Genomic DNA, 57671 nt, shown 5'->3' with positions numbered 1-57671 from the left:
CGCCGTCACGATCGCAGCGGTCGATCTCGTGCCCGGCGACATCCTGCTCGTCTCCGAGGGGGATCGTGTGTCGGCGGATGCCCGCCTGATCAGCGGCACCATCGAGGTGGACATGTCCGCGCTCACCGGAGAATCCGCGCCCGTCACGCGGTCGGCGACGGGCGATGACACGGCCGAGAGGCTCGTGGATGCTGGGGACGCAGTGTTCTCGGGCGCGGAGTGCACGGCCGGTGATTGCCGAGCCCTGGTCTTCGCGACCGGTGCGCATACGGAACTCGGGCGGATCGCGACGCTCTCCCGCCGGGGCGCGCCGGCGCCGAGCCCGCTCGAGCGGCAAGTGCGGCGGTCCACGTGGCTCATCGCCGCGGTCGCCGTCGGGGTCGGAATTCTCTTCCTGCCGCTCGGCATGCTCGCAGGCCTCAGCCTTCCGGAGGCCGCCGTCTTCGCTATCGGACTGCTCGTAGCCAACGTGCCGGAGGGCCTCCTCCCCACGATCACCCTCGCTCTGGCCGTCGGCGTGCGGATTCTCGCAAGGAAGGGTGCCCTCGTCAAACAGCTTTCGGCGGTGGAGACGCTGGGCTCGACCACCGTCATCTGCACCGACAAGACGGGGACGCTGACGCAGAACGCGATGCGGGTCAACCGCCTGTGGACCCTGGACGGCGACCACGACGTCTCGGAGCGAAGTGGGCTGCTCACCGCTCTTGTGGAAGTCATGGCCGACTGCATCGAACTGGAACGTACGGCCGACCCGATGGAGACGGCTTTGAGAGATGCCGCCGCCGAGTACGGCATCGTCACAGCGCCTCGGGTCGCCACTTTCCCCTTCGATCCGGAACGCAAGAGGATGAGTGTCGTCAGCCGCCGGCGGGATGAGCTGATCGTCTCGGTCAAGGGTGCTCCGGAGGGCCTCGTGCCACTGTGCGATTCCGTACTCGGCGAACGGGGGACTGCGCCGATGTCCGCGGCGGAGCGTCAAACGGTCACGGACGCCGCTGACGGGTACGCGAGACGAGGACTGCGGGTGCTCGCGCTCGCCGCGCGGCACATCGGGAACGTGCCCTCCGATGCCCAAGCAGCCGAGTCGGAACTGTGTCTGCTCGGCCTGGTCGCACTCCTCGACCCGCCGCGGCCCGAGGTCGCCGACGCTGTGGCGGCGTGTCACAACGCCGGCATCACGATCCACGTCGTCACCGGCGACAACGGAAACACGGCCGCCGAGATCGCACGACAGGTCGGGATCAGCGCCGAGCGGGTCGTGGCCGGGCCGGATGCGGATCGCATGTCGGAGCCGGAGCTGGACGCCCTCCTCGCGCTCCCGGGTGAGATCGTGTTCTCGCGCAGCACCCCGGAGGGCAAGCTGCGGATCGCCGAAGCGCTGCAGGACACGCGACACGTCGTCGCGATGACCGGCGACGGAGTCAACGACGCCCCCGCGCTGCACCGCGCGGACATCGGCGTGGCGATGGGGCGATCCGGGACGGATGTCGCGCGCGAGGCGGCCACCATGATCCTCACCGACGACAACTTCGCCACGATCGTGACCGCGGTTCGGGAGGGCCGTCGCGCCTACGACAATCTGCGGAAGTTCGTTCTCTAAATCTTCGTGCACGCCGTGCCCGAGGTCGTTCCGTTCGTCGTCTTCGCGCTCTCCGGTGGACTCGTTCCCCTTCCGCTCACCGTTCTCCAGATCCTCGCCATCGATCTCGGAACCGAGATCCTCCCGGCTCTCGCGCTCGCACGTGAGAAGGGCGAGCCTGACCTCATGAGCCGCCGACCCCGCCCGCGAAGCGAGCAGCTGATCACTCGCCGATTGCTGTTCCGTGCGTGGGTTCTGATGGGCAGCATCTCGGCTGTCCTGGCTCTGGCGGTGTACTTCGCGGTGCTGTTCGCTGGTGGCTGGTTCCCTGGCGCTCCCGTCGGGCAGGGCGACGCGCTACACGGCACCTACCTGCAAGCGACCACCGCCACCTTCGCGACCATCGTCGCCTGCCAGGTCGGCACGGCCTTCGCCGCTCGGACGGAGCGCGCGTCGCTGCGCACGCTCGGATTGTTCACCAACCGGCCGCTCCTGGGCGCGATCGGAGTCGAGCTGATCTTCGTCGCGGCGCTCTGTTATCTCCCGTTCCTCCAGATCGTCTTCGGGACCGCTCCGCTGCCCGCCTGGGTCATCGCGCTCCTGATCCCCTGCCCGGTGATCGTCTGGGGAGCCGACGAAGTGTGGCGGTGGATCGCCCGTCGGCGCGAGGCGCGGCGCTCTGTCGAAACCGCGATCACCGAGACGACGTCATAGGGCCCGACGGAGAGCAGCCGGTCAGGCCGAACGGCGCACCGAAGACTGCGCCTGTTCCTGCGCGCCGCCGGCGGCTCGGTAGTAGTCGCGCCAGACGACCCGGTGCAGCGGGATCCATCGCGGAATGGTCCGCAGCCCGGGGATGAACGGCAGGATCGCGAGCAGGACGGTGAGCACTCCCATGATGAGGACGATCACCAGGTCGGCGTTGGCTGCCGATGAGAAGGGTGGCACCTGATAGAACAGCGAGAACAGCCAGAGCCAGGATTGCCCGGGCGTATTGCCGGTCTCGTTCATCATGCCCCACTGGTCTCCGGTCAGATGCGGGGCGGCCGCGAGGTTCTGGAAATACTGCCCGTCGCCCAGGAAGAGGATGGCCGGGGTGTAGTCCAGTCCGTAGAACCCGCTCTGCGCGGCAAGCGCACCGTCGAGTGCGCCGCTGCGTGCCATTTCGGTAATCGCGGTGATGAGGCCGGGAACCGGGCCGTAGTCGCCGGATGCTGAATCGGGGAGCCTCGACCCCTGGTCGGCGGTGAGCGCCTTCGCGTAGGCGTCGATCCAGGCCGTCCGCTGCGCATCGGTGGCGGCCGTCCATTGCGCGACCTCCGGGGCCGCACTGGCGAGCGTCGTGAGTGGGGCGATCACGAACGCGTCAGCGGTGTCGATGGGGATGCGGACCCCGGACAGGCTCTGCAGGTCGAGCGGGCCGAGGGTCTGAGTGGCGTCGGCCGTGCTGTCGTACGGCGGTCCGTATTGGGCGGTGTCGCTGGTGCCTGCGAGCTCTGCCGTCGCCGTCGTGGCGAAGTCCACAGGGTCGTGCGCAGACCAGGAGGCGAACGTCGCACTCGGCTCATCGGGGGAACCGAAGATTGCGGCGAGCACGAGTGTCAGAGCGCCGACGACCAGGAATCCGATCGTGACCTCCTTGATGAGGTCGTAGTCGCGGACGCGGCCTCGCCACGGCTCGCTGAACAGGTCGCCCCGTGCGCGCCAGGTCATGCTCGATATGCGGTTCATCGCGATTCCTGCGATTCATTCCGGGGATGCAGGAGCTGGTCGTCCGTCTCCTTCGCGTCGATGGGCGGCACGACGCCGTGCATGCGCACCAGCAGCACGTGCAGCACGACGATGGCGCCCACGCCGAGCGGGAGGAGGACGATGTGCCACGCGAACATCTGCCCCAGATCGGCCACGTTGAACCATGCCCCGATGCCGACCGCATTGAGCGCGTCCTTGGCCTCGAAGGCGATCCACTGCGAGTCGAAGTTCGTCTGGAGGAGATAGCCCGTGAACGCGGCGCCGATGGAGACGGCGAACGCGATCACACCGGTGATCCAGGTGAGGACGCGGCCGCCCCGCCATGCCGCCATCCAGTACTTGCCCCAGAGGTGCACCACCATCAGGAGGAAGAACAGTTCGACGCTCCACAGATGCACGCTGTTCGTGAATCTCCCGAGGCTGGACAGGTGATACCAGTTCGGTCCGTTCAGGGCGAGCACGAATCCGGACGCGATGACGACCGCCAGCGACGTGAGGGACAGCATCCCGAACACGTAGATCCAGGAGGCGACATAGCTCGGCTGCTCCTGCGGCAGCAGCCGGTCCGGAGGGAGGCGCTTGAGGAGCCAGCCACGAGCGCGTCCCGTCCAGGTGTAGATGTCATCGCCGTCCGGCTGACCCGGACGTTGCGCGGGTTGTTCGTGGTGCTGTGCCGACGGTGGGGCCGGCGGCTCCTTGATGCTCATCTGCGGCGCCTCGGTTTCGGGAACGGCAGCAGCAGCGCGAGGGCGAACAGCACGAGCATGGTCAGGATGACGATGAGATTGCCGAGCTGGATGGTGTAAGGACTCCAGCCGAGGTAGATCCCCGGCGCACTTGCGACGATGACCACGATGACCTCCTCTTTCGTCGTCACGGTAGGTCGCGCGATCTTGGACGTCCGGGACGAAGGTCCTGTCGACGGACACGGCGCTTTCGCGGTTGCTATGGAGTTTCTGAGAACGGGGAATTCTTGGCTCTGTCTGGGTGCCGGGTCCCGAGCATCGACGCATGACCTCCGTTGCCGGCCGACGAACCGCCCTGAACTCCGCCCCCGGCGGTCGGCAAACTCGCCGATCCCGTCGGGCGCTCTGGCATCTTGCAGCGACCGTCGTGATCTGGGGCACGAGCCTGTTCGTCGTCGCGCTGTGGGTCTCGGGTGCCGGCGTCCAGGCCCTCGTGGGGTTCGATGCCGAGATGCTCAACTCCCTCGGCCGCCTCACCGGGCTCGTCTCGGCGAACCTGCTGCTCTATCAGGTGCTGCTGATGGCCCGCGTGCCGCTGTTCGAGCGGGGATTCGGGCGGGATGACATCACGCGGATGCATCGGCTCGTGGGGTTCTGGTCCTTCTGGCTCCTCGTCGCCCACATCGTGCTCCTGGTGCTGGGGTATGCCGCGCAGGCCGCGATCAATCCGTTCGTGCAGCTCTGGCAGTTCGTGTGGGACTACCCGGGGATGCTCCTGGCGACGGCGGGCACGGGCCTGCTCGTGATGGTCGTCGTGACCTCGATCCGCCGAGCCCGTCGCCGGCTCCGCTATGAGTCCTGGCACCTGCTCCACCTGTACGGCTACCTCGGCGTCGGCCTGGCGATCCCGCACATGCTGTGGACGGGTGCGGACTTCGTGCAGAATCCCGCGGCCACCTTCTACTGGTGGACGCTGTGGGCGATCGTCGCGGCATCCGTTCTCGTATTCCGGGTCGGCCTGCCGCTGTGGCGGTCGCTGCGCCACGGCGTCAGGGTCGTCTCGGTCGTGCCCGACGGGCGCAACGGTGTGAGCGTGCGGATGCGGGGCCGCGGCCTCGAGAGGCTCGACGCGCGGGCCGGACAGTTCTTCGTGTGGCGCTTCCTCGACGGCCCAGGCTGGACCCGCGGACATCCCTACTCGCTCGCGTCGGCACCGATCGGTGATGAGTTCGTCATCTCGGCCAAGATCGTCGGCGACGGCACGAAGCACCTGACCCGGCTGCGCCCCGGCATCCGCGTCCTCTTCGAAGGCCCGTACGGCACGATGACCGGAGATGTCCGCAGCACGCGCAAGCTCCTCATGATCGGCGCGGGCGCCGGTGTCGCCCCTCTGACCGCGCTGCTCGCGTCGGAGGCATACGCCCCCGGAGACGCCGTGCTGATCACCCGCGATCATGACGACGCCGACGGCATGCGACTCGACGAGATCAGCCGGCTCATCACGACCAGGCGACTGCGGCACTACCTGCTCAACGGACCTCGCGACCGGACCCGCGCCACGTGGCTCCCGGCGTCCCACGCCGCCTGGGCAGGACCCGACCTCCTCCGGCGGCTCGCACCGGATCTCGAGGACTACGACGTGTTCCTGTGCGGACCGGCACCGTGGATGGATGCGGTGAAGGCGGATCTGATCGGCGCAGGCGTTCCGGATCGCCGCATCCACAGTGAGGCGTTCGCCGTCTGACCGGCGGGAGGAGCAAATCATGAGGAAGATCGTCTTCGGCATCCTGGCCACCATCGCCGGCCTGGTGGCACTGTTCAGCTACCGCACGTCACTGGATGCATCGCCCGCTACGATCCCCGCCACCGGGGGCCAGACCCCGGGGTCTTCGAGCGGATCCGGAACGCTGAAGGACGGCACCTTCGACGGCGGATCCGTGAACACGCGGTACGGGCCGGTGGACGTGAAGATCACCGTCTCGGGCGGCAAGATCACGGCCGTGGACGTGCCGGTGTACCCGGACGGCAACGGCACGGACCGGCGGATCAACTCGTTCGCGATCCCGCGGCTCGTCTCCGAGACCCTCTCTGCGCAGAGCTCGCATCTCGACATGGTGTCGGGCGCGACTTTCACGAGCAACGGCTACGTCCAGTCGCTGCAGTCCGCGCTCGACCGGGCGGGCCAGTGAGTCTCGAGCCGCGATTCGCCCCGTCAGCCGGGCGGCAGAACGAGAACGAATGTCGAGCCGACCGCTGACGTCGACTCGAGCCGCGCCGATCCGCCGTACCGCACGGCCGTCTCCCGCACGAGCGCGAGGCCGAGACCGAATCCGCGTCGGCGACCCGACTCACCGGCCCGGGCGAAGCGCTCGAAGATCCGATCCCGGTCGGCGGGATCGACCCCGCCGCCCGCATCCGTGACCCGGATCTCGACCATTCGGCCGGCACGCATCGCGACGACGGACACCGTCGATCCGGAGGGCGAATGCTGCACGGCGTTGTCGACGAGCGCGACGCACAGGCGTGACAAGGTGACGGGCGGGATCCGGGCGACCATGGGGGACTCGACGTCGCTGACGAGCGTGACACCCGCATCCCGGGCGAGCGGTTCGAGCGTCGCGAGCGCCGAGGTGAGGCATCCCTCAATGTCCGCGTGGGCGTCGCCGGAGTCCGCGCCCTCCGCGCCCAGGAGCATGTCGGTGAGCACCTCGTCGAGCACCCGCGCATCTGTGCGCAGCGCCTCGATCGTCGGGTCGAGCGGTCTGCCTGCGGCGTGCCGGCGCTGAAGGATCTGGATCCGGCTCGTGAGGGCCGTGAGCGGCGTGCGAAGCTCATGGCTCGCGTCGGCCACGAAGCTGCGCTGCAGCCGCAAAGCCTCGGCGAGCGGCAGCACGGCCCATCGTGCGGCGAGCCAGGCGATGAGCCCGAGCAGGACGACGCCGATCACCCCGAGCAGGAGTACGACGGGGAGCACCCGGTCGACATCTACGACGATGTGGTCGCCGACCGCCTCTCCCGGTTCGTTCTCGCGCCCGCCCTCTGGCCGGCCGGCGACGAGCAGGACCAGCACGAGCACTCCCACACCCGCTGCAATCACGACCGCCGACCCGGCGGCGACCAGAATGCCGACTCGCAGCGCGGATCGCTGCACGCGCACTCGGTCGGTGGAGGCGCTCATAGGGGCGACGCCGCACGGTAGCCGCGTCCGCGCACCGTCTCGATGATCTCGGGCGCCGACTTGCGGCGGATGTAATGCACGTAGGTGTCGACCGAGTTGAGCGAGTCGTCGGACGAGAAGGCCGTGCCGAGGAGCTCCTCGCGCGAGAACACATGGTCCGGGCTCTCCGAGAGCACCGACAAGAGCCTCACCTCTGTGGCCGTCAGCGCGACGCGGCCGCCGGCGGGCCCGTAGAGCGCCGCGGATGCCGGGACGAACACCCATTCCCCGATCTCGCGGCGTTCCCCCGCGATGCGGTAGCCGCGGACGAGCGATCTCAGCCGTGCGACCAGCTCGTCGTAGTCGAACGGCTTCACGAGGTAGTCGTTGGCCCCGGCATCCAGTCCCTCCACACGATCAGCGACCGATCCGAGGGCCGTGAACAGAAGCACGGGCGTGGTGATGTGCGCCGTGCGGATCGCCCGGACGAGGTCCATCCCGTCGAGCCCCGGCAGCCGGCGGTCGATCACGATGACGTCGAACCTTTCGCTGAGGACGCGATCCTTCGCGAGGCGGCCGTCGGCGACGTGCTCGACGCGGTAGCTCTCGCTGAGGACGTCCACCGCCATCTCGGCGATCACCTCGTCGTCTTCGACGTACAGAAGTCGCGGAAGGGCGTCGCGTGGAGCGTCGTGCACAGACACCTCCCTCGACCGATCTCCGTACATCGGCATCGAAGCGAGTCAACCAGGAAAGCACTGAGGCAGGACCAAGAATCCGACCTCCGCGGCTCGAGGGGTCGGTGGGATGCCGGCATCCGGGCACTCAGGCGATCGCGACCTCGTCCGGCCGACGGCGTCGGGGCTGCGCTTTGAGGAGACGCAGCCAAGTGAGTCCCGTCGCCGTCGCCATCGCGACAGCCATGAGTGCTCCGGCGAGGACGCCGACGAGCAGGGCGATCGGCATCGGCTGGCCTTCCTGCCAGAGGGGAGGCGCCACCGCGAAGAAGGCGGCCAGCCCCGCGATCCATCCGAGCGAAGTGCCGACGATCCACCACCACGCATGGGCCACGACGCGGCGGAGCACGAGCCACTGAGCCACGCCGATGGAGAGCAGAAGAGTCGCGAAGAGCGCAATCGCGACCGTGATGCGCACCGCCGGTGGCCAGCCGGCCCACTCCGTCGCCGTTGTGGAGGGTCGCATGAGCGGGCGGATCGTACTGTCCATCAGCGCACCATCACGAGTGAGCCACGGGCCCGGCCGGACCGGAGATCGTCGATCGCGGCATGCACGTCCTCGAAGGCGTATTCGCGAACCGTCGGCGCGAGCCTGAGCGTCTCGGCGAGACGAAGGAACGCTGCACCGTCGGCGCGCGTGTTGGCGGTGACCGTCCTCAGGTCGCGCTCGTAGAAGAGGTCTGCCGAGTAGTCGAGCGTGGGCACGTCCGTCATATGGATTCCGGCGAGGACGACAGTGCCGCCGCGGGTCGTCGCTCGAAGTGCGAGCGGCACGAGCTCGCCCGCCGGCGCGAAGACGATCGCCGAGTCGAGCGGCTCCGGCGGTTCGGCCCGTTCATCGCCGACGAACTGCGCACCGAGCTCACGCGCGAGTCTGCGGTTCTCCTCGCCGCGCGTCAGGACGAAGACGCGCGCGCCGGCCGCCGCGGCGACCTGCGCGGCCAGATGCGCGCTCGAACCGAAACCGTAGAGACCCAGGCTGCCGCCAGGAGGAAGCGCTGCGCGGCTCAGAGCGCGGTACCCGATGATTCCGGCGCACAGGAGCGGCGCGACCTGAGCGGGTGGGGCATCCGTGCGCAGCGCATACGCGAACGCCTCGTGCGCGACGGCGTACTCGGCGAAGCCCCCGTCCTCGTCCCACCCCGTGTAGGTCGACGACGGACACAGATTCTCACGCCCCTGCATGCACCACGCGCAGACTCCGCACGTCGATCGCAGCCAGGCGATGCCGACGCGATCCCCTCTGCGTGCTCGCCGGACGTCGGCGCCTGTATCGGCCACCGTGCCGACGATCTGATGGCCCGGGATCACAGACGGCCGGTGCTCGGGAAGTTCGCGATCGATCACGTGGAGGTCGGTGCGGCAGATCCCGCACGCCTCGACCTCGATCATCACCTCCCGATCGCCCGGCGAGGGATCGGGGCGCTCGGTCATGACGAGTTCACCGTGAGCCGGCGTCACCCAGGCCTTCATGAACGGCTCTCCGCTCGCCGGATCGTCAGGACACGGCAGCCGTAGCCGGTGCCCGCTCCGCCAGCTGGAGCCACGTCGCGATCACGGCATCCGGATTCAGCGACATCGAGCGGATGCCCCGTTCCATGAGCCACGCGGCGAAGTCCGGATGGTCGGAAGGCCCCTGCCCGCAGATGCCGACGTACTTGCCGCGCCTGTTGCAGGCGCCGATCGCGCGGTCGAGGAGATCGAGGACTGCGGGGTCGCGCTCGTCGAAGGCCGCCGCGACGAGCTCGGAGTCGCGATCCACGCCGAGCGTCAGCTGAGTGAGGTCGTTCGATCCGATGGAGAACCCGTCGAACAGGTCGAGGAACGCATCCGCGCGCAGGGCGTTCGAGGGGATCTCGCACATCATCATGACCTGCAGCCCGTTCTCACCGCGGCGAAGTCCGTTGCGCTCCATCGCGGCCAGTGCGTCCTCTGCCTCCTGCGGCGTCCGCACGAAGGGGATCATGACCTGCAGGTTGGTGAGCCCCATCGCGGCGCGTACGTGCGCCAGCGCTTCGCATTCCATCGCGAAGCAGGCCGCGAAGCCGGGACTGGCATAGCGCGAGGCGCCGCGCCACCCGAGCATCGGGTTCTCCTCGTGCGGCTCGAAGAGCTCTCCGCCGAGGAGGCCGGCGTATTCGTTGGTCTTGAAATCGCTCAGCCGCACGATGACGGGCTTCGGTGCGAAGGCGGCTGCGATGCTGGAGACCCCTTCGGCGACCCGTCGCACGAAGTAGTCGCGCGGCGACGCGTACGCCGCCGTCCGCGCCAGCACCTCCCGGCGCAGATCGTCGGAGAGCGCGTCGACTTCGGCGAGAGCGCGAGGGTGGATGCCGACCATCGTGCTGACGATGAACTCGAGTCGTGCGAGCCCGACCCCGTGGTTGGGCAGCTGTGCGAGCGAGAAGGCCTGATCGGGCACGGCGACATTGAGCATGACCTCGACCGGGAGCTCGGGAAGCGCGTCGACCACCGTCTCGTCGATGTGGAACCCCAGCGCTCCGCGATACACCAGACCTTCGTCGCCTTCCGCGCAGGAGACGGTGACGCTCTGGCCGTCGGGGAGGGTCGCGGTCCCGTCGAGGGTGCCGACGACGGCGGGGATGCCGAGCTCTCGGGCGACGATGGCGGCGTGGCAGGTCCGTCCGCCACGGTCAGTCACGATCGCGGCGGCCCGCCGCATGATCGGCTCCCAGTCGGGATCGGTGCGGTCGGCGACGAGCACGTCGCCCTCTTCGAAGAGGTGCATCTCGGTGAGGTCGTGCATGACCCGCGCGCGGCCCGCACCGATCTTCGCGCCCACCGCGCGGCCTCTGCCGAGCACTTCGCCGCGCTCGTGCAGCACGTATCTCTGGACGACGCGCCTGTCGTGACGCGCGACCGTCGTCTCGGGACGGGCCTGCACGATGTACAGCGAGCCGTCGACCCCGTCGCGGGCCCACTCGATGTCCATCGGCCTGCCGTAGTGCGCCTCGATGACGAGCGCCGCGCGTGCGAGCTCTTCGACGTCGGCGTCGGTGATGCTGAAGCGTGCGCGCTCGGCTCCGGGTACCTCCACCGTGACAGTGCTCGCACCTGCGCGGGTGCTCTCCCCGAACCGCATCGCGATCGCCTTCGATCCGACCTCGCGCTTGACGATGGCCGGCCGTCCCGCGCGGAGGGCCGGCTTGTAGACGCAGAACTCGTCGGGATTGACGGCGCCCTGCACGATGGTCTCGCCGAGACCGTAGGCGCTCGTGACGACCACCACGTCGTCGAAGCCGGACTCGGTGTCGACGGTGAACATCACGCCCGACGACCCGACATCCGATCGCACCATCCGCTGGATCCCCGCAGAGATGGCCACCGCCTCGCCGGCGAACCCGTGCTCGGCCCGGTAGACGATGGCCCGATCCGTATAGAGCGACGCGAAGACGTCGCGGACGGCATCCAGGACGTTCTCGATGCCCGCGATATGCAGATACGTCTCCTGCTGCCCCGCGAACGAGGCATCCGGGAGGTCCTCGGCCGTCGCCGACGACCTGACCGCCCACGTCACTTCGGAGGAGCCGTCCTCGGCGCCGCCGAGCGCGTCATACGCGGCACGGATGTCGCGCGCGAGGTTCTCGGGGAACGGTTGGGCGCGGACCCACTCGCGGATGGCTCCGGCCGTCTCAGCCAGGTCTGCGACGTCCTCGACGTCGAGGGAGGCGATCGCGGTCTGGATGCGCCGGTCGAGGTCCTCGTGTCGCAGGAACTCCCGGAAGGCATCGGCCGTGGTGGCGAAGCCCTCGGGCACGCGTACACCGGCGCGCGAGAGGGTGCCGATCATCTCGCCGAGCGAGGCGTTCTTACCCCCGACCTGGGGAAGATCCGCCATGGTGATCTCACGGAACGGCAGAGTCGAGCGTTGTGTCATGCGGCCAGACTCATGCCTTCCGAGCGATCGGAGCGGGCCGAAGGTCCCGTGATCCGTGCCCGTGATCGCCGAGGTCCGGTGTCGGCCCCCGCAACGCCCTGAGTGCGAACAGGATCGTCGTGAGGTCGACCACCTCCTGGATGAGCGCCCCCGCGATGGCGGGGATCAGACCAGTCGTCGCGACGAGCATCAGCCCGATGCTCGCGCCGATGCCGATCCAGATCGCCGTCAGCGCCACCTGCATGGTGCGCCGGCCGATCGAGACAGCCTCCGCGACCTTCGCGAGCGAGTCGACCAGTACGACGACGTCGGCCGCCTCGCCTGCCGCCGTCGCACCTTTCGCGCCCATCGCGACACCGACATCGGCGGCGGCCAGGACGGGCGCGTCGTTCACGCCGTCACCGACCATCATGACGGGGCGGGGCTGAAGCCCGCCGGCGAGATGGATCTTCTCGGTGGGCAGCAGATCGGCGTAGATCTCGTCGATCCCGACCTCGGCGCCGATCGAGTCGGCCGTCGACCCGCCGTCGCCGGTGAGCATCGCCACACGGGGGATGCCGTGCTCGCGGAGCCATCGCACGACGGCCGCGGCCTCCGGCCTCGGGCGATCCGAGAGCATGAGGGTCCCCGCGAAGTTTCCGTCGATCGCCACGTAGGCCGCAGCCTGACCCGACGTCGTTCGCGCGGTCGGGATATCGCCGACGAGCCGCGCGACGAAATCGTGCTTGCCGACCGTCACCGAGCGTCCGGAGATGTCTGCCGTCACGCCGTTCGTCGCGATCTCGCTCGCGTCGGTGGCGCCCACGAGCTGGAGTCCTCGCGCGTCGGCGGCCCGCCGCACTCCATCCGCGAGGGCATGTGTCGAGTACTGCTCGGCGGAGGCCGCGAGACGCAGGAGTTCGTCGGAGTCACCTCCCCGTGCGGGCCGCACCTCGACGAGTGCAGCTCGGCCGCGCGTCAGGGTTCCCGTCTTGTCGAAGGCCGCCGAGACGATGCGCGAAAGGTTCTCGATCGCGGAGCCGTCCTTCACCACGATTCCCGCACGTGCTGCTCGCGACATCCCGCTGACGAAGGCGACCGGGGCGGCGATCAGGAGGGGGCAGGGCGTTGCGAGCACGAGCACCTCAGCGAATCGGGTCGCGTCGCCCGACACCAGCCATGCCAGCCCCGCGATCGTCAGGGAGACGGCCGTGAACGGGATCGCGAACCTGTCGGCGAGACGGACGACCGGCGCCCTGGATGACTCGGCCTCACGGACGAGCGCCACGATCTGCTGATACTGGCTGTCGCGACTCCGGCGCGTCGCCCTCATGCGGACGACCTGCGTGCCGTTGACAGCGCCGGACATCAGCTCGTCGCCGGGAGACCGGGTCACGGGCATGCTCTCGCCCGTCAGGGAGGACTCGTCGAAGCTCGCCTCCGGACCCAGGAGGACACCATCCACCGGCACGATCTCGGCAGGTCGGACAAGCAGCACGTCGCCGATCTCGACCTCCTCCACTGGGATGTCCGCCAAGGCGTCCGGGCCATCGTCTGGCAGACGGTGGGCGACGCGCGGGGAGCGGTCGAGAAGCGCCGTCAGGTCGCGGCGCGCCCGCCGCGCGGCGAAGTCCTCGAGCGCCTCGCCGCCCGCCAGCATGAGAACGATGATGAGCGCGGCCACGTACTCGCCGACGGCAAGGGTGGCGACCATCGCCACGATCGCGAGCACGTCCAGCCCTACGTGCCCGCGCAGCACATCCCGGACCATGCGCGCGATCGTCCAGGCGACGAACAGCGTGACATAGCCGATCGCGAGACCGCGAGCTGTCGCGTCCGCCCCGGCAACAGACAGGGCGAGGACGCTCCCGAGGACGAGCAGTGTGGCGCAGATGATCCCGTAGCGGCGCATCCATGACCTCATCGCGAAGGCACCTCACTCAATCCATTGCCATGGCGATGAACGTGAAGATCGCGATGTCGCTCAGGACGTGGATGAGCCACGGCCAGAACAGGCCCCGGGTCTCGATCATCGCCTTTCCGAGGATCCATCCCATGAAGATCGCGGCGACGGCACCCATCATCCCGCCGGGAACGCCGAAGTAGTGCGCGACTCCGAAGAAGAACGCCGACTGCCACAGCGCCGAGCGGGCGTCCACGGCCGGACCGAGCGTGGCGATCATCGGCGCCCGATAAGTCATCTCCTCGCTGAACGCGTTGAGTGCGGCGAACAGGACGATCGCGGGGATCATCGGCAGCATGCCGACGAGCTGTGCGCCGGTGGGATGGAAGACCAGCCACTCGACGGCGAACAGCACTGCCGCGATGCCGACACCCCAGATCAGTCCGAACCGCGCCCACCGGTCGGCACGCGGGAAGCCGAGGAGCGGCACGGGGCGGATGCGCGCATCGAGGTCTCCCACACTCAGGTAGAACTGCCGCCGATGCAGCCCCAAGAGGAGGAGGAGGCAGATCATGAATGCCGCACCGATCAGCTTCGCTCCCTGCTCGACGATCATCCGCGAGACGAAGGCCGGCTGCCCCGCCGCCTGGGCGAACGGCTGCACGGCGGAGGCCAGCTGCGGCATCGTCTCGACCAGGACAGTCAGGATCGCCATCGAAAGCGCGAATCTCCAGAGCGGTCGGGCCGGCACCCACCAGATTGACGAGATCCCGATGAGGGCAGCGACAGCGACCTGAGCCCAGGGGAGCCACGCCGGAGACCGGCCCGTGAACTGCATCCACAGGATGACGGGGATCGTGCTCGTCGCCACTGTGACCGTCCAGGCGACCGCCTCGGTCGCGCGTCGGGAACGTCGCGGGGGCACGGACATCGCTTCGGTGGCGAAGCCGCCGCGCGGCGCCCACTGTCGGGAGAACGACTGCTCGGAGTCGGTCATGTGCAAGGTCTCCTTCAGCCTCCAGCACACTCCCGGCGCCGTTCATCACGGGGGACGAAAGTCCCCTTCACTCGGACGACGGCCGCTCCTTGCCAGTGGCGATGCAACGCGGCGGCGCCTAATCTGGCACTTGCCGGCGACTGCGGAAGGTGGACGCTGTGTCCGAGACCGATTCGCTCTCCTTCCCGGACGGGCCGCGGGCAGATCTCGAAGACGCGATCACGAACCTGCTGACCCAGGGGGAACGCGTCATGCGCACACAGGGGCGACTGCGCGCACTGCTCCGGGCCAGTCAGACGGTCGCCGAGCAGATCGATCTTCGCGAGGTGCTCCGCCGGACGGTCGAGGCGGCGACCGAGCTGGTCGAGGCGGACTACGGCGCGATGGGCGTCCTCACACCGGAGAAGGATGCGCTGGAGGAGTTCATCTACGTCGGTCTCACGGCCGACCAGGCGCGCGCGATCGGCGACCTTCCCAGCAGACACGGCCTTCTCGGCGCTCTGATCGACGATCCCCGCCCCATCCGGACGGCACACATCGCCCTCGACGATCGCGCGGCCGGGTTCCCGCCCCACCATCCGGCGATGCACAGCTTCCTCGGCGTTCCCGTCAGGGTCCGCGGCGAGGTCTTCGGCAACCTCTATCTGTCGAACCGCCGCAACGGCGAGTTCACGGAAGAAGACGAGCAGCTCCTGAGCGCCCTCGCCGCGACAGCGGGATTCGCCATCGACAACGCGCGCCTGTTCGCGGACGCCGAAGTGCGCGAGAAGTGGGCGAAGGCTGCCGCCGAGCTGGCCTCCGGCATCGTGTCGACCCCGAGTGACACGGTCCTCGACCTCCTCGCGGGGCGGCTGCATGAGGTCGCGGCGGCGGAGCGTGTGGTCGTCCTCACGGCGACGCGAGAGGATCTGCTGCGGATCGCGGCATCCCGAGGCGACGACGACATACTCATCGCGGGTTCCGTCCTCGACCCGGTTCCCAGGCTCGTCGCCGCCGTTCTCGACGACGCCCTCCCGCACGCGCAGGGACGGGCGGACTCGTCCGATGAACCGCTCCTCTCGAGGCCGGACGCGGCATGCGGCCCCGCGCTCGCCGTGCCGCTGAAGGCGCGGGCGGGAACGTGGGGTGTCGTTCTTCTGATCAGGCCACCGGAAGCAAGCCGGTTCTCTCCGGCCGAGGTTGCGAGCGCGAACGACCTCGCATCTCGGGCGAGCATCGCGCTGGAGCTGGCTCGTGCGCGCGAAGACGCTCAGCGGGCGCTCATCGCGGACGACCGTCGTCGTATCGCGCGGGATCTCCATGATCACGTCATCCAGCAGCTCTTCGGGACGGGACTCGCGCTTCAGGGCGTTGCCGCGCGTGTGGGTCCGGGCGCGGACAGCGACGAGATCGGCGAGGCGATCGAGCATCTCGATGACGCCATCCATCAGATCAGGACGGTGGTCTTCGCGCTCTCGCACCGCGACGAGGCATCTGTCCGCCATCGGCTGCTCGATGTCGTCGGCGAGCTCTCCTCGCACGGGCACCGCCCGCCGGCGATCCGATTCAGCGGTCCCGTGGATCACCTGGTGCGTGACGGCCTGGCCACCGACGTGGTCGCCGTGGGGCGCGAGCTGCTGAGCAACGCGCTCCGTCATGCGAAGGGGGACCGCGTCTCGATCGACGTTTCGGCATCCGACGACGGTGTGACAGTCACCGTCGCTGACGACGGCCAGGGGATCCCCCTCGACGCCGAGCTGCGGGGCCTGGCGAATCTGGACGAGAGGGCGCGAGCACGCCAAGGGCGGTTCTGGGTCGACTCCGGACCCTCCGGAACCACGGCGACGTGGAGTGCGCCGCTGGAGATGCCGTCCTCCGTCATTCAGCCGGAGGAGGCGGGATGATCCGTGTCTTCCTCGTCGACGACCACGAGATCGTCCGGCGCGGCCTCGCGAACCTGGTCGACGGTCAGACCGACATGGAGGTCATCGGCGAGGCCGGGACGGCGCGTCAGGCACTGGGGCGGATCCAGGCCACCGTTCCCGATGTCGCCGTGCTGGACGTGCGCCTGCCCGACGGGAGCGGCATCGACGTCTGCCGAGACATCCGCTCGCGGCTGCCTGCTGTCGCGTGCCTCATCCTGACCGCCTACGACGACGACACAGCGGTCTCCGCGGCCGTGCTCGCGGGTGCCGCCGGCTACGTCCTGAAGGACATCGGCGCATCACGGCTGATCGACTCGATCAGAGCGGTCGCGGCGGGTCGCTCGCTCCTCGACCCTGGAGCGCTGCGTTCTGCGAAGACACGGATGCGGGATGCCGCGGCCGACGATCCGCGACTCGGCTCGCTCGGCCTCCGCGAACGCCAGATCCTTCGGCTGATCGCCGACGGCATGACGAACCGTCAGATCGGCGATCGCCTCGGCATCGCCGAGAAGACGGTGAAGAACTATGTCTCGTCCCTGCTGAACAAGCTCGGTCTGGAGCGTCGCACTCAGGCAGCCGTCTTCGAGCTGGGGCACAGGGACGAAGACCCGCGCGACGACAGGACCTAAGGCCCGGCATCCCACCCGTGAGCGACCTACCGTGACCTCATCGCATCGGGAGGTGCCGTCATGGAACGCATCGTCATCGGCTTCGACGGGAGTCCGGGAGCGGAATCGGCCCTCGACTGGGTCACCGACCGCGCGCACCGCCATCCCGTGCTGATCGACCTGGTCGGCGTCGCGAACATGTTCGCCTCGGATCGGACCGGCGCGCTCGAACGTCTGGAGGATGCCGAGGCCCGCATGCGCTCGAGGCTGCCCGGAACCGCCGTCGAGTCGCACCTCGTCGACGGCACGATGCCGGGGACCCTCGTGCACGCCGCCCGGAGTGCGGATCTGCTCGTCATCGGCATCGATCGCGAGCACCTCGTACGCACGGCAGTGAAGGGATGGATGCCGCTTCGGGTGGCCGTGCGCTCCCATCTGCCCACGTGCCTCGTCCCCGGGGGCTGGAGCGCAGCCGACGGTCCCGTGTTCGTGGGGGTCGATGAAGACTCCTCGGACGCAGCGCTTCTGTTCGCTGCAGCGGAAGCCGCCGAGGCGACCTCGACGCTTCGGATCGTCCACGCGTGGAGCGAGGAGCACCCGGTCCGGTCGGGATCGCTGGTCGTGATGACGGCCCCCCGGACGCGCGCCGACCATGAACGCCTGATGCGACGAGCCACGGAGAAGGCTCGAGAGACACACCAGGGCCTGACGGTCGAGAGCGATCTCATCCACGAGGACGATGCCGCGAACCTGCTCCGCTCCCTGACGACCGGGGGATCGCTGGTCGTGCTCGGCACGCACGGACGCGGGCTGCTCTCCGGAGCGATGGCCGGATCGGTGGCGCAGAAGGTTCTCTGGGACCTCAGGGCACCCGTGTGCGTCGTTCCCGATGAGAACCGGTCTTCGGCGGCGTGAGAGGTCGCAGGACACCCAGCCCGAGCATCACGAGCCCGAGTTCCAGCATCCCGATCACGAAGTACACCGCCTGCAGCGGGCTGAAAGGGATGAAGATCATCTGGACGAAGATCCAGATCGCGCAGGAGAACCCCGCGGCCGCGCACGCGACCATCGCGAACCGCCAGCGCACTCCGGTCAAGATGCCGGCCAAAGCCTGGGGTGCTCCGACGAAGAGGATCAGAGTGAGGCCCGGAACCGCGTAGCTGTCGAAGGGGGAGCCGCGGAGATAGTCGGCGGGCGGCACCAGCACCGAGCTCAACGCCGGAACCGTGCTGCCGAGAATCAACGCGATCCCACCCGCGAGCGCCGTGACGGCAACGAAGGCCGTCACCGTGACGAGCGTCAGCCGGAGACCGCGGGTCATTGCAGCACCGCCCGGCGACTGTCGCTCGGCACGACGCACACCGGGCAGTCCGCGCGCCAGAGCACCTCCTGCGCGACCGACCCCAACAATGCCCCCGTGAGAGGGCCGTGATGGTGCGTGCCGATCACGAGCATCGACGACGTCTTCGCGAACTTCAGCAGTGCGGCCGCGCGGCTGTCCCGGACGAGCTCCCCGTCGACCGCGAGTGACGGGTGCCCTTCGATGAGGTTCTCCATCGCATCGTCCAAGACGACGCGATGGCGTTCCAGCTCATGATCCGGTGCAAGTGCCAGGGCTGTCGAACCGTAATGAGCGGGGGTGGGCATCAACCATGCGTGCGCGAGGCGAACGCTCGTCGACATCAGGCGTGCCTGCCGTGCCGCGAACGCGACGGCCGAATCCGACGACGCGTCGTTCGCGACGCCGACCGTCACCGGACCCCCGGTCTCCACCCAGCCGGCCGGCACCATGCAGACCGGCACGGTCGATTCCATCGCGAGTTCGAGCGGGACCAGCCCCGCGAACGCCGCCCGGATCAGGTGTCCGGGATCGATGCCGACGACGATCAGGTCGACCCCGCGGGCGAAACCGCCGAGCGTGTCGGGCATCGCGCCTTCCAGACGGTGCAGTTCCACAGGCATCCCCGGCGCTCTCTCGCGCAGATAGGTCTCCGCATCCGCAAGCTGCTCGATGCCGAGCGACCGATCGCGTGTCATCGGCGAGATCACGTTGACCACATCGACCTTCGCGCGCGAACGGCCCCGTCGCTCCGCTGTCCATTTGAGTGCAGCAACCGCCGCGGCGCTCCCGTCGTACCCGAGGACGATGCGCTCCATGACGACCTCCGACCGAGCGCTCCCCGGCGCCCTCACCGAGGACGCTAGGCGGCACGCGTCAGTATGGGGCGGGTCGAAGGTCCCGCCGCCTCCGTCGCGGGACCTTCGACCCGACTCCGCCGCGCGATCGGGTGCGCGCTGAAGAGGAGAGAGAGGACCGCCCCATGTTGCGGACTCGAACTCGATAAGTGTGCCGACGGCACCGACCGCGGCTCTGGCGCCGAAGAACAGACGCGCTGTCGTGACCGGCCGACGAGGATCCTCACGGCTTCCATACGCGGAACGGCGCGTTCCCTACGCAACCGAAACACGGGCGTCAGGGCCGCCGGATTAGCATGCGACCGTGAGCGACAGTGCCCCGATCAGCGACCTTGCCCCCGACACGGCGGACGCCGGCAGCTCGAGTGCCGTCATCGAGGTGTCACCGCCGCAGCCGTCGCGCACCCGGTTCGGCCGGTGGCTGATGACGGGTCTGATCGACGACCACGCCCAGCACCAGGGGCCCATGGCGCGGCGGGCGGAGCAGACCCATTCCTGGTGGCGGGTCATGTGCCTGACCGGTCTCGACTACTTCTCGACCCTCGGTTACCAGCCGGGCATCGCCGCGCTCGCGGCCGGGCTGATCTCGCCGTTCGCGACCATCGTCCTCGTCGCGCTCACCCTGCTGGGCGCGCTGCCTGTGTACCGGCGAGTGGCGAAGGAGAGCTTCCGGGGGTCAGGGTCGATCGCGATGCTCGAGCGGCTGCTCCCGTGGTGGGCGGGGAAGCTGTTCGTCCTGGTTCTGTTGGGCTTCGCGGCCACCGACTTCATGATCACCATCACCCTGTCTGCGGCGGATGCGTCGGCCCACGCGATCGCGAACCCCTTTGCTCCGGCCTGGCTCGGGGGAGGGCAGGTCTGGCTCACTCTCGCGCTGGTCACCCTGCTCGGTCTCGTGTTCCTGAAGGGCTTCCGTGAGGCGATCCGTGTCGCGGTGCTCCTCGTCGCGGTGTACCTGCTGCTGAATGTGGTGGTGGCCGTCGTGTCGATCGGACACATCTTCACAAACCCGATCGTCGTCGAGGACTGGTGGTCGGCACTGTTCGAATCGCACGGCAATCCGCTGCTCATCGCCGGTGTCGCCCTGATCGTCTTCCCGAAACTCGCCCTGGGCCTCTCGGGTTTCGAGACCGGCGTCGCGGTCATGCCGCAGATCACCGGTTCCGACGCGGATGCCCCGGACAATCCGAAGACCCGCATCCGTGGCACCAAGCGCCTGCTGACCACGGCGGCCGTGATCATGAGCGTGTTCCTGATCACCTCGAGCTTCACCACGACGCTGCTGATCCCGCAGGCCGACTTCCAGCCCGGCGGGCCGGCGAACGGGCGGGCGCTGGCGTATCTCGCACACGAGTACCTCGGCGAGGCGTTCGGCACCGTCTACGACATCAGCACGATCCTCATCCTCTGGTTCGCAGGCGCCTCGGCCATGGCCGGCCTCCTGAATCTGGTGCCCCGCTACCTGCCCCGCTACGGCATGGCTCCGCAGTGGGCGCGTGCGGTGCGTCCGCTCGTGATCGTCTTCTCGCTCATCGCGTTCCTGATCACGATCGTCTTCAGGGCGGATGTCGACGCGCAGGGCGGCGCGTACGCGACGGGCGTCCTGGTCCTCATCACCTCGGCATCGGTCGCGGTGATGATCTCGGCGTGGCAGCGCCGGCAGCGTCCGCAGACGATCGCGTTCGGTGCGATCACGGTGGTGTTCATCTACACCACCGTGGTGAACGTGCTCGAGCGCCCCGACGGCATCCGCATCGCGGGCCTGTTCATCCTCGGCATCGTCACCGTTTCGGTCATCTCGCGCATCGGACGCTCGTTCGAGCTGCGAGCACCGACCGTGACTTTCGATGTGGATGCCGCGTCCTTCCTCCGCGGTGACGCGAAGTCGGGGGAGCTGCTCATCATCGCCCACGAACCGCATGAGGGCACCGACAGCGAGTACGTGAAGAAGGACCGTGACGAGCGACGGTTCAGCAAGATCCCGCTGAAGGCGCGGACGATCTTCCTCGAGGTGCATCCCTCAGACTCGTCGGACTTCGAAGAGGAGCTGGAAGTGACGGGGTCGATCCGCGCGGGTTATCGGGTGATGCAGGTGCGCAGCGGCAACGTCCCGAACACCATCGCCGCTGTTCTCTTGGCTGCGCGCGACCTCACCGGCGTCGTGCCCACCGTGTACTGCGAGTGGACAGAGGGCAATCCGATCGGGAACATGTTCCGCTACCTCATCACCGGCGTCGGAGAAGTGGCACCCGTCACCCGGGAGGTCCTTCGCGAGGCGGAGAAGGACATCAAACGGCGACCCGCCGTGCACGTCGTGTAGCGGCGATGGCGGCCGCCGCCACGGAAGGCATGCCGATGATGCCCTCAGATCCGCTCGAGCGCCGAGCGCCCCAGCTGCGTCAAGGTCAACACGTCGAGGGTCTCGAATCGCGCCCACCCTTCCCGCACCAGCGCGTTGACGAGGTCATACATCTTCGCCTGCACCGTCGATATCGCGCTGGTGTAATCCGGATCGCTCACGTCGACACTGCCTGACCTCAACAGTCCCAGGAAGGTGGAGGTGAACATGTCCGGGTTGGCCAGAAGAGCTTTCAGGCTCGGGTTGAGGTACTCGTCGTAGGCCGCCGCGTCGGGGTAGCCGAGCAGTGCCGCGGCCGCATCAGCCTCTCCGTCGCTGCGGTCTTCGGCCGGCGAACTCATCCCGGTTTCTCGCAGCTGCTGGCGTATCTGGTATGCGGCGTAATACGTCGTCTTGGCCAGGTCTCGGTCTTCATCGGCTGCCTGATATGCCGGATCAGCCAGCTTGCGTCGGCTCTGAGCGCGTTCGACAGCCAGGCATCTCGACACGAATCCCAACCCCGTGATCACCTCGCCTGCGACTTCGGATGGCCCGAGCAGCCGCGCCGCAGCGCCGAGGCGGTCGAGCGCGGTCTCGCAGGCGTCCGCGGCACGCAGCCTCGTCGTGGGGCTTACGGCCCAGCGCGCGGACTCGAGGGCGTTCATGACCGTCTCGTAGCCGAATGCCACCGATGATTCGCTGGGCGGTCCGATCTGGACTTCCTGCCGAACGGACGCAGCCCGATCGCCATCCGCGATGAGCGTCGTGAGACGGTCGCGCGCAAGGGTGAACCTCTCCTGGCTGAGCGCAGCCAGCGCGAACTCCTTCAGCCTGCCGATGCTGGCCACTGCTCTCAGAACGCGCAGCCTGACGTCCGCGGCGGGACCGTCCCAGTCGATGCTGTCGACGGGAATCCCCAGGATCTCGATGAAGTCCCGCATGTCCTTCTTCTCGGGAAGCCCGATCCGGGCGATCGCGAGCAGCTCCGTCGCGCGGGGATCGCTGAGGGTGAACGGCTCATTCCAGAAGGACATCGCTCACGGTTCTCCCGTCCCCGCATCAGGCGCAGTGTCCGCTGTGACCATCCGGACCATGACGCACCACGGTGAGGATCCCCCAAGAATGGCGGGCGCTGCGCGGCGCGTCAACGCTTGCCATCGCAGCCGGGCTCGCCCTGGACATCCGTCACCCCTTGGCGGGATGATGTGTCCCATCCTGCTCGGGACTCGAGGTGTGGGCCACGCTCGCCTCGCCTCGGCATACGTCGCAGACCTGGGGGCCTTGATGACGAGCTTCTTGGATCGGCTGCCGCCGTACGATTTCGCCGATCCCGCGGCGCGCGAGCTCTGGGGTCTGCTGGCCACCAACTATCAGAGCAAGCAGGTCGTCCGCGACCTCCTGACAAGGGACGACGTCGACACGTCCGAGATCGACTGGGACCAGCCCATGCGGTGGGTGTGGCACGACATCCTCGACCTCACGTTTCGACGCGACCGGCTCGTGCCTCTCCTCGTCCTGATCAAGGAGGGAGGGGATGCCTCCATCTCGACCCGGATCGAGGAACTCGTCGCCGCGGCGCCCGTCACCGCCCCGCCGGACCCGCGGGGTGCGGAGCCTGTCTGGCGTGGCTTCGGGGATCCGGGGATGGAGAAGGTCCTCGCGGCCGAATCCACGTTCCTCGACATCGCGTTCCTTCGGCGGGGGCTCGAGCTGGGAGGAGCCGTCTGCCGCCTCCTGGTGACGCTGTCCGGCACGGACTACTACGGGACGGCGTTCCGCATCGGTGCCGATCGCGTTCTGACGAACCATCACGTGCTGTTCGACCACGACCACGGCAACGCCCGGGCGACCAAGGTCGTGGCGTGGTTCGGCTACGAGCGGTCGTTCGAGGGTCTCACCGCCGCGCCGATCGCGCTGATGGGCGATCCCGCGTCGATCATCGGGGACGTAACCCACGACTGGGCGGTCATCACGCTCAAGGGCAAGATGCCGAAGACGGCAGTGACCATTCCGCTGGCGAGCGCCGCGCCTGTGGGCGTCGATGACCGGGTGTACATCATCCAGCATCCGAACGGGGCGCCCAAGAAGATCGGGATGATCCACAACGTCGTCCGCTTCGTCGACGACGACGTCGTGCAGTACCTGACCGACACGGATGGCGGATCCTCGGGCGCGCCCGTCTTCAACGAGAAGTGGGAGCTCGTCGCGCTCCATCACCGATGGGTCGAGGCGAAGTCGAACGGTGTCGCCGAGATCCGCAATCAGGGAAGACGAATCGCACGAGTGGTCGAGGGCCTCACTGCCGCGAAGGTGATCTAGGCGATGTCCTTCTACGACGAACCCTTCACCCTCGACAACGAGCGCGCGAAGACCGTCCTCAAGATCGCCCTGAAGGGATTCGCCGAGAAGAAGCCGATGCGGACGTTCCTCGCCACCATCGGCATCGACCCGATCGACATCGAATGGGAAGGCACGATCCGAGTGATCTGGCCATCCGCTCTCGAGGTTGTCGCGAAGTCGGGGAAGCTCCGGCAGTTCCTGATCGCGGTACGAGACGCCCCCGATTACACGCTGTATCGAGCGGACGTGGAGCGGATCATCGCGGACTGCGACGCAGAAGCAGAATCGGAGACGAAGGACGGCTTGCTCCCCGCTGCTCCCGTCGACCACACGACCGCGACGATCATCGGGCGCCGCCCGTTCGTGGACCGGGTGAATCTGCGAGAGAATCTGAAGTCGCTGTTCAACGCGGACGGCGACAAGGTGCTGATCGTCAACGGCCCTCCGTCATCGGGGCGCAGTTATACCTGGGTGCTGATCTCCTACGTCGCGAAGAAGACGAGCGGGTTCGACACCAGGCTGATCGATCTGTCCATGTTCAGCGATACGCAGGCGACGCCGGTGGATGTGGCTCGGATGATCGCGGCGACCTTCGGATGGCCGCCCCCGGAGGTCGATGAGACCGCGATGGATGCCACGAATGCGCGTGTGCTGAGGCCGTGGATCGCCCAGCATCTGAGCGAGATCGGGAAGGTCTGCCTCGTCTTCGACGGACTCGACGGCGCCAATGTCGCAGAGACGACGCTCGAGTTCATCGGGAGCATCGCCTCCGCGGCGGGCAACGACGAGCTGGGAGAGTGCCGCATCGTGCTGCTCGCGTTCGACAGGGCGTTGAGCAATCCCAACGTGGATCCGTTCGTCCGGCGCGAGCCGACCCTCGCGAGCATCCCGCTGAAGGAGATCGTCGCGTACTTCCGGACCGTCGCCGCAGAGCGAGGGGACGAATTGTCTCTCAAGCAGGCCAAAGCCCTGACCGTCACTCTCTTCGGCAAGCCCCCGCCCGATCCGCTGCCCATGTCCACGCTGCACGCGCGTGCGGCCGAATTCAGCACAGCGGCGTGCGCGCTGCGGGGGTACTGACGTGCCCGAGCTCGCCCCGATCTCCGACCACGTTTTCGCCGAGCTGCTCGGCTCCCTCGCGCCGACAGGCCACGACGAACCCCCGCGTCACGAGTCCCTGCGCGAGTTCGTCGTACTCGTCGCCGCATTCGACGCCGACTCGCTCAAGGCCGTCGGGGCGACCGACGATGACCTCGACGACTTCCTGGTCGAGGACTGCGAACAGGTGTTCACGAGGGCGGGCAGGCAGTGGGGGCTTCGGCTGGGCGTCCGTCAATCGACCCTTGCCGCGCTCGAAGCCGCCGGTCGGCTGGAGGGCCTTCATGGCGCGGTCGATCCCAAGGACGTCGCCTCGACGATGGCCCTCCGGTACATCGCAGGCACCGCACCCTCCCTCGAGGACCAGACCGTCGAGGAGCTGCAGGGCACGGCGATCGCGTCGGACTGGCTCGCACGCACGAACGTGAAGCTGCCGCGGTCGGTCGAGGCGAAGGCGCAGCAGAGCATCGACGCGATGCTGAACCCCCTGCGCCTTCTCGTCGCCGACGGGGTGTTCGGTCGCGATCACGAACTGGCGGTGCTCGCCGATTACGCCGAGGTGCTCTCCCCGTCGAGCCGCGCGAAGGGCGCTGTCCGCCGGGTGAAGCGCATCTTGAATCTCACCGACAAGCCGCCTCTGGTGATCCACGGACTGGGAGGAGTCGGGAAGTCGACGCTCGTCGCGCGATTCGTGCTCGACCATGTGGATGCGGGGGCGAGCTACCGATTCCCCTTCGCCTACCTGTCGTTCGACAGACCCGAGCTTCAGCTCGAGCAGCCGCTGACGCTGCTGGCCGAGGCCGCAACGCAGCTCGCGGCGCTGTTCCCGGATGTGGCGAGTGACGCGGCGGCCGTCGCCGAGAGCACCCGCGGCGCCGTGGCGTCCGCGCTGCTGACGTCACTGTCGGACCGACGTGCATCGAAGGTCTCGTGGTCCACTGCCAGGGGATACACCGACCGCGATGTCGACGTGCTGCTGGATCGCTTCGCTCAGCTCGTCGCCGCGGCGACAGGTCGGCACCAGCTTCCGACGGTCTGGGTCCTCGACACTTTCGAGGTCGCACAGCGGCAATCGCCCGTCGCGGCGGACGAGCTGTGGGACTTCCTGGAACGCCTGCAGCGCGCCTGCCCGCGACTTCGCGTCGTGATCTGCGGGCGAACGCCCATCGAAGGGCGCCGCACGCGCAGCCTCGCGCTCGGCAACCTCACTCCGGCGGCGGCCCACGACCTGCTGCGCACGCAGCTCGCGCCGCTGGACCTTCCCGACTCGTTCATCGCGGGCGTCGCACAGGCCGTGCCTCCGCACCCTCTGAGCCTGCGGCTGGCGGTGCTGCTGATCCGTCGCGAGGCCGAACTCGGCCTGGCGACGGACGAACGCCGGCGAGACGTCCTCTTCCAGCTGGAGGGTGCGAACGTGCAGGGCGTGCTCTACCGAAGGGTGCTCGCCCACATCGAGGATCCCGATGTCCGCCGACTCGCGAACCCGGGTCTCGTCGTGCGGCGCATCACGCCCGACGTCATCCAGGACGTGCTGGCGAAGCCGTGCGGCCTCGGGGCGATCGATCGCGACGCGGCGACCGCGCTCTTCGACAAGCTTCAGCGCGAAGTCGCGGTCGTCATCCCGATCGAGGGCGGCACTCTGATCCAACGCCCGGAGCTGCGCAAGCTGATGCTGCCCCTCGTGACCCATGATGACCCCGAGCTCGTCGCGAAGCTCCGGCGCGCGGCTCTCGCGTTCTATCGCCGACGCGGATCGGTTGAAGACAAGGTCGAAGAGCTGTACTACCGCCTGGCACTCGGTCAGTCGACGGCCACGCTGGACAAGTCGTTCGACCCCGAGGCCGCCCGCGTCCTGATGGAGGCGGTCGACGAGTTCCCACCCTCCAGTCAGGTCTATCTCGCCAACCGGATCGGCGTGACCGTCGACCCTGCGATTCTGCACGAGGCGGATGATCTCTCGTGGGCGCGCCAGGCGGTGCTCAGCTCGCGCCGCCTGCTCGACTCCGGCCGAGCCGAGGCCGCCCTCGAGATCGTCACCGGGCGCCGCAACGACACGATCGTTCCCTTCACGGGGGCGATCGAGGTCGAAGCACTCGCAAGCCTCCACCGCACCGACGAGGCGCTCACCGCGGCGCGAGCCACGCTGAAATGGGCGACGGAGCATCACGACTCCGACACTTTCATCGACGTCGCACTGCTCGCCGCGCGGATCGCGGAGGATGCCGGGGACACGACAGCGGCGCTGAGCCTGTTGAGCCAGGCGGAGAGCGCGGCCGCCTCCGCCCAGGACATGATCGCCGGATGGGTCGCGCGAGTGGCGATCGTGCGGGTGCATCGCCGGTCAGGCTCGTCGGACAGCGACCAGGCCCTCAAGGCGCGCGCGAGGCTCGTCGACGAGATCGATCAGCTCACGCCGCGCGACCGATCGCGCAACCCTTCGCTCGTCCGCGATCTGGCCGCCGAGATCGGCGACGACGTCCCGTCGATCGCGCGCGATGCGCTGCGACTGTCGGGGCACACGGCGGGACCTGTGCCGACCACGCGGCGCCGGCGCAGGCATCCCGATCCGAACTCCCAGCTGACCAGTGCCGAAATCGGGCGGAGCCTCGCGGTCGACATGTCCGCCGACGAGAGCGGAAGCATCCGCGAGCACGTGTCGGAGCAGCTCCGGTTCGAGTCCGACGGGGCGGCCTTCTGAAAGGTGGCGCAGATGCGCGAGATCGATGTCGTACAACAAGACCTGAAGTCCATCTGGCGCCGGCTCGTTGCGCTCCTCGGCGAACGCGCGGCCCCCTTCGCGGCCGAGCTGCTGCTCCTCCTGCGCGACCTCGATTCCGACCCGGCTCGGGATGCCGCGGCCGAGGTCCGTGCGCTCGTCGCCTCGTATGCGAACGCCGACGAGACGATATCGCGACGGGTCGCGGCCCTTCTCGAACGCACACGCAGCCTCCGTGCCGAACGGGCGCCCGATGAGGGCGACCCCCGGGACATCGGAGGCGACGAAGGCGAGGCCGTGCCGGTCGAATCCCCGAGCCCGCGGCACGTGTCGGTGCCGGTCTGGTATGCGACCGACCGCAACCATCAGCCAGGGCAGCCCGCGTCGCGTCGTTACGGGATCGATCGCTCCGCACACGAGGCAGGCGAGTCTCCGCTCGCGTATGGACTGGCCGCCGTCAGCATCCCCGACGGCCATCGCAAGGGCCGCATGGAGAGTCCGAAGTGGTACAAGCTTCAGTTCCGCGAGAACCCCGATCTGCACATCATGGTGGAGTCGGTCGACGAGCTGGGCCACTCGAGCTGGCTCGAGTCTCTCCGCACCGCGGGGGGCGCCGGCGCGGCTCTCGACGCGACGGATACGAGCGATGACATCCTCGTGTTCGTCCACGGCTACCGCACCGGCTGGGCGGACGCGATCAAGCGTGCCGCACAGTTCTCCTACGATCTCGAATTCGACGGCCGGACAGTCGCCTACACCTGGCCGTCTCAGGGCAAGCTCCTGTCCTACACCGTCGACGAGAACAACGCTGCCTGGGCCGGACCGCACTTCAGCCAGCTGCTTCGAGACCTGCTCGAGAACAGTGGCGCTCGCCGGGTGCACCTCGTCGCGCACAGCATGGGGAATCGGATCATGTCCGCGGCCATCCACGATCTCGCAGACGCGCTCGCCGGATTCCCCACTCATCTGGGCAACGTCATCTTCGCCGCGCCCGATGTCGACGCCGACACCTTCCGCGAGCTCATCACGGCGTTCCAGGCCGTCGACGCCGTCGAGGAGCATCCCCGCCCGCGCCTCACCCTCTACTCGTGCGGCGCCGACGCGGCATTGGACCTCTCACGCCGCATCCACAAGCTCCGACGGGCGGGGGATGCTCGAGACGGGATCGTCGTCGTGCCCCCGATGGACACGATCGAGGTGACGCAGATCGTCCTCGACGACCCGACCGACGACCGCACCGGGCACGCCTACTTCTGCTCGAATCGGCACGTCATCGCCGACCTCAACAGCGTCGTGCTCCGCGGCGCGGCTCCGCCGCGCTTCGGGCTCGAGCCCGCCGACGGCGGTCGGTACTGGCGACTCTGACCGAGGTGTCGTCTTGTCACCGCACAGGGCGCGCGCACTACCCTGAAGGGTGACCACGTCCGATGCCCCGATCGAGGAAGCGGCTTCGCAGGAGCCCGCCACGATGACGTTCGCCGCCCTGGGATTGGGTGATTCGGTGCTCGCGGCGCTGCGCGACGTCGGGTACGAGACGCCGTCGGCGATCCAGGCCGCGACGATCCCGACCCTTCTGGGCGGTCGCGACGTCGTGGGTCTCGCGCAGACCGGCACGGGCAAGACCGCGGCGTTCGCACTGCCGATCCTCGACCGACTCGACGTGTCGCAGAAGACGCCGCAGGCGCTCGTGCTCGCCCCGACGCGGGAGCTCGCGCTGCAGGTGTGCGAGGCGTTCGAGAAATACGCGTCGCACCTGCGCGGCGTGCACGTGCTTCCCGTCTACGGCGGCCAGGGCTACGGCGTGCAGCTCTCGGCGCTCCGCCGCGGCGTGCACATCATCGTCGGCACGCCCGGACGCATCATGGACCACCTCGACAAGGGAACGCTCGACCTCACCGAGCTGAAGTATCTCGTGCTCGACGAGGCCGACGAGATGCTCAAGATGGGCTTCGCGGAGGACGTCGAGACGATCCTCGCCGACACTCCGGAAACGAAGCAGGTCGCGCTCTTCTCGGCGACGATGCCCGCGGCGATCCGGCGCATCTCGCAGCAGTACCTGCACGACCCCGAAGAGATCACTGTCAAGACCAAGACGACGACATCGTCGACGATCACGCAGCGGTACCTCATCGTGTCGTTCCAGCAGAAGATGGATGCTCTGACGCGCATCCTCGAGACCGAGAACTTCGACGGCATGATCATCTTCGGCCGCACGAAGATCGTCACGGAGGAGATCGCCGAGAAGCTGCGCGCGCGAGGATACTCGGCGGCCGCGATCAACGGCGACATCGCTCAGCCCGTACGCGAGAAGACCATCAACCAGCTCAAGTCGGGCAAGCTCGACATCCTCGTCGCGACCGACGTCGCCGCGCGCGGCCTCGATGTCGAGCGCATCTCGCACGTCGTGAACTTCGACATCCCGACCGACACCGAATCGTACGTGCACCGTATCGGCCGCACGGGTCGCGCCGGACGGTCGGGTGACGCCATCAGCTTCGTGACGCCGCGGGAGCGCGGGCTCGTGCGGGCGATCGAGCGCGCCACGCGTCAGGAGCTCACCGAGATCCCGCTGCCGAGCGTGGACGAGGTCAACGTCACGCGCCTCGCACGCTTCGACGACCGCATCACCGCGGCCCTCGGCGAGACGGAGCGCATCGACCGCTTCCGCGACATCATCGCCCACTACGTGCGGCACAACGACGTTCCCGAAGTGGATGTCGCGGCCGCCCTCGCCGTGGTCGCCCAGGGGGAGTCGCCGCTCCTTCTCGAGCCCGACCCGGAGCCCGCGCGGCGTGAGCGTGCCGACCGCGACCGCGGCGAACGGCCGGGGCGCTTCGACCGTGATCGCGACGGCGGCGAGCGGCGGCCTCGCACGCCCCGCGACGGGATGGCGACTTATCGGATCGCCGTCGGCAAACGCCATCGCGTCGAGCCCCGTCAGATCGTCGGGGCGCTCGCCAACGAGGGCGGCCTCAAGCGCGACGACTTCGGCGCGATCCAGATCCGACCGGACTTCTCCCTCGTCGAGCTCCCCGCCGATCTTTCGCGTGCGACACTCGAACGGCTCGAGGGCACGCGCATCTCGGGACGGCTCATCGAACTGCGGCTCGACACGGGTGGCCCCGGGCGTCGGGCGCGCCGCGACGACGACCGTCCCTACCGCAAACCGCGCCACTGACCACCGCTCCTGCGGGACTTCGCGCCGGCCGTGGGCGGCCACGGTACGCGATGCGAAGTCCGTCGCAGCCGATTTGCGCTGCGCTGTCGCGGCGTTGAGCTCGCGTTGGATAGGGTTGCCTCCAGCGGGCGTGGGGTGCCCGGTCTTGGGCGTCTGGAGCAATGTTCCAGCGCGGGCGCCCCACGCGTGCTATCCGGCTTCGACGCGGTCGCGTCGCTGCCGAGCGCGCCCTGCGTCTCCGGCGCGCTGCGCCCTCTGGTGCGCGCAAGCGCGGAACCACTATCGTGGGCACCGGTCGCGGCAGTGGCGCCGCAGAGGCGGGGGTCTCGATGGCTGAAGTTGTGGTCGTGGATTCGAAGGCGGCGGCCGGCGCTTTGATCGCCGACGAGATCGCGGAGCTGATCCGCCGTCAGCCCGACGTCGTGCTCGGACTCGCGACGGGTTCGACGCCCACCCCCGTCTACGAGGCGCTCCCCTCGCGCCTGCAAGGGGTGGATGTCTCCCGCGTGCGGGGATTCGCGCTGGACGAGTACGTCGGGCTTGATCCCCAGCATCCCGAGACCTACCGCAACGTGATCACCCGCGAGGTGGTCGAGCCGCTGGGACTCAACCCCGAGCTGATCCACACTCCCAACGGCGATCCCGCGAGCATCGAGCACGCCGGCGACGACTACGAAGCCGCGATCCTCGCCGCGGGCGGGGTGGAGCTGCAGATCCTCGGCATCGGCACCGGCGGGCACATCGGCTTCAACGAGCCGGGCTCGTCTTTCGCGTCGCAGACGCGGGTGAAGACGCTGACTGCCCAGACCCGCAGCGACAACGCGCGTTTCTTCGATTCGATCGACGACGTTCCGATGCATTGCGTCACGCAGGGGCTCGGCACGATCCTGCGTGCTCGCCACCTCGTGCTGCTCGCCTTCGGTGAGGGAAAGGCCGACGCGGTCGCGGGCGCCGTCGAGGGTCCCATCACGTCATCGCTGCCCGGCTCGGCGATCCAGCTGCATCCGCACGCGACAGTTGTCGTCGACGAGGCCGCGGCGTCGAAGCTGCAGCACCTGGATTACTACCGCTACGCGTACGACAACAAGCCTGATTGGCAGGGGCTGTAAGGCCCCATTCTCGATGAGGAGAAGAGCATGAAGTTCCTTCAACGACTCGGCAGGTCGATCATGCTTCCGGTGGCCGTGCTGCCGGTCGCGGCGATCCTGTCCGGCATCAGCTACTGGATCAGCGCCGGCGGCAAGAGTCCCAACATCTTCTCGGCGTTCCTCGGTGCGGCCGGTGGAGCGCTGCTCGACAACATGGCATTGCTGTTCGCCGTCGGCATCTCGATCGGCATGGCGCGCAAATCCGATGGCACGTCGGCCTTGGCGGGCCTGGTGTCCTGGCTCGTGGTGACGACGCTCCTCAAGCCCGAGACCGTCGCGCTCTACACCGGAGTCGCCGACGTCAACAAGGTCGACCCGGCCTTCCTCAAGGTGCAGAACGTCTTCGTCGGCATCATCTGCGGTCTGATCGGCGCCTACTGCTACAACCGGTTCAAGGACACGAAGCTCCCGGACGCGCTGTCGTTCTTCTCGGGCAAGCGCTCCGTCGCGATCGTCACGGCCGCCGTCTCGCTCGTCGTCGCGATCATCCTCTACTTCGTGTGGCCCTGGGTGTACGGCGGGCTGGTCGTCTTCGGTGAGTGGATCGTCACTCTCGGCCCCTTCGGCACCGGCATCTACGGCTTCCTCAACCGCCTGCTGATTCCCGTCGGTCTCCACCACGCGCTCAACTCGGTGTTCTGGTTCGACGTCGCGGGCATCAACGACCTCAACAACTTCCTGTCCGGGACAGGCACCTACGGCGTCACGGGCCAGTACATGACCGGGTTCTTCCCGATCATGATGTTCGGTCTCCCGGGCGCCGCGCTTGCGATGTATCTCACCGCCAAGACGACGCGCAAGAAGCTCGCTTACGGCGTGCTCTTCGCCGGCGCGGTGTCGTCGTTCTTCGTCGGCGTGACCGAGCCGCTCGAGTTCGCGTTCATGTTCTTGGCACCTGGACTGTACGTCGTCCATGCGCTGTTCACGGGCATCTCTATGGCGATCAGCCAGATCCTGCCGGTGCGCATGGGCTTCGGGTTCTCGGCCGGCTTCGTCGATCTCGTCCTCAACTGGATGAACCCGATGGCGCAGAACCCCTGGCTCATCCCCGTCATGGGCGTCTTCTGGTTCTTCATCTACTTCGGCGTGTTCTACTTCTTCATCAAGCGGTTCAACCTCAAGACGCCGGGGCGTGAGGACGACGACATCCTCGGCGAGGGCACGGAGTTCGACACCCACTCGAAGGACGATGCGTACAACATGACCGCCGTGCGGTTCATCGACGCGCTCGGCGGCAAGCAGAACATCACCGACCTCGACAACTGCGCGACACGCCTTCGCATGGAGATCGCGGACGTCTCGCAGGTCGACGAGACCGCCCTCAAGCGCGCGGGCGCGGCCGGCACGATGAAGACCGGCGGGCACTCCGTGCAGGTCGTCTACGGCACGAACGTGCAGTTCGTGAAGGATGCGATGGAGCGTGTGATGTCCGGCGAGGTCGTCCTCGACGTCGCGGAGCCGGAGCCGGCTCTCGCAGCTGGAGACGGCGAGACCGCGACGGGAACCAAGACCCGGACGACGATCACCCTCCGCCAGCCGGTCGAGGGGACGGTGGTGGATCTGACGACTGTTCCGGACCCGACGTTCGCGGAGGGGATCATGGGCCCGGGTGTCGCGATCGAGCCCTCGGGCACCACCGTCGTGGCGCCCGCCGACGGCACCGTCGGCGCCACTTTCGACACGAGCCATGCGGTCGCACTCGTCCTGCAGGACGGGACCGAGCTGCTCATCCACGTCGGCATCGACACGGTCCAGATGAAGGGCGACGGGTTCAAGACTCTCGTCGAGAAGGGGGCCAAGGTGACAGCGGGCACGCCGCTGCTGGAGTTCGATCTGAAGAAGATCGCGGCAGCCGGACATCCCGCGGTCACGCCGGTGATCGTGCTGAACAACGAGGACGCGCAGATCGAGTTCACGGAGTGATCGATGGGCGCACGCGCAGTCGAGATCGCGGTTCAGGATGCCGCCGGTGCGCGTGTCGCCCTCGACGCCGGCGCCGACCGGCTCGAGCTGTGCCAGGCGCTGGAGACGGGAGGACTCACTCCGTCGCTGGGAATCCTCGAGGCGGTCCTCGCCGCGGTCGACCCGCTCGTGGTGAACGTGCTCGTGCGTCCGCGCGGGGGCGGCTTCGTGTACTCCGCGGAGGAGGCCGCGGTCGTCGAGGCCGACATCCGGGCGTGCGTGGAGCGGGGAGCCGGGGGAGTCGTGGTCGGCGCCCTGACGGGAGACGGTCTGCTCGATCGTGACGCGATACGCCGCTGGAGGGATGCCGCGGGCGGCGCGACCCTCGTGTTCCATCGTGCGATCGACGCGAGCGCCGATCCTCGAGCCGTGTTCGATGCCCTGATCGAAGAGGGAGCGGACCGCGTCCTCACGTCGGGAGGCGCTGCGCGCAGCGTCGACGGCATCCCGCTCCTCTCGGAGTTCGCCGCGGCATCGGCCGGCCGGATCGAGGTGATGGCAGGCGGGGGTGTGACCGCGGGGGACATCCCGGCACTCCTCGCGGCGGGCGTCGATGCGGTGCACCTCTCCGCGCGGGAGCGCGCAGGCGCGGATGCCCCATCCGGACCGGGCGGCGGTGCGAGCGGGCATGACGTCACGAGCGCGGAGCTCGTGGCCGAGGCCGTGCGGGAGGCCCGGCGCTGACGCTGTCCATCGGTGGTGCCGAACCCGCCCGTCATCCCTGCGCCCTGGAGGCCGCGTGACCTACCCCGCCGTGTCACTCCCGGACCTCGCCGGTTCGCTCGCACTCGTGACGGGCGCCAGTGACGGCATAGGCCGTCAGATCGCTCTGGGCCTCGCGCACGCGGGCGCCGACCTCGTCCTTCCCGTGCGCGATCGCGCCAAAGGCGAGCGCGCGGCCGCCTACATCCGAGAATCCGTCCCGGGTGCGCGCATCGAGCTGCGCGCCCTCGACCTCAGCCGGCTCGAGTCGGTCCGCGAGCTGGCCCTGGACCTGAGCGGCAGCCCCCCGATCGACGTCCTCGTGGCGAACGCCGGCATCGTCTCGCTCGGCGACCCGATGCGGCACGTCAGTGAGGACGGATTCGAGCTGCACTTCCAGACGAATTTCCTCGGACATTTCGCTTTGACGCTCGCACTGCTCCCCGTGCTGGCGAACGCTCGAGTCGTCATGCAGTGCAGCTACGCCGCCGGGTTCGCCCGCATCGACTGGGACGACTTGCAGTCCGAGCGGCGATACTCACCGATGCGCGCATACGCCGTGTCGAAACTCGCACTCGGGCTCTTCGCATACGAGCTCTCGCGACGCAGCACGATGAACGGGTGGGGAGTGCGGGTCTCGGTGTGCCACCCCGGCGTCGCGCCCGACACCGGCATCAGCCCCCTCATCCGCGAGCGCGCCTCGGACGGCCGCCTCGCCGCGCTCGCGCGCCGTCTCGGCAACACCCCTGCCGAGGCCGCCCAGCCGGCCCTCCTGGCAGTGGCGACGGAGGCCGCGGACTGCGAGTTCTACGGTCCCGCCGGCCTCTTCGGGATCTCCGGTCCGGCGCGGAGACGGCGTCCGTACCGGCGCCTGACGGACCGGACAGCAGCGACGCGGATGTGGGAGCGCGCGGAGGAATTCGCCGTGACGACCCGCCGCTGATCGAGTCGGCCGGCCGGCCTCAGCTCACGGCGAAGGCGGCGGGCGGCGCCGCGGCAGCCTCGGCTTCGACAAGGCACGAGAAGCGATGCGTCCCCGAGCTCACCTCGAACGGCGCAGAACCATCGGGTAGGACGATCTCAGCCTCGGTGCCCGCGGGGACCCTGACATCGAGCGTGAACGCGCCGTCGTCGAGGGTCCAGGCGACCGACGCCTGCCCGTACGGGGTGTCGTGCGCGGCGCGGACCCACGTGAGCTGAGGCGTCGGAAGAGGTGCGATGCGCAGCCGGCGGTATCCCGGCGCGGCGGGGGCGATCCCTGCGACGCGGCGGTGCAGGAAGTCGGCCACGGCGCCGAAGGCGTAGTGGTTGAACGAGGTCATGCCGCCCGGGTTGATCGAGCCGTCGGGGAGCATGGAGTTCCACCGCTCCCAGATCGTCGTCGCGCCCATCGTCACGGCGTAGAGCCAGGATGGGCACTCGGTCTGCAGCAGCAGGCGCCACGCCGTCGCAGCCTGACCCGAAGACGCCAGCGCGTCGCACACGAACGGCGTGCCGAGGAATCCCGATCCGACTTTGTAGCCGTCGGCCGCCACCTGCGCGGCGAGCAGCTCTCCCGCGTGGGCTTTCTGGTCCTCGTCGAGGAGGTCGAAGACGATCGCGAGCGCATAGGCGGTCTGTGATGGGAACGCCGCGCGGCCAGACGGGGTCGTGTATTCGCGGCGATAGCGTGCGGCCGCCCGCTCGAACAGGCTGCGATACCGAGCCGTCGCCTCCTGGTCGCCGAGGATCCCGGCGGTGCGGCTCATGACGTCCGCCGTGCGCGCGAGGTAGGCCGTCGCGACGGCCTGCCACGGAAGGCGCGCCGCCCAGGGCTGGTCGTCGGGGGCGGCGGAGTCGAGCCAGTCGCCGAAGGAGATGCCGCCCTCGGGGAAGTCGATCGCCTCGCCGGCGCGGCGCGCGAACGCGTTCGTCCACGCGACCATCGACGGCCACTGACGACGGAGGATCCCCTCATCGCCGTAGCGCTCGTAGAGCGTCCAGGGCACGACGGTGGCGGCATCACCCCACCCCGCCTCGGCGCTCAGTGCGGGGAGGCCGTCGTCGACAGGCATCCAGGGCACCCACACCGGGACGTTCCCGTCGGGGAACTGGTCGGCGGCGAGGTCGGCGAGCCAGCCCGTCAGCATGCCGGACACGTCGTACAGGTACGCGGCCGATGGTGCGAAGACCTGCAGGTCGCCGGTCCAACCGAGTCGCTCGTCGCGCTGCGGACAGTCGGTCGGCACGTCGAGGAAGTTGCCGCGCATGCCCCAGACCACGTTCTCGTGCAGACGCGTGAGGAGGGGATCGGATGCCTCGAACCAGCCTGTGCGCCGCAGATCGGTGTGCGTGACGACGGCCTCGAGGTCGTCGGCGTCCAGGGTGCCGGGCCATCCGTCGATCTCGGCGTAGCGGAAGCCGTGGAAGGTGAATTCGGGCTCCCACACGAACTCCCCGCCGCTCAGCACGATCTCGTCCGTCGCGCGGGCTGCGCGCAGCGGCCTCGTCCCGAGCTCGCCGCCCTCGAGCACCTCGGCGTGCCGGATCGTCACGATCTGGCCGGGACGCCCGGCGGGAACGCGCACGCGGAGCCGGCCGACGAGGTTCTGGCCGAAGTCGACCAGGGTGCGGCCCGACGGCGACGTCGAGATCCCGATCGGCCTGAGCGTCTGGGACCGACGGACGGGCGGGCCGTCGGGCGCGATCAGCGTGAAGGCGTCGAAGGACAGCTCCTCGACGGCATCCCAGCCGGTGTCGTCGAAGCCGGGCTTCGACCAGCCGAGGTGCGCCCGCCGGGCATCGAAGGTCTCGCCCATGTAGAGGTCCGCGCGCGTCACGGGGCCCAGGGCCGAGCGCCATGACGCGTCGGAGCCGAAGACGGCGAGCGTGCCGTCGGCGTGCTCGACCTCCAGCTGCACGAGCGCCGCGGTGCGGTCGCCGTAGAGCTCACGGCGTCCGCCGAATCCCAGGTAGCCGCGGTACCAGCCGTCGGCGAGATGCACGCCGATCGCGTTGCGGCCCTCGCGGACGAGATCGGTGACGTCCCACGTGCGATAGCGCAAGCGCGAGTCGTAGCTGGTCCAGCCCGGGTGCAGGACGTCGTCGCCGACCGGCTCGCCGTTGACGGCGAGAGTCATGACTCCGTGCGCCGTCGCCCGTATGCGGGCGCGCACGACGTCACCGGCGACGGCGACCTCACCGCGCACGAGCGCGGCCGGCTCGCCGCCCTCACCTGGGACCGGGAGCACAGGGGCGACCATGCGCGCCGACCACAGCGAATGGTCGAGCAGCCCGGTCTCGAGCCGGGTGGGCTCGCTCCACGCCGACGCGGTGCCGTCCGCCCCCCACACCCGCACCCGCACCGAACGGCGCGCGCGGCTGCCGAGCGGCGCCGCCGGCCACGCGACCAGGACGCTGCCGGCGCTCTCGACGCGTCCCGTCGAGAAGGGTTCGTCGTCGGGAGCGGTGATCTCGAGTTCGTAGGCACCCTGCCGCCAGTCCGCGATCGCGGCATCCACGATCCAGGAGAGCCGCGGCGCGATCTCTCCGATGCCGAGCGGCTCTCGATGGTGTTCAACGGTGACAGGGCGAACGACGACGTCCACAGGTGCTCCTCGGCGGTCGGGAGAAGAGGGGGAATCAGGGGTCACAGCGGAGCGGCGAGGAACTGGTCGATGTGATGGCGGATGTCTTCGGCCATGTCGACGTCGAGGCCGTTGAGCCAGAGCATCTCGAGCCCCTCGACCATCGCCAGCGTGCTGAGCGCCGCGTGGTGGGGATCGACGCCGGGCTTGAGGTCTCCGGCATCCCGCGCCTCCGCGAAGGCCTGCGTCGTGCCCTCCAGGATCCGCCCGATGCGGGTGCGGAAGTACTCGTGGGCGGGATGGTCGGGCGCCGTCGCTTCGGTGGAGAGCACGTGGTACAGCTGCACGACGCCGCGCTGGGCTGCCTGCCGGCGAGAGATCTCGACGAGCTCCGCGATGAAGGCCCGACCGTGGTGGTCCGCGAGCGCACCGACGGCGAGCGCGTCGCGCTGCTCGAGCACGGCCATCAGCAGTGCGGTCTTGCCGCCCTCGAAGTGGTGGAGGACGGCCGTCTGGCTCACGCCGACCACGCGGGCGATCTCGCTGACCGAGCTGCCGGTGTAACCCGTGCGCGCGAAGACCTCGACGGCCGCGTCGAGGATCTGGGCACGCCTCGCCGCGCTCTTTCGGTATTCGCCCCTGGGTCCGGCCATGCGAGGGACCATACCAGAGAATTCCGCAAAATGTTTAAGGATCTACATTTTCAGATCGTTAGGCATCGGCTAATGCTCGTGCCCCGAATCCGAATGGTGAATCCGAGCACGGGCTCGCACTCTTGACAGAAGGTCGATTCGCCCGAACTCGATCTGGACACAGCAGTCAGACCTCACACCGATCACAGGAGATCAGGATGTCTCGCATATCAGCAACCGCGCGCGGCCTGGCCGCACTGGCGGCCGTCGCCGTTTCCGCCTTGGCGCTCACCGCCTGCACCGGATCGGGCGGCGGCGGCAGCGCCGGGTCGGCCGACACGAGCAAGCTCGTCATCGGCCTGGACTCCGACCAGGCGCCCCTCGGCTACGACCCGCTGCGGTACGGCGGCGGCCAGCGGATGTTCTTCGAGGGCGTCTACGACTCGCTCTTCGTCTACGACCAGGACGCCAAGGTCGTGCCGAGCCTCGTGACGACGTTCGAGTACAACGCCGACAACACGCAGCTCACGCTCGACCTCGACACGAGTGCCACGTTCGACGACGGCACGAAGCTCAGCGCCGATCTCGTCAAGCAGAACCTCGACTCCCGCGACGACACCGACCTCACGGCCTACAGCTCGCTCGCCAAGGGCGGGCAGCAGGAGATCACCGACGTCGCCGTCGTGGACGACGACACCGTGACCCTCACCTTCGCGAAGCCGCAGCCGGGCTTCGAGTCGAATCTGACCTTCCCCGCCGGCGTCATCGTCGGCCCCAAGGGCGTCTCGGATCGCAAGAGCCTCGATGCCACCGCCGACGGCTCCGGCCCTCTCGCGATCGACTACGACAAGTCGGTGAAGGGCAACACGTACCTGTTGACGAAGAAGAAGGATGCCGCCAAGGCCGAGGACTACGCCTTCGACTCCTACGAGTTCCGTCCCATCCTCGACACGCAGGCGCGCGTCAACGCCGTCATCTCGGGTGAGGTCGATCTCGCGTACGTGACCTCAGACACGCAGGAGCAGGTCAAGTCGGCCGGCGTCGGCCTCGTGGCCAACGGCGGTGTCGTGCAGAACCTCATCGCCTTCGACAAGGTCGGTGCGCTGGCCCCGCAGTGGGGCGACCCGGATGTGTGGAAGGCCCTGTCCATCGCGATCAACCGGGACGAGTTCGTGAAGGCCATCCACCCGGGCGAGATCCCGACGGCCAACGTCCTGCCGAAGGACAGCCCCGGATACATTCCCTCGCTCGAGAAGGACTACGCGTACGACCCCAAGGAGGCCAAGCAGCTGCTGGCGGATGCCGGCTACCCCGACGGATTCTCCTTCGACTTCGTCTCGGGCGCGAACAGCCAGCGCGACCTGGAAGCGATCCAGCAGTACTGGAAGGCGATCGGCGTGACCGCGAACCTCAAGAACGCGGCGACCACCGAAGAGGCCTTCGCGGCCGTCCAGACAACGCCGATGGGCGGGCCGATCGCGATGTCCTGGACGAACCCCGCCGGCAATGTCTTCGGCGCCCTGTTCGGCTTCGCCAACTTCCACGGTGCGAAGAACGACCAGATCCAGGCCGCCGCCGGAGCCTACGCAGCGGCCGGCGACGACGCGGACAAGCAGAAGGCGGCTCTCACCGACCTGAACAAGGCGATCGCCGAGTCGGGCTGGCTGATCCCGCTCTACGAGCAGCTCTCGCCGTGGGGCTACAACACGGGCAAGGTCGCCGAGCCGACGTTCTCCGGGTCCGACTCCTTCCCGATCCTGGCGACGCTCCAGCCCGCGTCCTGAGACGCGTCGCGGTGTCGGCCGAGGACTCCTCGGCCGGCACCGCGAACGCATCGGAGTGAGACATGCTCATCTTCATCACCAAACGAGTCGGGTTCGCGATCCTGACGCTGGTCGTCGCGACCTTCCTGGCCTTCGTGCTCGTGCACCTCTCGGGCTCCACGCCCGGGGGCGTCGTGCTGGGCAGCTCGGCCACGCCCGAGGAGGTCTTCGCGTACAACGAGAAGATCGGCTGGTACGACCCCTGGATCGTGCAGTACGCCGACTGGGTCGGCCAGGTGCTGCAGGGCGACCTCGGCACGTCGCTCATCGACGGCCGCCCGATCGGCCCGGACATCGCCAAGCGACTTCCCGTCACCGCCGCGCTGGCGGTCTTCGGCACCCTCCTGAGCGCGGTGGCGGGCATCGTGCTGGGCGTCACCGCGGCGGTCCGTCGCGGGGCCATCGACCGCACGATCACCGCCGGCTCGGGCATCCTCATGTCGCTCCCCGTCTTCTGGATCGGCATCCTGCTCGTCTACGTCTTCGCGGTGCAGCTGCGGCTGCTGCCGGCGACCGGCTTCGTCCCCTTCACCACCGACCCGCAAGCCTGGGCCCGGTCGCTGGCCCTGCCGGTGCTCACGATCGCCATCGCGTCCGTGGCGGGCATCGCACGGCAGACGCGCGCGTCGATGTCGGAGTCGCTCGCTCAGGAGCACATCCGCACGCTCCGCGCGGTCGGCACCCCGACCCGCGAGATCGTCTACGTCCACGCCCTCCGCGGCGCGAGCCTGCCGATCCTCGCGAGCGTCGCCATCCAGTTCATCGTCCTGTTCAGCGGGTCCGTCGCGATCGAGGTGCTCTTCGCGCTGCCGGGCATCGGCCAGGCGATGCAGGGCGCCGTCGGATCCGCCGACCTGCCCTTCGTCCAAGCGCTCGTGCTGGTTGCGACCCTCGTCGTGGTGGTCGTCAACTTCGTGATCGAAATGCTCAACCGGACCCTCGACCCGAAGCTGCGTGCCTCATGACCATCTCGACCACCTCGATCGTGCGCCCGCGCCGCACCGAGCGGAAGCTCCGGCTGCGCATCCTGCGCTCGCCTGCGGCCGTCATCTCCCTCGCCTGGCTCGTGGGCCTCGTCGTCGCATCGGTCACGTCGCCGCTCTGGCTGCGATACGGCCCGCTCGAGCAGGACCTCTCGGCCGTCTTGAAGCCCCCGTCGCCGGCGCATCTGCTGGGCACGGACGAACTGGGCCGCGACATCCTCTCCCGCCTCGTCACCGCGGCGGCGCCGACGATCGTCATCGGCCTCATCGTGCCGATCATCGCGGTCGCGGTGACGATCCCGCTCACCCTGTGGGCGGCCCGGAGCCGACGCGGCGAGGGCTTCATGAACCAGGTGAGCGAGATCGAGCTCTCGCTGCCGGGGACCGTCATCATCCTCGCGTTCATCGCCGCCGTGGGCACCAACATGCCGCTCGTGATGATCGCGTTCGGCCTGCTGCTCTTCGGCGCGCTCTACAAGGTGTTCTTCGGGCAGGCGAAGTCGCTGCACACGCAGCTGTACGTCGAGGCGGCCGCCATCGACGGCGTCCGTCCGATGAGTGCCAGCATCCGGCACGTCCTTCCCAACATGTCGACCACCGTCATCGTGCAGTTCGTGCTGCTCTTCGGCGTCGGCATCGGCATGCAGGCCGCGCTGGCCTTCATCGGCCTCGGGCCGCAGCCGCCCGAGCCCACGTGGGGCGGCATGATCCAGGCCGCATCCCGCTTCATCTTCCAGGACCCCTGGATGATGGTGCCGACCGGCGGCATCCTGGCGCTCACCCTCATCGCCGCCAACACGCTCGCCGACGTCCTCGCCGGCGGCACGGCCGTTCCGCCGCCGCTCGTGGCGTTGGGCCGGCGCAAGAAGTCCGCCTCGTCCACGCAGATCGCCGCGGCTGGTGTCGCCCAAGACCTCACCGCCGCGGGGCGGGTCGACGAGCCCGCTCGCGAGTCGTTCGACATCATGGGCGACGCCTCGATCGCGGGGTCCAACGCCGACCCGATGCGGGCGGTTCAGGCGCCCGTCGATGTCATCTCGCTCGCAGGGCTCGACGCGAACACGCCCGCTTCCGGGTGGGCCGCCCCGGGCTCTTCCGTCTCGCACGAGCGTCTCCTCGACGACGGCCGTGGACTCGTCGTCGAGGACCTCGTCATCGGCGTCGACGACGGACCCGCGCTGGTGACGGGTGTGTCGCTGCGTGCGCCCCGGCACCGTCCTGGGGCTCGTCGGCGAATCCGGATGCGGCAAGAGCGTCACCTCGTACGCGCTGCTCGGACTCCTCGCGCCGGGCCTCTCGGTGCGCTCGGGCCGCATCGGGTGGCACGGGACGGACCTCGCCACCGCCACGGAGAAGACGCTTCAGAAGGTGCGCGGGAACGAGGTCGCGTTCATCTCGCAGGAGCCCACACGAGCGCTCGACCCGATGTTCACCGTGGGATCGCAGCTGACCGCCGCCATCAAGCGGCTCCGTCGCGTGGGCGCGGGCGAGGCGAAACGCATCGCCGCCGAGCTGCTGGACGATGTCGGTATCGTCGACCCGCCGAAGGTGCTCCGCAGCTACGCGCATCAGATCTCCGGCGGCATGGCGCAGCGCGTCGCCATCGCACTCGCCCTCAGCGGCGAGCCGAGCCTCCTCGTCGCGGACGAGCCGACGACGGCGCTGGATGTGACGATCCAGGCCGAGATCCTCGCGCTCCTTCGCGGGCTCGTCGCCGAGCGGGGGATGTCGGTCATCCTCGTGACGCACGACCTCGGTGTCGTCGCCGACATCTGCGACGACGTGTCCGTCATGTACGCGGGGGAGATCGTCGAGACAGGGTCGGTGCGCGACGTGCTGCTCCGCCCCGAGCATCCGTACACGATGGCACTCCTCGCGGCCGACCCCCATTCGAGCCTCGACCTCGCGGGAACGGCGCGGCTGGCATCCATCCCTGGGCAGGTGCCGCTGCCGGGATCGTGGACGAGCGGATGCCGGTTCGCACAGCGCTGCCGGTTCGCGCGCGACGAATGCCTCGTGACCGTTGCGCTGGACCCGCGCGCGGAGGGCGACGGCGGCGTGCGATGTGTGCGCCGCGACGACGTGCGCGGCCGGCAGGACGAGTGGCGGGTCGCCGTGAGCATCGGAGGAGAGCGATGAGCAGCGTCCAGACGACAGCCGAGGCCGATGCTCCGCTCCTGGAGGTGCGGAACCTCATGGTGCGCTACGGGAGGAAGGGACCCGCCGCTGTCGAAGACGTCTCGTTCTCGATCGCGCGCGGAGAGACCCTCGGTCTCGTCGGGGAGTCCGGCTCGGGGAAGACCACCATCGGGCGCGCGATCCTCGGCCTGCTGCCAGTCACCGAAGGGCAGATCATCTTCGACGGCCGCGACATCACGCGGGCGAGCGTGGCGGAGCGCCGGGCCCTGCAGGGAGACCTGCGAGCCGTCTTCCAAGATCCGTTCTCGTCGCTGAATCCCCGCCGCGTCATCGGGGACGCCCTCACCGAACCGCTCCGCGTGGCCGGTGTCGGGCGCGGCCAGCGCATCGCCCGCGCGAACGAGTCGCTGGCCGCCGTCGGGCTTCCCGCCGGCTCGTTCGATCGGTACCCGCGGCAGTTCTCGGGCGGACAGCGCCAGCGGATCGCGATCGCGCGCGCTCTCGTCACCGATCCGCGGCTCGTCGTATGCGACGAGGCCGTGAGCGCGCTCGACCTGTCGACACAGGCGCAGGTACTGAACCTCCTGGCGGAGCTCGGGGCCGGCGCGGATCTCGGCTATCTGTTCATCGCGCACGACATGGCCGTCGTCGAGTTCCTCGCACAGCGGGTCGTGGTCCTGTACCGCGGCAAGGTCATGGAGCAGGGGCTCACCGCCGACGTCATCCGCAATCCGCAGAGCCCCTACACGCGCGTCCTGATGGCGGCATCCCCGGTGCCCGATCCCGACGAGCAGGCCCGGCGTCGTGAGGTGTGGCGGGCGCTGCGGAACGAGGCGAAGGCTCCCGCAGCCTGAGCCACGACATCGGGATGCCGCTCCTCAGCTGGTCGCGGTGAGCTCCGGCTCGCGGGACCGCGCGCCCAGGATCGCCGAGGCGATGGCCGCTCCGATGACGAACACGAGCGGGATCAGCAGGGCGTTGCGCAGCCCGAACTCCTCCCCGCCGAAGCCCAGGGCAGGGGGCCCGACCAGGAAGGCGACATAGCCCGCGGTCGCGACGAGCGAGACGCGCGCCGCGGGATCGGGTCCCGAGTCGCCGGCCGCCGAGATCGCGACGGGGAATCCGAGCGAGGCGCCGAGTCCCCAGAGGACGACGGCGGCCCCCGCGACGACCTGGTTGTCGACGAAGATCACGAGCACGAGCCCGACGGCCGCGAACACGGCACTCGCGCACAGCACGGCGGGTCGCCCGAAGCGATCGATGAACCAGCCGCCGGCGAAGCGGCCGATCGTCATGGCGGCGGCGAACACGGCAAAGACGAGCGAGCCGAGCGCCGGGTCGAAGCCGTGCCCGTCGACCATGACCAGCGGCAGCCAGTCGTTGGCGGTGCCCTCCGCGAGCGCCATCGCGAGCAGGATGAATCCGATGAGGAGGAGCCGCGAGTCCTTCCACAGCGCGGATCGGGGGGAGCGGATGCCGTCGGCCGCACGAGCCTCGGCGCGTCCGGTGTGGGCGGGCAGGCGCGGGACGCTGAGCACGACGGCGATCGCCGCCGCGATCCCCGCCAGCACGAGATGCCACCCGACGGGGAACCGCACCGCGGTCGCGATCATGCCGAGCGTGGCACCCACGACGGTGCCCAGGCTGAAGCAGCCGTGCAGCATCGGCAGGAACGAGCGCCCCGTCGTCTGCTCGACGTCGGCGCCCTCGACATTCATCGCGACCTCGCCCGCGCCCATGCCGGCACCGAAGAGGAACAGTCCTGCCGCGACCGCGAGCCCAGCGCCGCCTGCGGCGCCGAGGCCCATCGTGGGCAGGCTCAGCGCGATGAGCGCGCCGCCGACGCCCGTGATCGGGCGCGCCCCGAACCGGGCGACGAGAGCGCCCGATGACAGGATGCCGATCATCGAGCCCAGCGAGAGCCCGAACAGGATGAGGCCCATCTCCGCTGTCGTCGCGCCGAGCAGGTCTCGGACGTCCGGTGTGCGCGTCACCCACGACGCCATCCCGACACCGGGGACGAAGAAGAGCGCGGCCAGGGCCAGCTGGCGCGTTCGTACGGACGTGGTCATCCGGCATCCTCCAAGACATGTACGTACGTACACAAGTAATTGGTACTATCGTACACATCGCACGAGGGAGGGTGGAACGTGAGCACCAAACGGGGCGCCAACGATCCCGAGCGCAGGAATCGCATCATCGACGCCGCGCTCGAGGTCATCGTCGAGGAGGGGGTCCATCAGACGACCCATCGGCGGATCGCCGCCCGCGCCGGTGTGCCGCTGGGCTCGCTCACCTACTACTTCGAGAGCCTTTCCGAGATCCTCGAGGAGGCGTTCGTGCACCTGTCGGGGCGGATGGCTGCCGAATACAGCGCCGCCCTCGTGGCCGCCCGCACGCGCGACGAGGCGTGCGAGGCCGTCGTCGATCTGATCTGCGGGGGATCGTATGCCGACGAGGGGGGTGTGCGGGCCCTGTTCGAGATGTACTCCTACGGCAACTACAACACGCGGGTGCACGACCTCTGCCGCGACTGGCTGTTCGCGAGCCGACACAGCCTCGGGCGGCACTTCTCGGAACCCACGGCGCGGGCGCTCGACGCCCTGATCGAAGGCTGGCCGATGCATCAGGCATGGGAGCGGGCGGCGGTGGACAGGTCGCTCGTGCGCGCGGTCGTGGGCGCGATCGTCGAGCGGCTCGAAGGCCGGGAAGCGACCGCGTGAGCGCCGTTCAGTGCGGGTGCATCGAGGCGCCCACGAGCGGCGACAGCTCCATCGCGGTCTCACGGAACACGGGCACCATCGGGTTGCGCGTATCGACGATGCTGCACAGGACGATCGTCGCGGGGTCGATGTCGTCGATGAGGACGTAGACGAGCTCGTCCCGGCGATAGTGGCGACTCGCCGACTCGCCCGCGATGTTGACCCCGGTCCCTGCTGCCACGAGTTCGAGCAGACCCTCGACGCTGTCCGCCGTCGGTCCGCGCCTGGGCCGCGAGCCGTCCGGGCGAGGATCGACGAGCCACCAGTCGACGACTTCGGGCACGCCGCCCGCCGCGGCGACGAACACCTCGTCCGACGTCTCGAGGATCGAGATCGACTCCCGGTCGGCGAAGCGATGACCGGCGGGCACGACGAGGACCCTCGGCTCACGCCAGAGCGGCTCGACGCGCACCCGCGGGGGGAGCCGCAGCGGCCAGGGGGCGAACACGACGTCGACGCGCCCCGCTTCGAGGTCGTCGGCGACGTCGAAGAATCCCAGGCGCCGCATCTCGATGCGCGCCGCGGGGACCTTCTGCAGCGTCGTGGCGATCGCGGCGGCCGTGAGGTTGCCGGCCCCGGCGGCCACGACGCCGACCCGCAGCACGGGCGCCTCGAGGTCTCTGCGCACGGAACGCCCCCACGCGATCACCTGGTCATGATCGTCCTGCAGCCGACGCGCGAGGGGGAGGAGCTCACGACCGTAGGAAGTGAGCTCGACCTTGCGCGGGCTGCGATCGAACAGCTTCACGCCGAGCTGCTGCTCGAGACGGCTGATCTGCTGGCTCAGCGACGGGGGAGTGATGCTGAGCCTCTCCGCCGCGCGGCCGAAGTGCAGCTCTTCGGCGAGCACGCAGAAATAGCGGATGACGTGGACCGGCACATCCATGCGGCGATCTTAGTCCGCGGCTGACGCCGACATCGCAGCCAATCGATTGTCGAGAGAACGCGAGCCGGCTGCGCCGACTCCAGCCGATGAACGCGGTCTTGTTGGGAATCATCTTGTGCAACCGATTGCCAGAAACGAGAATCTGTGCGACCATGAGCTTGTCATCGTGAGGGCGCAGGAGCCCCGCGGACGAGATCAAAGCGAAGGGCGCATCGATGACGAAGGACTCCCCGGCCACCTGGACCCTCTCCGGTTTCGGGGACGAGATCGATCCCGACCCGCGCGTGCAGTGCGCGGTGCTCGAGGCCCTCGGTGCCCGTCACATCGAGGTGCGCAGCGCCTGGGGGGTGAACGTCGTCGATCTCTCGGACGAGCACCTGGCAGATCTGGCGGCGCTCCTGAAGACCGCAGGCTTCCGGGTGTCGGCCGTCGCATCGCCCATTGGCAAGGTCGACGTCGCGCTCGACGCCGACCTCGAAGTCGCCCGGCTGAAGCGGATCATCCGCGTCGCGCATGCACTCGAGACCGACAGCATCCGGATCTTCTCGTTCTTCCGCGGACCGGGAGTCGCGGCCGAGAGCACGCGCGACGCCGTCATGGTGCGGATGCGCGCCCTCGCAGACGAGGCGGAGCGTGAGAAGGTGACCCTGCTGCACGAGAACGAGAAGGACATCTACGGCGACACACCCGAGCGCGTGCTCGACCTCGTCGAGACCGTCGGATCGCCCGCGCTCCGTGTCGCGTGGGACAGCGCCAACTTCGTGCAGGTGGGCGTCGCGCGTCCGCACGACGAGGGATACGCGCTCCTGCGCCCGCACCTCGACTACCTGCAGGTGAAGGATGCCCGCTCGGCGACGGGCGCGGTCGTACCCGCGGGCGAGGGCGACGGTCAGGTCGCCGCCACGATCGAGGCGCTGGTCGCCGACGGATACACGGGCTTCGCGTCGCTCGAGCCCCACCTCGCCGACGCCCACGAACTCGGCGGGTTCTCGGGGCCCTTCGCGTTCGGCGTCGCCGCCCGCGCCTTCCGTCGCCTCGCCGACGACGCCGGCGTCGCACTGGCCTGACGCGACGACACGACCTCACACGAATCAGGAGACAGCACATGACTCGAACCGTCCGCCTCGGCATCATCGGACTCGGCGCGCAAGGCCAGATGTACGCGACCTTCATCGCGGAGGGCCGCGTGCCCGGCATGACGATCGGCGCGATCGCCGACACCGATCCGGCCAAGCTCGAGGCCGCGCAGGCGCGCTTCCCCGACGTGCCCCGGTATGCCGACCACCTCTCGATGATGGAATCCGGCGACGTCGACGCCGTCATCACGTGCGTGCCCCACTACCTCCATCCCGAGATGGCGATCGACGCCCTCGAGCGCGAGCTGCACGTGCTCGTCGAGAAGCCCGCGGGCGTCTACAGCAGCCAGGTCGCACGCATGAACGAGATCGCGGCGGGAAGGCCCCACCTGCGCTTCGCCGTCATGTTCAACCAGCGCAACAACCCGCTCTACCAGCGCATCAAGCAGATCGTGGATGCCGGCGAGATCGGCCGCATCATCCGCTCCAACTGGATCATCACGACCTGGTGGCGGCCGCAGGGCTACTACGAGCAGAGCGCCTGGCGCGCGACGTGGGGCGGCGAGGGCGGCGGCGTGCTCGTGAACCAGGCGCCGCACCAGCTCGACCTGTGGCAGTGGATCTGCGGGGTGCCGGCATCCGTCTTCGCGAAGGTCTCGTACGGACTGCAGCGCGACATCGCGGTGGAGGACGAGGTGACGGTGCTCGCCGACTTCGGCGGCGGAGCCACCGGCGTCTTCGTCACCGCGACGCACGACCTCGTCGGAACCGACCGACTCGAGATCCAGGGCGACGCCGGCAAGATCGTCGTCGACGGCAGCACGACCGCAGTGGTGACCCGCCTGAACAGCCCCGAGCGCGAACTCAGCGACGGGATGGGCATCGACGACGTGCGCCGCCTGTTCATGGGGGAGCTGGATGCCTCGACCCTGTACACGCAGGAGACGATCGAGTTCCCGTCGGGGTGGGGCGAGCAGCACGTCGGCGTGCTCGCGAACTTCGCGGCGAGCATCCTCGACGACACCCCACTCATCGCGCCCGGCGCCGACGGCATGATGGGGGTCCGCCTCGCGAACGCCATCCACCTGTCGAGCTGGACGGGCCGCGAGGTTCCCCTCGACTTCGACGACGGCGAGTTCCTGCGGCTGCTCAACGACCGCATCGCGGACGAGGGGCTCTACCCCGTGCGGCAGGCCTCGGCGTGACGGCGCTGCGGATGGCCCTCGTGGGGGCCGGAGTGATCGCGCGCACCCACGCCCGGATCGCGCACGCGCACGACGACCTCGTGCTGGCCGCGATCATCGACCCCGTGCTGCCCGCCGCGCGTGCGCTCGCGGCCGAGACGCCCGGCGACGAGCCGGCGGTGTTCGGTTCTCTCGCCGACGCGCTGGCCGCGGCATCCTTCGATCTCGTCGTCATCACGACGCCGAGCGGAAGCCACGCGGGGCTCGCCGAGGAGGCGCTCGCGGCGGGATGCCACGTCATCATCGAGAAGCCCGTCGACATCGACCTGGCCCGCGCGCGGCGGCTGGCCGCCCGCGCGGAGCGGTCCGACCGCGTCGTCAGCGTCATGACCCAGCGCCGCTTCGCGCCGGCCGTGGCCGCCGTGTCGCGCGCCGTGCGCGAGGGGCGGTTCGGCGGGATCACCTCCGGCACCGCGACGCTCGCGTGGTGGCGCGACGACGCCTACTACGACTCCGCCGCGTGGCGCGGCACGTGGGCGAGCGACGGCGGGGGAGCGCTCATGAACCAGGGCATCCACACCGTCGACGTGCTGGTGTCGCTCATGGGACGACCCGTCACGGTGTCCGGCATGGCCGTGACGGTCGGCCACGACCGTCTCGAGGTCGAAGACGTCGCAGGCGCGCTCGTCTCGTTCGAGAACGGCGCCGTCGCGACGCTGCTCGCGAGCACGGCGGCATTCCCCGAGAACTCCACGCGCATCCAGGTGCACGGCACGCGCGGCTCGGCCTATGTGCAGGACGGGCTGCTCGAGTACTTCCACGCCGACGATGCCCACGACGGCGCCTCGCCGCGCGGCTGGGCCCGCGCCGGCAACCAGGCCGCGAACGAGGTCGGAGCCGCCGACCTTCCGGGCGGAGGCGACGCCGTGCCCGATCTCTTCGACGACCACCTGCGGCAGTACGAAGACGTCATCGCGGCGATCCGCGACGGGCGCGAGCCCGCCGGGTCGATCGGCGACGCCGTGCAGGCGCTCGCCGTCATCATCGCCGTCTACGTCTCGAGCGCCCTGGGGCACCCGGTACGCGTCGACGACGTGCTCGCCGGCATGTACGACCACTTCGACTACACGGAAACAAGGAGGATCGCATGACACGCATCGGCGTCCAGGCCATGATGCTCAAGGACAGCGTCGCGGAGATCGGAGCGTTCGAGTCGCTCCGTCGCGTGCGCGAGATCGGCTACCGGGCCATCGAGGTCTCGCAGATCCCGATGATCGAGGCCAACGTCGCGCAGCTGGAGCGCGCGAAGCACGAGCTCGGCATCGAGATCGCTGCGCTCTCGGCCGGTCTTTCGGCGGGGCCCGGCGGCAACGACTCCCTCGAGGACGACCTCGACAAGATCGTCGCCGACAGCCGCCGGCTCGGCACCCGGATGGTGCGGATCGGGATGCTGCCGTTCGACGCGATGCGGTCGCTCGAGGCCGTCGTCGACTTCTGCGATCGCACCGACGCCTACGCGCGGAAGCTCGCGGATGCCGGCATCCGCCTCTACTATCACAACCACCATGTCGAGTTCGCGAAGCTCGACGGGCGGCTCATGCTCGACATCATCGCCGACCGCGCGCCCCACGTCGGGCTCGAGCTCGACGTGCACTGGCTGCAGCGCGGCGGCGTCAACCCCGTCTCGGTCATCGAGCAGTACGCCGGCCGCGTGCGGATGGTGCATCTGAAGGACTACCGCATCGGCCGGCTCCCCGGCGCGGCGTTCCAGGCGCTCGAGAAGGGCGACGTCGCGGGCTTCATGACGGCGTTCGCCGGGGTCGTGCAGTTCGCCGAAGTGGGGGAGGGCAACCTCGACTTCGCGACGATCATCCCTGCGTCGATCCAGAGCGGCGCCGAGTACCTGCTCGTCGAGCAGGACGACCTCTACGGCCGCACCGTCTGGGAAGCGCTGCAGACCTCGCACGACAACCTCGTGGCGCTGGGCTTCGCCGACCTGTTCTAGGCACGCTCCCGGGCCGGCGCGCTCGGGTGGCAGGTTCTGCGGGGTCGCGCGCAGGGAGCCCGCAGAACCTGCCACTCGAGCGCGCCGAGCATTGAGCAACCGCTTGCACGAACCGCCTTCTCCGGCCATCGGAGAAGGCGGTTCGTGCAAGCGGTTGCTCAATGCTCGGCGCGCTCGAGTGGCAGGTTCTGCGGGGTCGCGCGCAGGGAGCCCGCAGAACCTGCCACTCGAGCGCGCCGAGCATTGAGCAACCGCTTGCACGAACCGCCTTCTCCGGCCATCGGAGAAGGCGGTTCTTCTTTGGTTCATAGAGACGAGATTGTCTGGCAATCGGTTGACAACATGGCGAATCGCGAGCATACTGGTGTCATGTCAGGGACGACCGAGCTCACCGCAGCGGCACTCATGCCGGCCGACGAAGCCACCCGCGAGATCGCGGAAGACCTCTATCGGGAGGTCGTGGACGCGCCGATCATCTCCCCCCACGGCCATGTCGATCCGGTGCTCCTCCTGGAGGACGCCGCGTTCCCCGACCCGAGCAGCCTCCTGATCCGGCACGACCACTACGTGACGCGCCTCCTGTTCGCGTCGGGCGTCTCGTTCGCCGATCTGGGTCTCGACGCCGCCCGTCCGGCCGAACCGCGCGCCGTGTGGCGACGCCTCGCCGAGAACTGGCACCGGTTCGCCGGCACGGCGAGCGGGTACTGGCTCCAGCACGAGCTCGCGAGCCTCTTCGATGTGCGCAGCGAGCTGTCGGAAGCCAACGCTGACGAGGTGCACGACCGCATCGAGCGCGTGCTCGCCGAGCCGGGATTCCGCCCCCGGGCCCTTTTCGACCGCTTCCGCATCGAGGTGCTCGCCACGACCGACGACCCGCTCGACGACCTCGCGACCCACCGCGAGCTCACTGCGACCGGTTCCGTCGCGGGCCGCGTCATCCCGACCTTCCGCCCCGACGCGTATCTCGACCCCGCGGGCGCGGTCTTCGCCGACCGGGTCGACGCGCTCCTGGACGCGACGGGCCGTCCGGGCTCGTTCGACGGCTACCTCCGCGCCCTCGAAGACCGCCGCGCGCACTTCCTATCCCACGGCGCGGTCTCGACCGACCACGGCGTGCTCGAGCCCTTCACCGCCGACCTGTCCGCCGACGACGCCGAGCGGCTCTTCCGCGGGGCCCGCGAGGGCAGGCTCGACTCCGACGAGCAGCGCCTGTTCCGGGGGCACATGCTGTTCCAGATGGCGCGGATGAGTGTCGACGACGGCCTCGTCATGACGATCCACCCGGGTGTGAGCCGCAACCACCACGAGCCGACGTTCGCGGCCTTCGGGCCCGACACGGGCCACGACATCCCCGTGCGCACCGAGTACACGCAGAACCTCCGGCCGCTGCTGAACGCCTTCGGCACGGCGCCCGGATTCCACGTCGTGCTGTTCGCCGTCGACGAGACGGTCTACTCGCGCGAGGTGGCACCCCTGGCCGGGTTCTACCCGAGCGTCTTCATCGGCGCGCCGTGGTGGTTCCTCGATGCGCCCGACGCAGTGCTGCGCTTCCGCAGCGCCGTCACCGAGACGGCGGGTTTCTACCGGGGCAGCGGCTTCATCGACGACACGCGCGCCTTCCTCTCGATCCCCGCCCGCCACGACATGGCCCGGCGCCTCGACTCGTCGTTCCTCGCGCGTCTCGTCCGCGAGGGGCGCGTGAGCCTCCCGACCGCGCGGCGCATCGCGCGCGACCTCGTCGACGCGGTTCCCCGCAAGGCGTTCAAGCTGTGAACGCCGTACACCTGGACGACCGCGCGCTCGCCGAGCGGGGCGGATCCGCCCGCCCGACACGCGTGCGCATCGTGCACCTCGGTCTCGGCAACTTCCACCGCGCCCACCAGGCCTGGTACACGGCGCACGCGGCGGATGCCGCCGGCTGGGGCATCGCCGCCTTCACGGGCCGCTCGCCCCTCCAGGCCGACCTGCTGCAGGAGCAGGACGGGCTCTACTGCCTCGTCGTCCGCAGCGAGGACGCCGATCGCGTCGAGGTCGTGCCGAGCATCCTCGAGGCCCATGACGCGGCTCGCGTCGACCGGCTCGTCGAGCTCCTCGCCGACCCCGCGGTCGCCCTCGTGACGCTGACCGTGACCGAGGCCGGCTACCGCCCCGGCGAAGGCGACGCCGCCGAACTCGCGCGGGTCTTCGCGAGCGGACGGCTCCAGGATGCCGCACCGCAGTCCGCGCTCGCACGCCTGCTGATCGGGCTCGAGGCCCGCCGCCGCGCCGGCGGAGCGCCGATCGCGATCGTGCCGTGCGACAACATCCCCGACAACGGGGACTTCGTCTCGCACGCGCTCGTCGCACTGGCCGCCGAGGTGTCCGACGTCCTCGCGGGCTGGATCGCCTCGGACGTCTCGTTCGTCGCCACCTCGGTCGACCGCATCACGCCGCGCATCGACGGCGACGTCGACGCCGTGCACGCGGCCGGCTGGATCGACCACTCGCCCGTCGTCACCGAGCCGTTCGCCGACTGGGTGCTCTCCGGCGCGTTCCCGGCGGGCCGGCCCGCATGGGAGACCGCGGGCGCGCGCTTCGTCGACGATCTCGCGCCGTGGGAGAACCGCAAGCTGTGGCTGCTCAACGGCGCCCACAGCATCCTCGCCTTCGCGGGGCTCGTGCGCGGCCATGAGACCGTCTCGGCCGCGATCGCCGACCCCGAGTGCCGGGCACTCGTCGACGACTTCTGGCACGAAGTCGTGCAGCTGCTTCCCGACGGCATCGAGCACGTCGACTACCGGCGCGCCCTCCTCGACCGCTTCGCCAACCCGCGCATCGTGCACCGCCTCGCGCAGATCGCGGGGGATGCCACGACCAAGGTCCGCTACCGGTTCGCGGCCGTCGCGGAGCGGACGCTCGCCCGCGGCGGCGAGCCGCGCGGATCGGCGGGCGCCATCGCGGCGTGGATCGACGCCGTGCGCCGCGGCGTCGTGCCCGAAGACGCGTTCGCCGACGACATCGCGCGGCCGCTGAACGAACCGGCATCCACCCGCGCCCTCATCCACCTCATCTCGCCCCAGCTGGCGACGGACGACGGGTTCCTCGAACTCGCCTCCGCAGCACACCACCTCACCACCGCATAGAGCGCGCCACCCGGCGCCGCATGACCGAAGGAGATCACATGCGTGCACACCTCGACCGTTCGGCGGTCTCTGATGACTGAGATCAGCAAGCCCATCGACGCCACGCAGGCGCAGCGCACCCACGGCACCGACACCGGCTCGACGCGGGTCGACAAGGTCAAGGGCCGTGGCGGCGGCCTCGTCGCTCTCGCGTTCGCGAGCATCGTCGACGGCTTCGAAGGCGGGCTCGTCAACACGCTGTTCCCCGTCATCCGCGACGCGCTCGGCCTGCAGACGAGTGCCCTCGGCATCCTGACGGCGATGAGCCGCTTCGCGCGGATGATCTTCGGCCCCGTGTGGGCAGGTCTCGCCGACCGGTACGGGCGCAAGCGGATCCTGTTCATCGCGACGGGTCTGTGGGGATTGTGGACGATCGCCGCCGGCTTCGCGCAGGACTCGACCCAGCTGTTCATCCTCTACGGCATCGGCGTCATCGGCACCGTCGCGAGCGAGCCGATCAGCAACGGCCTCATCGTGGACATGTACCGCTCGAAGGAGCGCGGCCGGGCCTTCGGCACACTGCGGACCCTCGCGCTGTTCGCGTCCGTCTTCGCGACGCCCCTCATCGGCCAGTTCGCCAATGTCGACGACGGCTGGCGGTACGGCATGTTCGCGATGGGCGGCATCAGCGTCTTCTCCGGCATCCTGATCCTCCTTCTCGTGCACGAGCCGAAGAAGCACACGCCCGTCGGCGCGATCGACCCCGACGCCATGAAGTTCAATGTGCGCGACGCCGTGGGCCTGCTCCGCAACCGCACCATCCTGTTCATGGCGCTGCAGGTCATGCTCACGACGAGCCTCGTGCTCTTCGCGTTCTTCATCACGTACTGGGTCGACGACCGCGGATGGACGACGGCGGATGCGGCCTTCCTGATGTCGGCCTACATGCTCGGCGCCGTCATCAGCGGCTTCGCCGGTGGCCTCCTCGGCGACTGGTTCGAGAGGCGGTTCGGCTACAAGGGCCGCGTCATCATGATGCAGGGATACCTCGTCGCCTACGCGGTCTCGACCGCGCTGCTGTTCCAGATCGACTGGGGCACAGGTGTCGCGGTGTATGTCGCCGTCTTCGTGACTGGTCTGCTGAGCTCGCTCGGCCACCCCGGCGCCGTGCTCCCGATCGTGGGCTCGGTCGTGCACCGGAGCGTCGTGGCCACGGCGTACGCCCTCATCTTCTCGTTCGTCCAGGGTCTGTTCGCCGCGATCCTGAGCCTCGCGTTCGGCTTCCTCGCCGACTCGCTGGGTCTGCAGGCGCTCATGTTCTGGGTCATCTCGGTGCCGTACGCCGTCAACGCCGTGCTATGGACACTCATGTACCGCATCTACCCGAAGGACGCCGCGGCGCAGCGTGCGCTCGACGACCAGGAAGAGGCGGCACTGGCCGAGGCTTCCCCGACCTCCACCGACTCCGACCTCCGCGCCTGACCCGCGGCACCTGCACCCGAAAGGACCCCCCGATGCTGAAGCCTCGCTCCACCGCCACGCGCGAGCTTGTCCGTCTCGACGGACTGTGGCGCTTCGCCCTCGACACGGCGGCCGGCGACGCCCCGTGGACGGCGACGCTCGACACCCCGCTCGAAGCGCCCGTGCCCGCCAGCTACAACGACCTCTTCGTCGACAGCGCCATCCGCGACCACGTGGGCTGGGTCTGGTACCAGCGCCGGGTGCGCGTGCCCCGCGGCTGGGCGGGAGAGCGGGTACTCGTACGGGTGGATGCCGCGACCCACGCCGGCCGCGTCTACATCGACGACACGCTCGTGGTCGAGCACGTCGGCGGCTACACCCCGTTCGAAGCCGACGTCACGGACCTCGTCCGGCCCGGTGAGGAGTTCCGTCTCACAATCGGCGTCGACAACCGGCTGTCGAACGAGACGATCCCGCCGGGGGCGGTCACGGTCGACGAGCGCGGGCGCAAGAAGCAGACGTACCTGCACGACTTCTACAACTACGCGGGACTTGCGCGCTCGGTGTGGCTCTACAGCGCACCGGCCGCGCGGGTCGACGACATCACGGTCGTCACCGACGTCGACGGGGCGGCGGGCGTGATCGGCTACGAGGTCGTCACATCCGGCGACGCCGACGTGCGGGTGCGCATCCTCGATGCCGCGGGCGCCGAGGTCGGCACGGCCGACGGCGCCCGCGGCGAGATCCGCATCGTGGACGTCACGCTGTGGCAGCCCGGCGCGGCGTACCTGTACGAGCTCGTCGCCGAGGTCGTACAGGACGGTGAGGTGGTCGACACCTACCCGCTGGCGATCGGGGTGCGCACCGTGAAGGTGGAGGGCAACCGGTTCCTCATCAACGGCGAGCCCTTCTACTTCACCGGGTTCGGCAAGCACGAAGACACCGCCGTGCGCGGCAAAGGGCACGACGACGCCTACCTCGTGCACGACTTCGAGCTCATGAAGTGGATCGGGGCGAACTCGTTCCGCACCTCGCACTACCCCTACGCGGAGGAGGTGCTCGAGTACGCCGACCGGCACGGCATCGTCGTCATCGACGAGACGGCCGCCGTCGGGCTGAACTACTCGATCATCGGCGGGCTCCTCGGGGGTCCGATCGTTCCGACCTTCGGACCC

47 protein-coding genes and 1 pseudogene (2 of these 48 only partly in view) are annotated in these 57671 nt (G+C 69.1%); 31 read left to right on the top strand and 17 right to left on the bottom strand.

Going from position 1 to position 57671, the window contains the following annotated elements; translation table 11 throughout:
- Together ACH3VR_RS07515 and ACH3VR_RS07510 are read left to right on the top strand one after the other, a co-directional pair.
- Window positions 1-1600, top strand: partial view of a cation-translocating P-type ATPase gene (locus ACH3VR_RS07515; RefSeq protein ID WP_396640129.1) — the 3' portion only. The gene continues 380 nt to the left of window position 1, outside the view; only the last 1600 of its 1980 coding nucleotides appear in the window; its start codon lies off the left edge, out of view; the stop codon is at window positions 1598-1600.
- A gap of 15 nt (window positions 1601-1615) precedes the next feature.
- On the top strand, window positions 1616-2293 hold the full coding sequence (locus tag ACH3VR_RS07510) for a cation transporting ATPase C-terminal domain-containing protein (RefSeq protein ID WP_396640128.1): 678 nt from the start codon (window positions 1616-1618) through the stop codon (window positions 2291-2293).
- Between the two features lie 21 nt (window positions 2294-2314).
- Here ACH3VR_RS07510 and ACH3VR_RS07505 read toward each other — a convergent pair whose 3' ends face one another.
- Genes ACH3VR_RS07505 through ACH3VR_RS07495 form a run of 3 tightly spaced genes read right to left on the bottom strand, consistent with a single transcriptional unit; the run spans window position 2315 to window position 4208 of the window.
- Window positions 2315-3310: a hypothetical protein gene (locus ACH3VR_RS07505; RefSeq protein ID WP_396640127.1), complete on the bottom strand. Its 996-nt coding sequence runs from the start codon at window positions 3308-3310 to the stop codon at window positions 2315-2317.
- Window positions 3307-4038: a cytochrome b N-terminal domain-containing protein gene (locus tag ACH3VR_RS07500; protein WP_396640126.1), complete on the bottom strand. Its 732-nt coding sequence runs from the start codon at window positions 4036-4038 to the stop codon at window positions 3307-3309. Before ACH3VR_RS07500 ends, ACH3VR_RS07505 begins: the two co-directional genes overlap by 4 nt.
- Window positions 4035-4208: a hypothetical protein gene (locus ACH3VR_RS07495; protein ID WP_396640125.1), complete on the bottom strand. Its 174-nt coding sequence runs from the start codon at window positions 4206-4208 to the stop codon at window positions 4035-4037. Before ACH3VR_RS07495 ends, ACH3VR_RS07500 begins: the two co-directional genes overlap by 4 nt.
- Window positions 4209-4342: 134 nt before the next feature.
- On the opposite strand from ACH3VR_RS07495, the gene ACH3VR_RS07490 reads away from it, so the two are divergent.
- Complete coding sequence (locus tag ACH3VR_RS07490; RefSeq protein WP_396640124.1) at window positions 4343-5761, top strand: ferredoxin reductase family protein; 1419 nt, start codon at window positions 4343-4345, stop codon at window positions 5759-5761.
- Window positions 5762-5780: 19 nt separating this feature from the next.
- Window positions 5781-6206 carry an FMN-binding protein gene (locus ACH3VR_RS07485; RefSeq protein ID WP_396640123.1) on the top strand — a complete coding sequence of 142 codons (426 nt, stop codon included), beginning with the start codon at window positions 5781-5783 and terminating at the stop codon, window positions 6204-6206.
- Window positions 6207-6229: 23 nt separating this feature from the next.
- Here ACH3VR_RS07485 and ACH3VR_RS07480 read toward each other — a convergent pair whose 3' ends face one another.
- From ACH3VR_RS07480 to ACH3VR_RS07450, 7 genes are all read right to left on the bottom strand, one after another.
- Window positions 6230-7195: a sensor histidine kinase gene (locus tag ACH3VR_RS07480; RefSeq protein WP_396640122.1), complete on the bottom strand. Its 966-nt coding sequence runs from the start codon at window positions 7193-7195 to the stop codon at window positions 6230-6232.
- Window positions 7192-7872, bottom strand: coding sequence for a response regulator transcription factor (locus ACH3VR_RS07475; RefSeq protein WP_396640121.1), 681 nt, complete (start codon window positions 7870-7872; stop codon window positions 7192-7194). Before ACH3VR_RS07475 ends, ACH3VR_RS07480 begins: the two co-directional genes overlap by 4 nt.
- Before the next feature lie 127 nt (window positions 7873-7999).
- Window positions 8000-8401, bottom strand: a complete 402-nt coding sequence (locus tag ACH3VR_RS07470) for a hypothetical protein (protein WP_396640120.1) — start codon at window positions 8399-8401, stop codon at window positions 8000-8002.
- Complete coding sequence (locus ACH3VR_RS07465; RefSeq protein WP_396640119.1) at window positions 8401-9384, bottom strand: zinc-binding alcohol dehydrogenase family protein; 984 nt, start codon at window positions 9382-9384, stop codon at window positions 8401-8403. The genes ACH3VR_RS07470 and ACH3VR_RS07465 overlap by 1 nt, the downstream gene beginning before the upstream one ends.
- Window positions 9385-9409: 25 nt before the next feature.
- The gene (gene ppsA / locus ACH3VR_RS07460; protein ID WP_396640118.1) at window positions 9410-11809 is read right to left on the bottom strand and encodes a phosphoenolpyruvate synthase; all 2400 of its coding nucleotides are present in this window, start codon (window positions 11807-11809) and stop codon (window positions 9410-9412) included.
- A gap of 10 nt (window positions 11810-11819) precedes the next feature.
- Entirely contained in the window at window positions 11820-13712 is a 1893-nt protein-coding gene (locus ACH3VR_RS07455; protein WP_396640117.1) for a heavy metal translocating P-type ATPase, read from the bottom strand.
- Window positions 13713-13728: 16 nt separating this feature from the next.
- On the bottom strand, window positions 13729-14688 hold the full coding sequence (locus ACH3VR_RS07450; RefSeq protein WP_396640116.1) for a CPBP family intramembrane glutamic endopeptidase: 960 nt from the start codon (window positions 14686-14688) through the stop codon (window positions 13729-13731).
- Window positions 14689-14846: 158 nt separating this feature from the next.
- Between ACH3VR_RS07450 and ACH3VR_RS07445 the strand changes: the two genes are divergently transcribed.
- The 3 genes from ACH3VR_RS07445 to ACH3VR_RS07435 are packed head-to-tail and all read left to right on the top strand — an operon-like array spanning window position 14847 to window position 18115.
- Window positions 14847-16571 carry a sensor histidine kinase gene (locus ACH3VR_RS07445; RefSeq protein ID WP_396640115.1) on the top strand — a complete coding sequence of 575 codons (1725 nt, stop codon included), beginning with the start codon at window positions 14847-14849 and terminating at the stop codon, window positions 16569-16571.
- Entirely contained in the window at window positions 16568-17221 is a 654-nt protein-coding gene (locus ACH3VR_RS07440) for a response regulator (RefSeq protein WP_396640114.1), read from the top strand. The genes ACH3VR_RS07445 and ACH3VR_RS07440 overlap by 4 nt, the downstream gene beginning before the upstream one ends.
- A 60-nt stretch (window positions 17222-17281) precedes the next feature.
- Window positions 17282-18115: a universal stress protein gene (locus tag ACH3VR_RS07435; protein WP_396640113.1), complete on the top strand. Its 834-nt coding sequence runs from the start codon at window positions 17282-17284 to the stop codon at window positions 18113-18115.
- On the opposite strand, the gene ACH3VR_RS07430 is transcribed toward ACH3VR_RS07435, so the two are convergent.
- A complete protein-coding gene (locus tag ACH3VR_RS07430; protein WP_396640112.1) occupies window positions 18063-18521 on the bottom strand; it encodes a hypothetical protein in 459 nt (152 codons plus the stop codon). The two genes, ACH3VR_RS07435 and ACH3VR_RS07430, sit on opposite strands and share 53 nt — an antisense overlap.
- Window positions 18518-19357, bottom strand: a complete 840-nt coding sequence (locus ACH3VR_RS07425) for a universal stress protein (RefSeq protein WP_396640111.1) — start codon at window positions 19355-19357, stop codon at window positions 18518-18520. The genes ACH3VR_RS07430 and ACH3VR_RS07425 overlap by 4 nt, the downstream gene beginning before the upstream one ends.
- A gap of 463 nt (window positions 19358-19820) precedes the next feature.
- Here ACH3VR_RS07425 and ACH3VR_RS07420 point away from each other — a divergent pair, with 463 nt between their 5' ends.
- Window positions 19821-21716, top strand: a complete 1896-nt coding sequence (locus tag ACH3VR_RS07420; protein WP_396640461.1) for an APC family permease — start codon at window positions 19821-19823, stop codon at window positions 21714-21716.
- Between the two features lie 44 nt (window positions 21717-21760).
- On the opposite strand, the gene ACH3VR_RS07415 is transcribed toward ACH3VR_RS07420, so the two are convergent.
- Entirely contained in the window at window positions 21761-22768 is a 1008-nt protein-coding gene (locus ACH3VR_RS07415; protein WP_396640110.1) for a hypothetical protein, read from the bottom strand.
- 250 nt (window positions 22769-23018) lie between these two features.
- Between ACH3VR_RS07415 and ACH3VR_RS07410 the strand changes: the two genes are divergently transcribed.
- The 9 genes from ACH3VR_RS07410 to ACH3VR_RS07370 all read left to right on the top strand — a co-directional run bounded on the left by ACH3VR_RS07410 (window position 23019) and on the right by ACH3VR_RS07370 (window position 35821).
- Window positions 23019-24053, top strand: coding sequence for a trypsin-like serine peptidase (locus tag ACH3VR_RS07410; protein ID WP_396640109.1), 1035 nt, complete (start codon window positions 23019-23021; stop codon window positions 24051-24053).
- A gap of 3 nt (window positions 24054-24056) precedes the next feature.
- The gene (locus ACH3VR_RS07405) at window positions 24057-25154 is read left to right on the top strand and encodes a hypothetical protein (RefSeq protein ID WP_396640108.1); all 1098 of its coding nucleotides are present in this window, start codon (window positions 24057-24059) and stop codon (window positions 25152-25154) included.
- A gap of 1 nt (window position 25155) precedes the next feature.
- The gene (locus ACH3VR_RS07400) at window positions 25156-27870 is read left to right on the top strand and encodes a hypothetical protein (protein WP_396640107.1); all 2715 of its coding nucleotides are present in this window, start codon (window positions 25156-25158) and stop codon (window positions 27868-27870) included.
- A 12-nt stretch (window positions 27871-27882) separates the two neighbouring features.
- Window positions 27883-29253 carry an alpha/beta hydrolase gene (locus ACH3VR_RS07395; RefSeq protein ID WP_396640106.1) on the top strand — a complete coding sequence of 457 codons (1371 nt, stop codon included), beginning with the start codon at window positions 27883-27885 and terminating at the stop codon, window positions 29251-29253.
- A gap of 103 nt (window positions 29254-29356) precedes the next feature.
- Window positions 29357-31066, top strand: a complete 1710-nt coding sequence (locus ACH3VR_RS07390) for a DEAD/DEAH box helicase (RefSeq protein ID WP_396640460.1) — start codon at window positions 29357-29359, stop codon at window positions 31064-31066.
- A 329-nt stretch (window positions 31067-31395) separates the two neighbouring features.
- Window positions 31396-32175 carry a glucosamine-6-phosphate deaminase gene (locus ACH3VR_RS07385; RefSeq protein WP_396640105.1) on the top strand — a complete coding sequence of 260 codons (780 nt, stop codon included), beginning with the start codon at window positions 31396-31398 and terminating at the stop codon, window positions 32173-32175.
- A gap of 27 nt (window positions 32176-32202) precedes the next feature.
- Window positions 32203-34137: an N-acetylglucosamine-specific PTS transporter subunit IIBC gene (gene nagE / locus ACH3VR_RS07380; protein ID WP_396640104.1), complete on the top strand. Its 1935-nt coding sequence runs from the start codon at window positions 32203-32205 to the stop codon at window positions 34135-34137.
- A gap of 3 nt (window positions 34138-34140) precedes the next feature.
- Complete coding sequence (locus ACH3VR_RS07375; RefSeq protein WP_396640103.1) at window positions 34141-34860, top strand: copper homeostasis protein CutC; 720 nt, start codon at window positions 34141-34143, stop codon at window positions 34858-34860.
- Window positions 34861-34915: 55 nt separating this feature from the next.
- Entirely contained in the window at window positions 34916-35821 is a 906-nt protein-coding gene (locus ACH3VR_RS07370; protein ID WP_396640102.1) for an SDR family oxidoreductase, read from the top strand.
- A 19-nt stretch (window positions 35822-35840) separates the two neighbouring features.
- Here the strand turns inward: ACH3VR_RS07370 and ACH3VR_RS07365 are convergent, their stop codons facing one another.
- Together ACH3VR_RS07365 and ACH3VR_RS07360 are read right to left on the bottom strand one after the other, a co-directional pair.
- A complete protein-coding gene (locus ACH3VR_RS07365; RefSeq protein ID WP_396640101.1) occupies window positions 35841-38465 on the bottom strand; it encodes a family 78 glycoside hydrolase catalytic domain in 2625 nt (874 codons plus the stop codon).
- 41 nt (window positions 38466-38506) lie between these two features.
- Complete coding sequence (locus ACH3VR_RS07360; RefSeq protein WP_396640100.1) at window positions 38507-39097, bottom strand: TetR family transcriptional regulator; 591 nt, start codon at window positions 39095-39097, stop codon at window positions 38507-38509.
- A gap of 197 nt (window positions 39098-39294) precedes the next feature.
- Here ACH3VR_RS07360 and ACH3VR_RS07355 point away from each other — a divergent pair, with 197 nt between their 5' ends.
- From ACH3VR_RS07355 to ACH3VR_RS07335, 5 genes and pseudogenes are all read left to right on the top strand, one after another.
- A complete protein-coding gene (locus ACH3VR_RS07355) occupies window positions 39295-40860 on the top strand; it encodes an ABC transporter substrate-binding protein (protein ID WP_396640099.1) in 1566 nt (521 codons plus the stop codon).
- A gap of 62 nt (window positions 40861-40922) precedes the next feature.
- Complete coding sequence (locus ACH3VR_RS07350) at window positions 40923-41864, top strand: ABC transporter permease (RefSeq protein WP_396640098.1); 942 nt, start codon at window positions 40923-40925, stop codon at window positions 41862-41864.
- Window positions 41861-42637 (top strand): annotated as a pseudogene (locus ACH3VR_RS07345) (ABC transporter permease); the annotation flags it as partial. The gene ACH3VR_RS07350 and the pseudogene ACH3VR_RS07345, both read left to right, overlap by 4 nt.
- 445 nt (window positions 42638-43082) lie before the next feature.
- On the top strand, window positions 43083-44021 hold the full coding sequence (locus ACH3VR_RS07340) for an ABC transporter ATP-binding protein (protein ID WP_396640097.1): 939 nt from the start codon (window positions 43083-43085) through the stop codon (window positions 44019-44021).
- On the top strand, window positions 44018-44875 hold the full coding sequence (locus tag ACH3VR_RS07335) for an ATP-binding cassette domain-containing protein (RefSeq protein ID WP_396640459.1): 858 nt from the start codon (window positions 44018-44020) through the stop codon (window positions 44873-44875). The genes ACH3VR_RS07340 and ACH3VR_RS07335 overlap by 4 nt, the downstream gene beginning before the upstream one ends.
- 24 nt (window positions 44876-44899) lie before the next feature.
- On the opposite strand, the gene ACH3VR_RS07330 is transcribed toward ACH3VR_RS07335, so the two are convergent.
- The gene (locus ACH3VR_RS07330) at window positions 44900-46093 is read right to left on the bottom strand and encodes an MFS transporter (protein ID WP_396640096.1); all 1194 of its coding nucleotides are present in this window, start codon (window positions 46091-46093) and stop codon (window positions 44900-44902) included.
- 78 nt (window positions 46094-46171) lie between these two features.
- Between ACH3VR_RS07330 and ACH3VR_RS07325 the strand changes: the two genes are divergently transcribed.
- Window positions 46172-46744: a TetR/AcrR family transcriptional regulator gene (locus ACH3VR_RS07325; protein WP_396640095.1), complete on the top strand. Its 573-nt coding sequence runs from the start codon at window positions 46172-46174 to the stop codon at window positions 46742-46744.
- Between the two features lie 7 nt (window positions 46745-46751).
- Here the strand turns inward: ACH3VR_RS07325 and ACH3VR_RS07320 are convergent, their stop codons facing one another.
- Window positions 46752-47669 carry a LysR family transcriptional regulator gene (locus ACH3VR_RS07320; RefSeq protein WP_396640094.1) on the bottom strand — a complete coding sequence of 306 codons (918 nt, stop codon included), beginning with the start codon at window positions 47667-47669 and terminating at the stop codon, window positions 46752-46754.
- Window positions 47670-47884: 215 nt separating this feature from the next.
- Here ACH3VR_RS07320 and ACH3VR_RS07315 point away from each other — a divergent pair, with 215 nt between their 5' ends.
- The 8 genes from ACH3VR_RS07315 to uidA form a co-directional block, all read left to right on the top strand.
- Entirely contained in the window at window positions 47885-48736 is an 852-nt protein-coding gene (locus ACH3VR_RS07315; protein ID WP_396640093.1) for a sugar phosphate isomerase/epimerase family protein, read from the top strand.
- Between the two features lie 38 nt (window positions 48737-48774).
- Window positions 48775-49950: a Gfo/Idh/MocA family protein gene (locus ACH3VR_RS07310; RefSeq protein ID WP_396640092.1), complete on the top strand. Its 1176-nt coding sequence runs from the start codon at window positions 48775-48777 to the stop codon at window positions 49948-49950.
- A gap of 11 nt (window positions 49951-49961) precedes the next feature.
- Window positions 49962-51080 (top strand): Gfo/Idh/MocA family protein, encoded by a 1119-nt coding sequence (locus tag ACH3VR_RS07305; protein ID WP_396640091.1) that lies wholly within the window; start codon window positions 49962-49964, stop codon window positions 51078-51080.
- The gene (locus tag ACH3VR_RS07300; protein ID WP_396640090.1) at window positions 51077-51934 is read left to right on the top strand and encodes a sugar phosphate isomerase/epimerase family protein; all 858 of its coding nucleotides are present in this window, start codon (window positions 51077-51079) and stop codon (window positions 51932-51934) included. The genes ACH3VR_RS07305 and ACH3VR_RS07300 overlap by 4 nt, the downstream gene beginning before the upstream one ends.
- 369 nt (window positions 51935-52303) lie before the next feature.
- On the top strand, window positions 52304-53707 hold the full coding sequence (uxaC, locus tag ACH3VR_RS07295; RefSeq protein WP_396640089.1) for a glucuronate isomerase: 1404 nt from the start codon (window positions 52304-52306) through the stop codon (window positions 53705-53707).
- Window positions 53704-55056, top strand: a complete 1353-nt coding sequence (locus ACH3VR_RS07290) for a mannitol dehydrogenase family protein (RefSeq protein ID WP_396640088.1) — start codon at window positions 53704-53706, stop codon at window positions 55054-55056. Before uxaC ends, ACH3VR_RS07290 begins: the two co-directional genes overlap by 4 nt.
- Before the next feature lie 72 nt (window positions 55057-55128).
- Window positions 55129-56517 carry an MFS transporter gene (locus ACH3VR_RS07285; protein WP_396640087.1) on the top strand — a complete coding sequence of 463 codons (1389 nt, stop codon included), beginning with the start codon at window positions 55129-55131 and terminating at the stop codon, window positions 56515-56517.
- A 32-nt stretch (window positions 56518-56549) separates the two neighbouring features.
- Window positions 56550-57671, top strand: the 5' portion of a protein-coding gene (uidA, locus tag ACH3VR_RS07280) for a beta-glucuronidase (protein WP_396640086.1). Its footprint extends 651 nt past the window's final position; the window shows 1122 of its 1773 coding nt (coding positions 1-1122); it begins with the start codon at window positions 56550-56552; its stop codon lies beyond the right edge, outside the window.

The organism is Microbacterium alkaliflavum (assembly GCF_044325405.1).
GTDB classification, from domain to species: domain Bacteria; phylum Actinomycetota; class Actinomycetes; order Actinomycetales; family Microbacteriaceae; genus Microbacterium; species Microbacterium alkaliflavum.
Note: the sequence above shows the minus strand (reverse complement) of the source record. Positions and strands in the feature narration are given on the sequence as shown.

What these genes read in the sequence shown, in the direction of transcription:
- ACH3VR_RS07395 (WP_396640106.1), top strand. Translation starts at nt 27,883, where the DNA reads ATGCGCGAGATCGATGTCGTACAACAAGACCTGAAGTCCATCTGGCGC.
- ACH3VR_RS07470 (WP_396640120.1), bottom strand. Translation starts at nt 8,401, where the DNA reads ATGGACAGTACGATCCGCCCGCTCATGCGACCCTCCACAACGGCGACG.
- ACH3VR_RS07415 (WP_396640110.1), bottom strand. Translation starts at nt 22,768, where the DNA reads ATGTCCTTCTGGAATGAGCCGTTCACCCTCAGCGATCCCCGCGCGACG.
- ACH3VR_RS07355 (WP_396640099.1), top strand. Translation starts at nt 39,295, where the DNA reads ATGTCTCGCATATCAGCAACCGCGCGCGGCCTGGCCGCACTGGCGGCC.
- ACH3VR_RS07330 (WP_396640096.1), bottom strand. Translation starts at nt 46,093, where the DNA reads ATGACCACGTCCGTACGAACGCGCCAGCTGGCCCTGGCCGCGCTCTTC.
- ACH3VR_RS07385 (WP_396640105.1), top strand. Translation starts at nt 31,396, where the DNA reads ATGGCTGAAGTTGTGGTCGTGGATTCGAAGGCGGCGGCCGGCGCTTTG.
- ACH3VR_RS07360 (WP_396640100.1), bottom strand. Translation starts at nt 39,097, where the DNA reads ATGGCCGGACCCAGGGGCGAATACCGAAAGAGCGCGGCGAGGCGTGCC.
- ppsA (WP_396640118.1), bottom strand. Translation starts at nt 11,809, where the DNA reads ATGACACAACGCTCGACTCTGCCGTTCCGTGAGATCACCATGGCGGAT.
- ACH3VR_RS07485 (WP_396640123.1), top strand. Translation starts at nt 5,781, where the DNA reads ATGAGGAAGATCGTCTTCGGCATCCTGGCCACCATCGCCGGCCTGGTG.
- ACH3VR_RS07480 (WP_396640122.1), bottom strand. Translation starts at nt 7,195, where the DNA reads ATGAGCGCCTCCACCGACCGAGTGCGCGTGCAGCGATCCGCGCTGCGA.
- ACH3VR_RS07465 (WP_396640119.1), bottom strand. Translation starts at nt 9,384, where the DNA reads ATGAAGGCCTGGGTGACGCCGGCTCACGGTGAACTCGTCATGACCGAG.
- ACH3VR_RS07350 (WP_396640098.1), top strand. Translation starts at nt 40,923, where the DNA reads ATGCTCATCTTCATCACCAAACGAGTCGGGTTCGCGATCCTGACGCTG.
- ACH3VR_RS07435 (WP_396640113.1), top strand. Translation starts at nt 17,282, where the DNA reads ATGGAACGCATCGTCATCGGCTTCGACGGGAGTCCGGGAGCGGAATCG.
- ACH3VR_RS07315 (WP_396640093.1), top strand. Translation starts at nt 47,885, where the DNA reads ATGACGAAGGACTCCCCGGCCACCTGGACCCTCTCCGGTTTCGGGGAC.
- ACH3VR_RS07440 (WP_396640114.1), top strand. Translation starts at nt 16,568, where the DNA reads ATGATCCGTGTCTTCCTCGTCGACGACCACGAGATCGTCCGGCGCGGC.
- ACH3VR_RS07450 (WP_396640116.1), bottom strand. Translation starts at nt 14,688, where the DNA reads ATGACCGACTCCGAGCAGTCGTTCTCCCGACAGTGGGCGCCGCGCGGC.
- ACH3VR_RS07335 (WP_396640459.1), top strand. Translation starts at nt 44,018, where the DNA reads ATGAGCAGCGTCCAGACGACAGCCGAGGCCGATGCTCCGCTCCTGGAG.
- ACH3VR_RS07505 (WP_396640127.1), bottom strand. Translation starts at nt 3,310, where the DNA reads ATGAACCGCATATCGAGCATGACCTGGCGCGCACGGGGCGACCTGTTC.
- ACH3VR_RS07305 (WP_396640091.1), top strand. Translation starts at nt 49,962, where the DNA reads ATGGCCCTCGTGGGGGCCGGAGTGATCGCGCGCACCCACGCCCGGATC.
- ACH3VR_RS07490 (WP_396640124.1), top strand. Translation starts at nt 4,343, where the DNA reads ATGACCTCCGTTGCCGGCCGACGAACCGCCCTGAACTCCGCCCCCGGC.
- ACH3VR_RS07425 (WP_396640111.1), bottom strand. Translation starts at nt 19,357, where the DNA reads ATGGAGCGCATCGTCCTCGGGTACGACGGGAGCGCCGCGGCGGTTGCT.
- ACH3VR_RS07410 (WP_396640109.1), top strand. Translation starts at nt 23,019, where the DNA reads ATGACGAGCTTCTTGGATCGGCTGCCGCCGTACGATTTCGCCGATCCC.
- uxaC (WP_396640089.1), top strand. Translation starts at nt 52,304, where the DNA reads ATGTCAGGGACGACCGAGCTCACCGCAGCGGCACTCATGCCGGCCGAC.
- ACH3VR_RS07420 (WP_396640461.1), top strand. Translation starts at nt 19,821, where the DNA reads ATGACGGGTCTGATCGACGACCACGCCCAGCACCAGGGGCCCATGGCG.
- ACH3VR_RS07405 (WP_396640108.1), top strand. Translation starts at nt 24,057, where the DNA reads ATGTCCTTCTACGACGAACCCTTCACCCTCGACAACGAGCGCGCGAAG.
- ACH3VR_RS07430 (WP_396640112.1), bottom strand. Translation starts at nt 18,521, where the DNA reads ATGACCCGCGGTCTCCGGCTGACGCTCGTCACGGTGACGGCCTTCGTT.
- ACH3VR_RS07285 (WP_396640087.1), top strand. Translation starts at nt 55,129, where the DNA reads ATGACTGAGATCAGCAAGCCCATCGACGCCACGCAGGCGCAGCGCACC.
- nagE (WP_396640104.1), top strand. Translation starts at nt 32,203, where the DNA reads ATGAAGTTCCTTCAACGACTCGGCAGGTCGATCATGCTTCCGGTGGCC.
- ACH3VR_RS07320 (WP_396640094.1), bottom strand. Translation starts at nt 47,669, where the DNA reads ATGGATGTGCCGGTCCACGTCATCCGCTATTTCTGCGTGCTCGCCGAA.
- ACH3VR_RS07310 (WP_396640092.1), top strand. Translation starts at nt 48,775, where the DNA reads ATGACTCGAACCGTCCGCCTCGGCATCATCGGACTCGGCGCGCAAGGC.
- ACH3VR_RS07500 (WP_396640126.1), bottom strand. Translation starts at nt 4,038, where the DNA reads ATGAGCATCAAGGAGCCGCCGGCCCCACCGTCGGCACAGCACCACGAA.
- ACH3VR_RS07375 (WP_396640103.1), top strand. Translation starts at nt 34,141, where the DNA reads ATGGGCGCACGCGCAGTCGAGATCGCGGTTCAGGATGCCGCCGGTGCG.
- ACH3VR_RS07300 (WP_396640090.1), top strand. Translation starts at nt 51,077, where the DNA reads ATGACACGCATCGGCGTCCAGGCCATGATGCTCAAGGACAGCGTCGCG.
- ACH3VR_RS07390 (WP_396640460.1), top strand. Translation starts at nt 29,357, where the DNA reads ATGACGTTCGCCGCCCTGGGATTGGGTGATTCGGTGCTCGCGGCGCTG.
- ACH3VR_RS07455 (WP_396640117.1), bottom strand. Translation starts at nt 13,712, where the DNA reads ATGAGGTCATGGATGCGCCGCTACGGGATCATCTGCGCCACACTGCTC.